This window comes from Novosphingobium sp. 18050 (assembly GCF_902706195.1).
GTDB lineage: Bacteria > Pseudomonadota > Alphaproteobacteria > Sphingomonadales > Sphingomonadaceae > Novosphingobium.
The window spans coordinates 1-55855 of the sequence record NZ_CACSJO010000028.1; the positions used below are offsets into that span (position 1 = coordinate 1).

55 protein-coding genes and 3 tRNA genes (1 of these 58 cut by a window edge) are annotated in these 55855 nt (G+C 63.8%); 46 read left to right on the top strand and 12 right to left on the bottom strand.

Going from position 1 to position 55855, the window contains the following annotated elements:
* Nucleotides 1-210 precede the first annotated feature (210 nt).
* From GVL61_RS20295 to GVL61_RS20330, 8 genes are all read left to right on the top strand, one after another.
* Nucleotides 211-531: a TIGR02300 family protein gene (locus GVL61_RS20295; RefSeq protein ID WP_159982480.1), complete on the top strand. Its 321-nt coding sequence runs from the start codon at nt 211-213 to the stop codon at nt 529-531.
* Nucleotides 532-776: 245 nt separating this feature from the next.
* Nucleotides 777-852, top strand: a tRNA-Ala gene (locus GVL61_RS20300).
* A 227-nt stretch (nt 853-1079) separates the two neighbouring features.
* Entirely contained in the window at nt 1080-2537 is a 1458-nt protein-coding gene (gene ffh, locus GVL61_RS20305; RefSeq protein ID WP_159982481.1) for a signal recognition particle protein, read from the top strand.
* A 40-nt stretch (nt 2538-2577) separates the two neighbouring features.
* Complete coding sequence (rpsP, locus tag GVL61_RS20310) at nt 2578-3036, top strand: 30S ribosomal protein S16 (protein WP_159982482.1); 459 nt, start codon at nt 2578-2580, stop codon at nt 3034-3036.
* 3 nt (nt 3037-3039) lie between these two features.
* Nucleotides 3040-3555, top strand: coding sequence for a ribosome maturation factor RimM (gene rimM, locus GVL61_RS20315; protein ID WP_159982483.1), 516 nt, complete (start codon nt 3040-3042; stop codon nt 3553-3555).
* A complete protein-coding gene (trmD, locus tag GVL61_RS20320; RefSeq protein WP_159982484.1) occupies nt 3552-4253 on the top strand; it encodes a tRNA (guanosine(37)-N1)-methyltransferase TrmD in 702 nt (233 codons plus the stop codon). Before rimM ends, trmD begins: the two co-directional genes overlap by 4 nt.
* Nucleotides 4254-4293: 40 nt before the next feature.
* On the top strand, nt 4294-4662 hold the full coding sequence (rplS, locus tag GVL61_RS20325; protein WP_159982485.1) for a 50S ribosomal protein L19: 369 nt from the start codon (nt 4294-4296) through the stop codon (nt 4660-4662).
* Between the two features lie 423 nt (nt 4663-5085).
* Entirely contained in the window at nt 5086-5358 is a 273-nt protein-coding gene (locus tag GVL61_RS20330; RefSeq protein WP_159982486.1) for an HU family DNA-binding protein, read from the top strand.
* Nucleotides 5359-5998: 640 nt separating this feature from the next.
* On the opposite strand, the gene GVL61_RS20335 is transcribed toward GVL61_RS20330, so the two are convergent.
* Nucleotides 5999-6829 (bottom strand): RNA methyltransferase, encoded by an 831-nt coding sequence (locus GVL61_RS20335; protein ID WP_159982487.1) that lies wholly within the window; start codon nt 6827-6829, stop codon nt 5999-6001.
* A gap of 185 nt (nt 6830-7014) precedes the next feature.
* On the opposite strand from GVL61_RS20335, the gene GVL61_RS20340 reads away from it, so the two are divergent.
* The 3 genes from GVL61_RS20340 (at nt 7015) to pssA (ending at nt 8865) form a co-directional block, all read left to right on the top strand.
* Nucleotides 7015-7100 (top strand) — tRNA-Tyr (locus GVL61_RS20340).
* Nucleotides 7101-7267: 167 nt separating this feature from the next.
* Nucleotides 7268-8017: a phosphatidylserine decarboxylase gene (locus GVL61_RS20345; protein ID WP_159982488.1), complete on the top strand. Its 750-nt coding sequence runs from the start codon at nt 7268-7270 to the stop codon at nt 8015-8017.
* Nucleotides 8014-8865, top strand: coding sequence for a CDP-diacylglycerol--serine O-phosphatidyltransferase (gene pssA / locus GVL61_RS20350; RefSeq protein WP_159982489.1), 852 nt, complete (start codon nt 8014-8016; stop codon nt 8863-8865). Before GVL61_RS20345 ends, pssA begins: the two co-directional genes overlap by 4 nt.
* Before the next feature lie 403 nt (nt 8866-9268).
* Here pssA and GVL61_RS20355 read toward each other — a convergent pair whose 3' ends face one another.
* Entirely contained in the window at nt 9269-9538 is a 270-nt protein-coding gene (locus tag GVL61_RS20355) for a hypothetical protein (RefSeq protein WP_159982490.1), read from the bottom strand.
* 390 nt (nt 9539-9928) lie between these two features.
* On the opposite strand from GVL61_RS20355, the gene rpsB reads away from it, so the two are divergent.
* The 14 genes from rpsB to GVL61_RS20425 all read left to right on the top strand — a co-directional run bounded on the left by rpsB (nt 9929) and on the right by GVL61_RS20425 (nt 23503).
* Nucleotides 9929-10681 (top strand): 30S ribosomal protein S2, encoded by a 753-nt coding sequence (rpsB, locus tag GVL61_RS20360; protein WP_159982491.1) that lies wholly within the window; start codon nt 9929-9931, stop codon nt 10679-10681.
* Between the two features lie 149 nt (nt 10682-10830).
* Entirely contained in the window at nt 10831-11754 is a 924-nt protein-coding gene (tsf, locus tag GVL61_RS20365) for a translation elongation factor Ts (RefSeq protein ID WP_159982492.1), read from the top strand.
* A 232-nt stretch (nt 11755-11986) separates the two neighbouring features.
* Nucleotides 11987-12526: a carboxymuconolactone decarboxylase family protein gene (locus GVL61_RS20370; protein ID WP_159982493.1), complete on the top strand. Its 540-nt coding sequence runs from the start codon at nt 11987-11989 to the stop codon at nt 12524-12526.
* 390 nt (nt 12527-12916) lie between these two features.
* Nucleotides 12917-13639, top strand: a complete 723-nt coding sequence (pyrH, locus tag GVL61_RS20375; RefSeq protein ID WP_043977554.1) for a UMP kinase — start codon at nt 12917-12919, stop codon at nt 13637-13639.
* A 3-nt stretch (nt 13640-13642) separates the two neighbouring features.
* Entirely contained in the window at nt 13643-14200 is a 558-nt protein-coding gene (gene frr, locus GVL61_RS20380; protein ID WP_059150612.1) for a ribosome recycling factor, read from the top strand.
* A gap of 31 nt (nt 14201-14231) precedes the next feature.
* Nucleotides 14232-14921 (top strand): polyprenyl diphosphate synthase, encoded by a 690-nt coding sequence (gene uppS, locus GVL61_RS20385; protein WP_159982494.1) that lies wholly within the window; start codon nt 14232-14234, stop codon nt 14919-14921.
* A complete protein-coding gene (locus tag GVL61_RS20390; RefSeq protein WP_159982495.1) occupies nt 14908-15681 on the top strand; it encodes a phosphatidate cytidylyltransferase in 774 nt (257 codons plus the stop codon). Before uppS ends, GVL61_RS20390 begins: the two co-directional genes overlap by 14 nt.
* 5 nt (nt 15682-15686) lie before the next feature.
* Nucleotides 15687-16838, top strand: coding sequence for a 1-deoxy-D-xylulose-5-phosphate reductoisomerase (locus GVL61_RS20395; protein ID WP_159982496.1), 1152 nt, complete (start codon nt 15687-15689; stop codon nt 16836-16838).
* A gap of 15 nt (nt 16839-16853) precedes the next feature.
* Nucleotides 16854-18233 (top strand): RIP metalloprotease RseP, encoded by a 1380-nt coding sequence (rseP, locus tag GVL61_RS20400; RefSeq protein ID WP_159982497.1) that lies wholly within the window; start codon nt 16854-16856, stop codon nt 18231-18233.
* Between the two features lie 187 nt (nt 18234-18420).
* Nucleotides 18421-21084 carry an outer membrane protein assembly factor BamA gene (gene bamA, locus GVL61_RS20405; protein WP_159982498.1) on the top strand — a complete coding sequence of 888 codons (2664 nt, stop codon included), beginning with the start codon at nt 18421-18423 and terminating at the stop codon, nt 21082-21084.
* Nucleotides 21084-21785: an OmpH family outer membrane protein gene (locus GVL61_RS20410; protein ID WP_159982499.1), complete on the top strand. Its 702-nt coding sequence runs from the start codon at nt 21084-21086 to the stop codon at nt 21783-21785. The genes bamA and GVL61_RS20410 overlap by 1 nt, the downstream gene beginning before the upstream one ends.
* A gap of 18 nt (nt 21786-21803) precedes the next feature.
* Entirely contained in the window at nt 21804-22259 is a 456-nt protein-coding gene (fabZ, locus tag GVL61_RS20415; protein WP_159982500.1) for a 3-hydroxyacyl-ACP dehydratase FabZ, read from the top strand.
* A gap of 134 nt (nt 22260-22393) precedes the next feature.
* The gene (rpmE, locus tag GVL61_RS20420; protein ID WP_043977573.1) at nt 22394-22621 is read left to right on the top strand and encodes a 50S ribosomal protein L31; all 228 of its coding nucleotides are present in this window, start codon (nt 22394-22396) and stop codon (nt 22619-22621) included.
* 267 nt (nt 22622-22888) lie between these two features.
* Entirely contained in the window at nt 22889-23503 is a 615-nt protein-coding gene (locus GVL61_RS20425; RefSeq protein ID WP_159982501.1) for a superoxide dismutase family protein, read from the top strand.
* Between the two features lie 36 nt (nt 23504-23539).
* On the opposite strand, the gene GVL61_RS20430 is transcribed toward GVL61_RS20425, so the two are convergent.
* Nucleotides 23540-24172, bottom strand: a complete 633-nt coding sequence (locus tag GVL61_RS20430) for a 2OG-Fe(II) oxygenase (RefSeq protein ID WP_159982502.1) — start codon at nt 24170-24172, stop codon at nt 23540-23542.
* A 177-nt stretch (nt 24173-24349) separates the two neighbouring features.
* On the opposite strand from GVL61_RS20430, the gene GVL61_RS20435 reads away from it, so the two are divergent.
* The 10 genes from GVL61_RS20435 to GVL61_RS20475 all read left to right on the top strand — a co-directional run bounded on the left by GVL61_RS20435 (nt 24350) and on the right by GVL61_RS20475 (nt 33723).
* Nucleotides 24350-24426 (top strand) — tRNA-His (locus tag GVL61_RS20435).
* Nucleotides 24427-24542: 116 nt separating this feature from the next.
* The gene (ccmC, locus tag GVL61_RS20440) at nt 24543-25274 is read left to right on the top strand and encodes a heme ABC transporter permease CcmC (protein WP_159982503.1); all 732 of its coding nucleotides are present in this window, start codon (nt 24543-24545) and stop codon (nt 25272-25274) included.
* Nucleotides 25275-25276: 2 nt separating this feature from the next.
* Entirely contained in the window at nt 25277-25417 is a 141-nt protein-coding gene (locus GVL61_RS24835) for a hypothetical protein (protein WP_200844883.1), read from the top strand.
* A 2-nt stretch (nt 25418-25419) separates the two neighbouring features.
* Entirely contained in the window at nt 25420-25890 is a 471-nt protein-coding gene (gene ccmE, locus GVL61_RS20445; RefSeq protein WP_159982504.1) for a cytochrome c maturation protein CcmE, read from the top strand.
* Entirely contained in the window at nt 25887-27881 is a 1995-nt protein-coding gene (locus GVL61_RS20450; protein WP_159982505.1) for a heme lyase CcmF/NrfE family subunit, read from the top strand. Before ccmE ends, GVL61_RS20450 begins: the two co-directional genes overlap by 4 nt.
* Complete coding sequence (locus tag GVL61_RS20455; RefSeq protein ID WP_159982506.1) at nt 27878-28432, top strand: DsbE family thiol:disulfide interchange protein; 555 nt, start codon at nt 27878-27880, stop codon at nt 28430-28432. Before GVL61_RS20450 ends, GVL61_RS20455 begins: the two co-directional genes overlap by 4 nt.
* 5 nt (nt 28433-28437) lie before the next feature.
* Nucleotides 28438-28869 carry a cytochrome c-type biogenesis protein gene (locus GVL61_RS20460; RefSeq protein ID WP_159982527.1) on the top strand — a complete coding sequence of 144 codons (432 nt, stop codon included), beginning with the start codon at nt 28438-28440 and terminating at the stop codon, nt 28867-28869.
* Nucleotides 28866-29594, top strand: coding sequence for a tetratricopeptide repeat protein (locus tag GVL61_RS20465; protein ID WP_159982507.1), 729 nt, complete (start codon nt 28866-28868; stop codon nt 29592-29594). The genes GVL61_RS20460 and GVL61_RS20465 overlap by 4 nt, the downstream gene beginning before the upstream one ends.
* A gap of 137 nt (nt 29595-29731) precedes the next feature.
* Nucleotides 29732-31702, top strand: a complete 1971-nt coding sequence (locus GVL61_RS20470) for a potassium transporter Kup (protein WP_159982508.1) — start codon at nt 29732-29734, stop codon at nt 31700-31702.
* Nucleotides 31703-31815: 113 nt separating this feature from the next.
* Nucleotides 31816-33723 carry a CocE/NonD family hydrolase gene (locus GVL61_RS20475; protein WP_159982509.1) on the top strand — a complete coding sequence of 636 codons (1908 nt, stop codon included), beginning with the start codon at nt 31816-31818 and terminating at the stop codon, nt 33721-33723.
* A 9-nt stretch (nt 33724-33732) separates the two neighbouring features.
* Here GVL61_RS20475 and GVL61_RS20480 read toward each other — a convergent pair whose 3' ends face one another.
* Nucleotides 33733-35487, bottom strand: a complete 1755-nt coding sequence (locus GVL61_RS20480) for a chloride channel protein (protein WP_159982510.1) — start codon at nt 35485-35487, stop codon at nt 33733-33735.
* Nucleotides 35488-35551: 64 nt separating this feature from the next.
* Nucleotides 35552-36346 (bottom strand): SDR family oxidoreductase, encoded by a 795-nt coding sequence (locus tag GVL61_RS20485; protein WP_159982511.1) that lies wholly within the window; start codon nt 36344-36346, stop codon nt 35552-35554.
* Between the two features lie 207 nt (nt 36347-36553).
* Here GVL61_RS20485 and GVL61_RS20490 point away from each other — a divergent pair, with 207 nt between their 5' ends.
* A complete protein-coding gene (locus GVL61_RS20490) occupies nt 36554-37063 on the top strand; it encodes a nuclear transport factor 2 family protein (RefSeq protein ID WP_159982512.1) in 510 nt (169 codons plus the stop codon).
* Between the two features lie 15 nt (nt 37064-37078).
* On the opposite strand, the gene GVL61_RS20495 is transcribed toward GVL61_RS20490, so the two are convergent.
* Both GVL61_RS20495 and GVL61_RS20500 read right to left on the bottom strand, forming a co-directional pair.
* Nucleotides 37079-38470, bottom strand: a complete 1392-nt coding sequence (locus GVL61_RS20495) for a sensor histidine kinase (RefSeq protein WP_159982513.1) — start codon at nt 38468-38470, stop codon at nt 37079-37081.
* 3 nt (nt 38471-38473) lie between these two features.
* Complete coding sequence (locus GVL61_RS20500; RefSeq protein ID WP_200844884.1) at nt 38474-39139, bottom strand: response regulator; 666 nt, start codon at nt 39137-39139, stop codon at nt 38474-38476.
* A 155-nt stretch (nt 39140-39294) separates the two neighbouring features.
* Here GVL61_RS20500 and GVL61_RS20505 point away from each other — a divergent pair, with 155 nt between their 5' ends.
* The 7 genes from GVL61_RS20505 to GVL61_RS20535 all read left to right on the top strand — a co-directional run bounded on the left by GVL61_RS20505 (nt 39295) and on the right by GVL61_RS20535 (nt 46518).
* Nucleotides 39295-40371: an ABC transporter substrate-binding protein gene (locus tag GVL61_RS20505; protein ID WP_368667138.1), complete on the top strand. Its 1077-nt coding sequence runs from the start codon at nt 39295-39297 to the stop codon at nt 40369-40371.
* Complete coding sequence (locus GVL61_RS20510; RefSeq protein ID WP_159982514.1) at nt 40368-41858, top strand: OprO/OprP family phosphate-selective porin; 1491 nt, start codon at nt 40368-40370, stop codon at nt 41856-41858. Before GVL61_RS20505 ends, GVL61_RS20510 begins: the two co-directional genes overlap by 4 nt.
* 29 nt (nt 41859-41887) lie before the next feature.
* Nucleotides 41888-43189 carry a CitMHS family transporter gene (locus tag GVL61_RS20515; protein WP_159982515.1) on the top strand — a complete coding sequence of 434 codons (1302 nt, stop codon included), beginning with the start codon at nt 41888-41890 and terminating at the stop codon, nt 43187-43189.
* Nucleotides 43186-44256, top strand: coding sequence for an AbrB family transcriptional regulator (locus GVL61_RS20520; RefSeq protein WP_235037818.1), 1071 nt, complete (start codon nt 43186-43188; stop codon nt 44254-44256). The genes GVL61_RS20515 and GVL61_RS20520 overlap by 4 nt, the downstream gene beginning before the upstream one ends.
* Nucleotides 44243-45319, top strand: a complete 1077-nt coding sequence (locus tag GVL61_RS20525) for a biotin carboxylase (protein WP_159982516.1) — start codon at nt 44243-44245, stop codon at nt 45317-45319. The genes GVL61_RS20520 and GVL61_RS20525 overlap by 14 nt, the downstream gene beginning before the upstream one ends.
* A complete protein-coding gene (locus GVL61_RS20530; RefSeq protein ID WP_159982517.1) occupies nt 45316-45969 on the top strand; it encodes a YjbE family putative metal transport protein in 654 nt (217 codons plus the stop codon). Before GVL61_RS20525 ends, GVL61_RS20530 begins: the two co-directional genes overlap by 4 nt.
* 189 nt (nt 45970-46158) lie before the next feature.
* Nucleotides 46159-46518 carry a cytochrome c family protein gene (locus tag GVL61_RS20535; RefSeq protein WP_159982531.1) on the top strand — a complete coding sequence of 120 codons (360 nt, stop codon included), beginning with the start codon at nt 46159-46161 and terminating at the stop codon, nt 46516-46518.
* A 140-nt stretch (nt 46519-46658) separates the two neighbouring features.
* On the opposite strand, the gene GVL61_RS20540 is transcribed toward GVL61_RS20535, so the two are convergent.
* Nucleotides 46659-47621 carry a TauD/TfdA family dioxygenase gene (locus tag GVL61_RS20540; protein ID WP_159982518.1) on the bottom strand — a complete coding sequence of 321 codons (963 nt, stop codon included), beginning with the start codon at nt 47619-47621 and terminating at the stop codon, nt 46659-46661.
* Between the two features lie 122 nt (nt 47622-47743).
* Between GVL61_RS20540 and GVL61_RS20545 the strand changes: the two genes are divergently transcribed.
* Nucleotides 47744-48643, top strand: coding sequence for a hypothetical protein (locus tag GVL61_RS20545; RefSeq protein ID WP_159982519.1), 900 nt, complete (start codon nt 47744-47746; stop codon nt 48641-48643).
* A 26-nt stretch (nt 48644-48669) separates the two neighbouring features.
* Here the strand turns inward: GVL61_RS20545 and GVL61_RS20550 are convergent, their stop codons facing one another.
* On the bottom strand, nt 48670-49212 hold the full coding sequence (locus GVL61_RS20550) for a hypothetical protein (RefSeq protein WP_159982520.1): 543 nt from the start codon (nt 49210-49212) through the stop codon (nt 48670-48672).
* A 279-nt stretch (nt 49213-49491) separates the two neighbouring features.
* Here GVL61_RS20550 and GVL61_RS20555 point away from each other — a divergent pair, with 279 nt between their 5' ends.
* Nucleotides 49492-52557, top strand: a complete 3066-nt coding sequence (locus GVL61_RS20555; RefSeq protein WP_159982521.1) for a TonB-dependent receptor — start codon at nt 49492-49494, stop codon at nt 52555-52557.
* An 80-nt stretch (nt 52558-52637) separates the two neighbouring features.
* On the opposite strand, the gene GVL61_RS20560 is transcribed toward GVL61_RS20555, so the two are convergent.
* A complete protein-coding gene (locus GVL61_RS20560) occupies nt 52638-54284 on the bottom strand; it encodes a tetratricopeptide repeat-containing sulfotransferase family protein (RefSeq protein WP_159982522.1) in 1647 nt (548 codons plus the stop codon).
* Between the two features lie 79 nt (nt 54285-54363).
* On the opposite strand from GVL61_RS20560, the gene GVL61_RS20565 reads away from it, so the two are divergent.
* A complete protein-coding gene (locus GVL61_RS20565) occupies nt 54364-54633 on the top strand; it encodes a hypothetical protein (RefSeq protein WP_159982523.1) in 270 nt (89 codons plus the stop codon).
* A 14-nt stretch (nt 54634-54647) separates the two neighbouring features.
* Here GVL61_RS20565 and GVL61_RS20570 read toward each other — a convergent pair whose 3' ends face one another.
* Both GVL61_RS20570 and GVL61_RS20575 read right to left on the bottom strand, forming a co-directional pair.
* Nucleotides 54648-55814, bottom strand: coding sequence for an aspartyl/asparaginyl beta-hydroxylase domain-containing protein (locus GVL61_RS20570; protein WP_159982524.1), 1167 nt, complete (start codon nt 55812-55814; stop codon nt 54648-54650).
* 2 nt (nt 55815-55816) lie between these two features.
* Nucleotides 55817-55855, bottom strand: partial view of a hypothetical protein gene (locus GVL61_RS20575; RefSeq protein WP_159982525.1) — the 3' end only. Its footprint extends 1002 nt past the window's final position; 39 of the gene's 1041 nt are visible here — the last part of the coding sequence; its start codon lies off the right edge, out of view — the gene reads right to left on this strand; the stop codon is at nt 55817-55819.

The window sequence follows — 55855 nt, forward strand, 5'->3', positions numbered from 1 at the left end:
TCAGGGCTCCCAGTATCGGGCCTTTCCGGGGCGGGAGGGGCTGAAAATCGGGCCGGCTTTTGACAGCGCGTGCCGCCTATGGCAAGGCGCGCGCCCTGATGGGGCAAGCACGCTTGTATTTGCGGCGCTTGACCTAGTGGGCGCGCCTCACCATCAAGACATGAAATTTACGCCCGCGCCGTTTGGGACGGGCAAGACTGAGGACTTTCCATGGCCAAGCCTGAATGGGGCGCCAAGCACGGCTGCCCGAAATGCGGCACCCGCTTCTATGACCTGGGCAAGGATGACCCGGTCACCTGCATCGAATGCGGCAACGCATGGCACCCCGAGCCGGTGCTGAAGTCGAAGCAGCCGATTCCTTATGAGCAGATCCAGAAGAAGGAGGTCGTCGAGACCGAAGACTCCGATCTGGCCGAAGAGGATCTGGACATCGATGAGGACGAGGATTCACCCGACAACGATGTGGACCTCGGTGGTGACGACGATCTCGGCATCGGTGCCGGTGACGACGACAAGGACATCGACAACTAAGGTCTGAGCGCGGCGCTCGCCCGTTCCCTCAAGGGGCAAGGGCGGGCGCCACCGGATCCGCGGCCTGCGGATTTTAAGGCCGAGACTGCGGCATCCGAAAAAAAATCGAATGCCTTCGAATTTTCCTCTTGCCAAGATTTCCGACCGCCACTAGATGGCGGCCTCCCAAGCGGAACGGCCTCTACGGAACGCCGCAAAACAAGGGAACGGGTTGATCCTCCCAGGGTTAACCTGCTGAAATGATTGGGGCCTTAGCTCAGCTGGGAGAGCGCCTGCATGGCATGCAGGAGGTCAGCGGTTCGATCCCGCTAGGCTCCACCATTTCAAACAAGTTGGTTTTTGATCGATTTGACATTGCAGTTTCGCATGATTGCGACCGCGCTGGTTGACGAGGTTTCGTCCACCGGCGTTTTTCGCATAAAGTCATGCACGTCGGTCAGCGAGGTTTCGCTCACCGGCGTTTTTTGCGTTTCGCGGCGGGTTTGATCGACCCGGCCATGATTGGAGTGAACGGCCCATGTTCGCCCGGAGTGACGATAGGAGCGACCATGTTTGATTCTCTGTCCGATCGCCTTGGCGGCGTCTTCGACAAGCTGCGTGGGCGTGGTGCGCTCAAGGAGCAGGACGTTCTCGACGCCATGCGCGAAGTGCGCATTGCCCTTCTCGAGGCCGACGTCGCGCTTCCGGTCGTGCGCCGCTTCATAGATCAGGTCACTGAAAAGGCCGTTGGGCAGAACGTCCTGCGTTCGGTCACGCCGGGTCAGCAGGTCGTCAAGATCGTCAATGACGCGCTGATTGACACGCTGGGCGGCGAAGACACGCCGGGCCTCGACCTTGAAGCCGTACCGCCGATCGTCATCATGATGGTCGGCCTCCAGGGCTCGGGTAAGACCACCAGCACCGCCAAGATCGCCAAGCTTCTCAAGGAGAAGCAGGGCAAGAAGGTCATGATGGCCTCGCTGGACGTCAACCGTCCGGCGGCGCAGGAACAGCTTCAGGTGCTCGGCACTCAGGTCGGCGTCGCCACCCTGCCGATCATCGCCGGCCAGCAGCCTACCGAGATCGCCACGCGCGCTATGCAGGCCGCGCGCCTGCAGGCTGTCGACGTGCTGCTGCTCGATACCGCAGGCCGCCTCCACGTCGACCAGCAGCTCATGGACGAGATGAAGGCGGTAGCCGCCATCTCGACCCCGCGTGAAACGCTGCTCGTCGTCGATTCGCTCACCGGCCAGGATGCCGTGAACGTCGCCCAGTCCTTCGCGGGCCAGGTCGATCTCACCGGCGTCGTGCTGACCCGTATGGACGGCGATGCGCGCGGCGGCGCAGCGCTCTCGATGCGTGCGGTCACCGGCAAGCCGATCAAGTTCGCAGGCACCGGCGAGAAGATGGAGGCCCTCGAGGTCTTCCACCCCAGTCGCGTTGCCAACCGCATCCTGGGCATGGGCGACATCGTCTCCATGGTCGAGAAGGCGGCCGAAGCGGTCAAGGTCGAGGACGCCGAGGCACTTGCCAAGCGCATGGACCAGGGCAAGTTCGACATGAACGACCTGCGTATGCAGCTCAAGCAGATGCAGTCCATGGGCGGCCTCGGCATGCTGGCGGGCATGATGCCCGGCATGAAGAAAGCCAAGGCCGCGATGCAGGCGTCCGGCATGGACGACCGCGTGCTGCTGCGCATGGATGCGATCATCGGTTCGATGACCCCCAAGGAACGCGTCAATCCCGCGCTGCTCAATGCAAAGCGCAAGATCCGCGTCGCCAAGGGTTCGGGCACTCAGGTCCAGGACGTCAACAAGCTGCTGAAAATGCACATGGAGATGGCCAAGGCCATGAAGCAGATCAAGAAGATGGGCGGCCTCAAGGGTCTGGCTGCGATGTTCGGCAAGGGCGGCCTCGACGGCGCCATGCCGGGCCTCGGCGGTCAGGGTCTTGGCGGCGGCATGGGCGGCATGGGCGGCCTTGGTGGTCCCGGCGGCCCGGACCTCAGCAAGTTTCTCAAGAAATAATCACACGCATTCTTTAAGTTTATCAGAAAGGTAACAGCAAATGTCCGTTTCGATCCGTCTCTCCCGCGGTGGCGCCAAGAAGCGCCCTTACTACAAGATCGTCGTCGCCAACTCGCGCGCTCCGCGCGACGGCGCCTATCTTGAGCAGGTCGGCACCTACAACCCGGTCCTCGCCAAGGAAGACGAGAATCGCGTTCGTCTGGTCGAAGACCGCGTGCGTTACTGGCTCGGCGTTGGCGCCCAGCCGACCGACCGCGTTGCACGCATGCTCGACAAGGCCGGCATCAAGGAGCGCGCCGCTTCCGTGAACCCGACCAAGGCAGAGCCGGGCAAGAAGGCCAAGGAGCGCGCTGAAGATCGCGCCACCAAGATCCGCGAAGCTGAAGAAGCTGCTGCCGAAGCCGCTGCAGCCGCCGCTGCCGCTGCTGCTGCCCCGGCCGAAGAAGCTCCTGCTGAAGAAGCTGCTGCCGAGGCCACCGAGGCATCGACCGAGGCGTAAGTCTTGGCTCAGCCTGGTAACGATCGCTCCGTCACGCTTGCCGCCGTCATCGGTGCGCACGGCGTGACGGGCGAAGTTCGCCTCAAGCTGTTCGGTGAAGGCGTGGCCGCGCTCAAGCGCTACCGCGCCTTCAACGATTCCAGCCTGACCGTTTCCAAGCTCAAGGACGACGGCAAGGGCGGCGCCATCGCCCGCTTTGCCGAAGTGACAGACCGTACCGCGGCTGAAAAGCTGCGCGGTACTGCTCTCACCGTACCGCGCTCGACAATGCCGGCGCTGGAGGAAGGCGAGTACTACCACGCCGACCTGCTGGGCCTGCCTGCCGTCTCGGATGAGGGCGAAGCGCTCGGGGTCTGCATCGCGGTTGAGAATTTCGGTGCCGGCGATGTCATCGAGATCGAGTGCCCGGTCGGCGAAGACGGCAAGAAGCGCCGCTTCATGGTTCCAATGACCCCCGCTGCCGTGCCCGAGTGGGACGGTGACAGGTTGGTCATCACGGCGGCATTCGCGCAGCCATGACTTTCGCGGCCACCGTTCTGACCCTTTACCCTGAGATGTTTCCCGGGCCGCTCGGCGTAAGCCTTGCGGGCAGGGCGATGGCGGAGGGCAAGTGGTCGCTCAACCCCGTTCATATCCGCGATTTCGCGGCCGACAAGCACCGCACCGTCGACGATACGCCCGCAGGCGGCGGCGCGGGCATGGTGCTCAAGGTGGACGTATTGGCGGCGGCCATCGACCATGCCCGTGAACTGGCGCCTCACGCGCCCGTGCTGGCCATGACGCCGCGCGGGAAGCCGATCTCGCAGGCCCGCATCCGCGAGCTTGCAGGGGGGCCGGGCGTTACCCTGCTATGTGGCCGTTTCGAGGGTTTCGACGAGCGCATTTTTGCCGGTCGGAACGTCGAGGAAGTCTCGGTCGGCGACATCGTCCTGTCGGGCGGAGAATGCGCTGCGCTGATGGTTCTGGATGCTTGCATTCGCCTGCTTCCCGGAGTAATGGGCGCGGCTTCCAGCGGGGCCGAGGAATCGTTCGAGGACGGTCTGCTCGAGTACCCGCACTACACCCGACCGCCTATGTGGGAAGGGCGCGCGATCCCCGAAGTGCTGCGATCGGGGGATCACGCGAAAATCGCTGCCTGGCGGAAACAAAGGGCGGACGAAGACACACGGTTACGCAGGCCTGATCTATGGGAGCGTCACAGGGACGCTCGGGTCTAGTCTGCCTCTGGCGCGCAGCATTGAAAAAGGATTTGGGTTCATGAACCTGATTCAGCAGATCGAAGCCGAAGAAATCGCCAAGGCCGCCAAGGACATCCCCGCATTCCGTCCGGGCGATACCGTCCGCGTCGGCGTGAAGGTCGTCGAAGGCGTCCGTACCCGCGTCCAGGCATACGAGGGCGTGTGCATCGCGCGCTCGAACCGTGGCATGGGTTCGAACTTCACCGTTCGCAAGATGAGCTTCGGTGAGGGTGTGGAGCGCGTATTCCCGCTCTACTCGCCGAACATCGATTCGATCACTGTGGTTCGCCGCGGCGTGGTGCGTCGTGCAAAGCTGTACTACCTGCGTGGTCGTACCGGCAAGCGCGCGCGTATCGCCGAGCGTCGCATCAGCGACACCAAGGCGTAAGCCAAGGGCTAAAGGCTCGGTCTTCGGACCGGGCTGCTCAAAGAGGCGGTTCGCATTCGGGCCGCCTTTTTTTGTGCCTGCGTTCCTCGCATTCGGTCGCAAACGCGTTGATCGAATTCACGTGTGTCAGGTTACCGGGGTTTCACAACATCCCGTCCCGGAAGAGAGCGTCATGCGCGTTTTCTGCCGGTAGCCTTTGTTATGGCGCAGTGAAATGCGGGCTCGGCGAGTCGGTAGGCCATGCTGCGCCGCACAACGTCCAGTCACTGGGAAAGCGGCGGGAAAACGCGATAAATCGCGAGTTTTGAACCTGTTTAGGCCTTGCCACCTTGTTGAAAACCCGCTCCATTCCGTCGCCGCTCCAGAGGCGAATTTGAAATTGCATCACTATCCGCTCCACTGAAAGCTAAGGGGGTTCCCATAATGAACAAGAACGATCTCATCAGCGCAGTTGCCGATTCGAGCGGCCTGACCCGCAGCGACGCCACCAAGGCAGTCGAAGGCGTTTTCGAGGCCATCACGGGTTCGCTGAAGAAGGGCGATGAAGTTCGCCTCGTTGGTTTCGGCACGTTCTCGGTTGCCAAGCGCAAGGCTTCGACCGGCCGCAACCCGCGCACCGGCGAGCCGATGGAAATCAAGGCTTCGGCTCAGCCGAAGTTCAAGGCCGGCAAGGGCCTGAAGGATGCCGTCAACTAAGATGACAGGCGGCCTGTAACGCCTCACAGGTCGATCGGATCGCGCCGTGCCAGCCCAATGGGGTTGGCGCGGCGTTTTTCGTTTGGGCAACAGGCAGCCGGAGCCTGACAGAGGCTGGCGGATGCATCATCGCATCTCGCCATCAAGGATACGCCGGTCTCGACACGTTCGAGGATTACCTTTGCGACGCGCTGCGCGCGTGGCTGCTGGTTCTGAAGGTAGCGCGAGGGCAGGGGGATTGGGCAAACGCATCCAATGTGGTTGAATCGCTTGGAGCGGCCAGCCAAGGCGAATGCGGGCAGCGTTGTCCCGCAATTCTAGCGTCAAAGCTTCACCAGCACGTCGGCGCCGCCGCGGTGCGCGGATTGACCTTCCGCGACAGTAGTTGCCTGCCTGGGGCGAGGTGCTGGCCTGGTCGGCGTTGTTGGACAGGGACTCGCTGTGGGTGAGTATCGATACGCGTCGACGCGAGCTCGGTAGCTGCCGGCTAAGGCCTATGCATGCCTGCCGCCCTGAGGGCGGAGCACGCAAAGTACCGGCCAGCCGGGCGAAGACCTGTATGAACGGGTCGATTGCCGGGAAACTTTCAATTGCCCGTTTGGGTATCCGCCCCGGTTCACCGGGGCGGATACCTCGTAACTTATTCGGTGACGCGGGTCGCCGCTGCATAGAGCGCGATGGCTGCCGCGTTGCTGACGTTGAGGCTTTCCATCGCCTCGCTGATCGGTAGCTTGGCGATCGCGTCGCAGTGCTGGGTGATGTTGTGGCGCATGCCGTCGCCTTCGGCGCCGAGTACGAGCGCGACAGGGCCGGTGGGCAGTGCCTCGCCCAAAGTCACTTCTGCCGCGCCGTCGAGGCCGATTCGCCAGTAACCGGCCTCGGCGATTTCCTCCAGCGCGCGGGCAAGGTTTACAACGCGCACCCAAGGCAGGACTTCCAGAGCGCCCGAGGCGGATTTCGCCAGGGTGCCTGATTCGACCGGCGCATGGCGATCCTGCGTGACGATGGCGCAGGCGTTGAACGCTGCTGCCGAACGCATGATCGCGCCGACGTTGTGGGGGTCGGTGACCTGGTCGAGCACGATCACGGGACGGGTGGGGTCGCCTTCGAGAACGTCGCCGAGGAATATGTCATCCAGCGGGTCGCATTCGAGCACCAGTCCCTGGTGCGGGGCATCGCGCGCCACGAGACGGGCGAGGTCGGCGGGCTGGGCCCATTCCACTGCGAAGTCGGCGGGCAGATCACCGTCGAGCGATTCGACACCCTCGCGTGTCGCCCACAGCTTGCGATGGACGCGATCCGGGTTTTTCAGCGCCGCTTCGACCGCATGGCGGCCCCACAGGCGCACGGCCCCGGAACCGGCCTTGCCACTGCCGCGCCCGTTCTTCATCCGGCCGGCCCGGCCACGCAGGGCCTTTGCCGGGCGGGCTTCGCCTTCGGGGTCACCCCGTCCGCTGCCACGCTTGTTCATTCATCGTCCTTTCGAAAAAACCGAATATTGCAAATTTCTTGCCCCCTCTGACAGGGAGGGCATTGACAGGCAAGGCTCGGTTCTACATAGGGCCGGCTCCTCGGCAACGAGGTCCCTTTCGGGGCTTCGACCAACGCCGGATTTTCCCACTTTTGTGGGGGTTTCCAGCAGCCAGCAACTGGTGTGGACAGGTGGCCGAGTGGTTAAAGGCAGCAGACTGTAAATCTGCCCGTGCAAGCGTACGCTGGTTCGAATCCAGCCCTGTCCACCACCATTGCCCGCCCGACCGATTGAGGTCGGGCCGGCAGTCGCCCCGCTCAGGGGCATCCCCCAAAAATCGCACAATAGCCGCATTTATCCGCAGGCGTCGTCCCCGTTGGGGAACAGCGCAAGGCCAGCGGCATTGCGGTACTAGTGCGCACTGTCTAGGTGAGAGCGATGCCCGGAGATATTCTCGATAATCAGGGTCGCGGCGAAGCGTCGTGGCAGTGGCCCTCCATTCACCCAGAAGGCCGCAAGTTCGGCGCCATAGCCGCCGTCATTGCGCTGATCGGCTGGATACTGCTTGGCCCCTGGGTGGGCTGGCCGTTGGCCGTGCTGACGCTGTGCGTGCTTGCCTTCTTTCGTGATCCGGTGCGCGTTACCCCGCAGGACGAGCGGGCGATCATCGCGCCCGCCGACGGTCTGGTCACGCTGATCGGCAAGGTTCCGCCTCCGCGTGAACTTACGGTCGATGATGGCAGCGGCTCCGCGCCGATGCCGTCCGAGCCGGTAACCCGCATCTCGATCTTCATGTCGGTGTTCGACGTTCACATCAATCGCACGCCGATCGCCGGCACTGTGAAGCGGGTGATCTACATCCCCGGCAAGTTCGTGAATGCCGATCTCGACAAGGCGAGCGAAGAGAACGAGCGCCAGCACATTCTGGTCGAACGTAGTGACGGTTTGCGCATCTGCTTCACGCAGATCGCCGGCCTTGTCGCTCGCCGCATTGTACCTTTCGTCAAGCCGGGCGACATTATCGCCTGCGGTCAGCGGATCGGCTTGATCCGCTTTGGCAGCCGCGTAGACGTCTACCTGCCCGCAGGCACCGAGCCCAAGGTGCTGATGGGCCAGAAGATCATCGCTGGCGAAACCGTCCTTGCGCAGCTCGCCAGCGCTTCGGTGATCGAGGGTATCGCCCAGTGATTTCGGACCCGGGCCTGGAGGCGGAGGATTCCATTGCAGGTCGCGGCCCCCGCCGCCGGCTTGCGGCGGGTCTTTCGGTGCGGGCGATCGTGCCCAATGCGATCACCGTCGCCGCCTTGTGCTCGGGCCTTACCGGCATCCGTTTTGCCATCGACGGAAATTTCGAAAAATCGATCCTGGCAATCATTCTTGCTGGTGTGCTCGATGGAATCGATGGGCGTGCAGCGCGCATGCTCAATGCGCAGACGCGTTTTGGCGCTGAACTCGACAGCCTGGCCGATTCGATTTCCTTCGGTGTAGCCCCGGCGCTGATTGTCTATTTGTGGACGCTGCATGAGATCCCGAGCTTTGGCTGGATCGCCGCGCTCGCCTTCGCGATCTGCTGTGTGCTGCGCCTCGCGCGTTTCAATTCGCGCCTTGATATGCTGGATCAGCCGCACAAGGCTGCCGGCTTCCTGACCGGCGTTCCCGCGCCTATCGGTGCTGGGCTCGCTTTTTTGCCGATGTATCTGGGTATCGCCAGCGGTCGCCCGGAATTCGCCAATCCCGTGGTAGTGAGCCTGTGGATGGTGCTGAACGCTTTCCTGATGATCTCCAGCATCCCGACGCTAGGCTGGTCGCGAATGCGTCCGCCGGGATCGCTGCGGCTTGGTGTTCTTGCGCTGGTCGGCCTTACGGTCGCATCGCTGTTGACCGAGACGTGGTTTACGCTGGCAGCGATCACCATTGCCTATCTGCTGCTGATCCCGATCGGCCTGATAACTTACGCCAAGGTCAGGCGGCAATTTCCAGCATCGGCCATTCCAGCCCCGGTCGTTCGGCCATACGACGCGACGGACGCTTTCTGAGCACGGCGAGTGCAGGCACTGCCACGCGCTCGATCCTTTTCCATTCAATCACCATCGTTCCGGGGCAGCTTGCCAGCTGTGCTCGCAGTGCCATCGCGCGGGGGCCGAAGCGAATTGCGCTGAACAGGATGGCCCAGCCAGAGGCGAGCGCAGCAAGGCTAAAGAGGCAGGCGGCGAGTGCAGTCATGACCGTTCCTTTCGAACCATCGCCCGCCGCCCCGATCGGGCTGTGGACACCTTGTGGATAAAGCGAATATGTTCTACCAATGTTCCTTGAGGCCTTAGTTCCCTTTTTGTTCCATCGATGTCAACCCAAATCGTAGTCTCCATCGCCTAAGGATGAAATTGCTGCACTGAGCGCAGCGTCCGGTTCCACTTTATCACCGTATAAGTGCGCTAAGCGTCAGGCAGCGCGGGCAGGGTGCGGGAAATGGTGCAGCCGGTGAGTAATCGGCTTTGGATGCTGGTGGCGGCGTGAGCGAGGGCTACGTGCTTCGGCTGAGTTGGGCGCCAAGCTGCGGGTTTCGAGCGTGGTGACGTGTATATCCCCATCATCGGAAAGCTCGGCGCGCAAGCCGCGGATCGCCGGCAGGGCAGCCACTATGTTTTTCCAGATCGTAAGGATCGCTGCGAGGGCGGCGAACGAGAACAGGACAGATGGAGCGATACTCATGGCGAGTTACCTTCTTCCTTAGTCGCGCCCCCGACCGGACATTTGATTGCCCGGCGAAATTTCGCCGGTCCCGATGTTTCAATCTGTTAATCAATTTATCACCAGGAATGCCTTGGGAAACCACCTGTGGGCGTCAAGTTCCTCGACATCCTCTTGATTTGGGAAGGAATCACCCTTTTTGACGGCAGGGTGACAATCCTTTGCGGTGAATTGGGGGTGGCTTTTCCCACGCAAGGGAGGTAAGGGCGCCATCGCTTGAGGGATTCCTACCGGATCGTCCGGTTCGACTCTCGCAGGCAATCCACATGGAAGGCGTTCATACCGGTGCCGCAGCGGATATCTCCGCACGGTTCCAGCCTTCCAGAGGTTCAACCGGAAAAGGAATATATTATGGCGGCTCCCGTCGTTACCATGTCGCAGCTCATCGAAGCCGGCGCGCACTTCGGTCACCAGACTCACCGCTGGAACCCGCGCATGAAGCCGTACATCTTCGGCGCGCGCAACGGCATTCACATCATCGACCTTTCTCAGACCGTTCCGCTTTTCGCGCGCGCTCTCGATTTCGTGCAGTCGACCGTTCAGGCTGGCGGCAAGGTTCTGTTCGTCGGCACCAAGCGCCAGGCGCAGGAGCCGATCGCTCAGGCCGCTCGCTCGTGCGGCCAGCACTTCGTCAACCATCGCTGGCTGGGCGGCATGCTCACCAACTGGAAGACCATCTCGGGTTCGATCAAGCGCTTCAAGGCTCTTGAAGAGCAGCTTTCGGGCGACACCGCCGGTCTGACCAAGAAGGAAGTCCTGCAGTTGACGCGCGAGCGCGACAAGCTCGAGATGTCGCTCGGCGGTATCCGCGACATGGGCGGCATTCCGGACGTGATGTTCGTGATCGACGCCAACAAGGAAGAGTTGGCCATCAAGGAAGCCAACGTCCTTGGCATCCCGGTCGTTGCCGTGCTCGACACCAACGTGAACCCGCAGGGTATCTCGTTCCCGATCCCGGGTAACGACGACGCCAGCCGCGCCGTGCGCCTGTACTGCGAAGCGATCGCCAAGGCAGCGACCAAGGGCGGCCGCGAAGCCGTGATCGACAGCGGCATCGACATCGGTGCCATGGACGCTCCGGTCGAAGAGACCGTCGAGGCCTGATAGGCCCCGGCCGACGACACTTTCGTCATGGAATTGTCGCGCGCCGGGTCCAATGGGCCTGGCGCGCTTCCATGTTCCGGGCTGCTACGCAGCTCTGGCAATTCAGAGGCCTGTTGATGGCCTCCACCCCAGCAAAGAGGATTTGAGCGATGGCTTATACCGCCGCTGACGTGAAGAACCTGCGCGAGCGCACTGGCGCCGGCATGATGGACTGCAAGAAGGCTCTCGACGAGACCAATGGCGATCTCGAAGCCGCCGTCGACGCGCTGCGCGCTCGCGGTCTGGCCGCTGCCGCCAAGAAGTCCAGCCGTACCGCCGCTGAAGGCCTGGTCGGCGTTGCCGTCACCGGCACCAAGGGCGTCGCCGTCGAGGTGAACTCCGAGACCGACTTCGTCGCCAAGAATGACCAGTTCCAGGACTTCGTGCGCAAGACCACCGAAGTCGCGCTGGGCGTTGCCGGCAACGACGTTGACGCGCTCAAGGCCGCTGCCTATCCCGACGGCGGCACCGTGTCGGACAAGCTGACCAACAACGTCGCAACCATCGGCGAGAACCAGCAGGTTCGCCGCCTGAAGACCGTCGAAGTGTCGCAGGGCCTCGTGGTTCCTTACATGCACAACGCGGCTGCGCCGAACCTCGGCAAGATCGGCGTTCTCGTCGCTCTCGAATCGGAAGCTGCGGCTGACGTGCTCGAAACTCTCGGCAAGCAGATCGCGATGCACATCGCCGCTGCCTTCCCTCTGGCTCTCAACGCCGAAGACCTCGACGCCGAGCTGATCGAGCGCGAGCGCAAGATCGCCGCCGAAAAGGCTGCCGAATCGGGCAAGCCCGAAGCGGTTCAGGCCAAGATGGTTGATGGCGCGATCGCCAAGTACGCCAAGGAAAATGCTCTGCTTTCGCAGGTCTTCGTTCTCGACAACAAGACCCCGATCCAGCAGGTCGTCGACCAGGCTGGCAAGGACGCTGGCACGAAGATCGTCCTCAAGGACTACGTGCGTTTCCAGCTGGGCGAAGGCATCGAGAAGGAAGTCTCCGACTTCGCAGCTGAAGTGGCTGCTGCCGTCGCGGGCTGATTTTTCCGCCTTCCTTCGGGAACGGATATGCGGGCCGGGGAGCGAAAGCTTCCCGGCCCGTTTCGTTTTCGGCTCAGGTCTGGCCCAGGTATCGTGCGGGGTGGTGCAATGAAAAACAAACATGATTGACTTTGATTGATGGCGGCGTAGCCTGCAATCGACCGGCACGTTCAATAATGCTGGTGTGAAACGGCCCGGGCTCGCGGTCCGGGCGCAATTGGAAGAGGCACCCATGCGCGTCGAACTCGATCCCCAGCCCCAGAACGCAATTCCCGATCTCGCCGCGCAGTATTCGCCCGAGATCATCCAGGCCAGCGGTGTCTTCGCCATGGCGCCCTACCGCTACTCCAAGCTGCCGCTGCGCCTGTTCGAGGCCTGCCGCATCGCCACTGCCGTCATCAACGGCTGCACTGTATGCATGAACTGGCGCGCCCAGCGCGACTTGCGCCTCCTTGGCGTGGAAGGCGGGGTGATCGACCAGTCGGATGCGCCGGACGAAGCCATGTACCAGGCCGTCCTGAGCGGCGACCTGAGCAGTCTGAGCGAACGCGAGCGACTTGCCGTTCAATTCTCGCAGCGCATGGGTGAAGACCCGCGCGGGCTTGGCGAGGACGAGGCGTTCTGGAGCAGGCTCAAGTCCGTCATGACCGATGCCGAGATTGTCGACCTGACACATTGCACGGCTGCGTGGATGGCTATGGGTCGGGTTGCGCATGTGCTCGGCGTGGATGCGGCATGCTCGATCGGTGGGCCTTTGGCCGAGGCGGCTTGAGGGCAGGGGGTAAGTGAAGAAGCAGGGGAGCATAGCCCCCCTGCACCCCCATTAATGTCGTCGCCGTGCATGAAGCTATCGGAAGGCGATCATTGAAGACGCGGCGCTTGCGGTGCAGCCGCCTGTTACCCTCATGCAGCGGGCTGAAGCAGCATAAAGCCCTGCGGCGCCAAGCCTTTCTCGACGTGAGCGCGCGCCGAATCTGCACGCGCGGCGCCGACGCTGACGGGGTCTGGGGCAATGGCCCCAAGTCTTCTCTCGTCCCTCAAATCCCCGGTCATACTGGCGCACGGTAAGGCACAAGGCCCTTTAGGCGCGCTCTTCCCCTTGGCAACGGGCGCTGGCGCTCCTAAAGCCCGTGCCACCATTCCCCCCAGGAGAACAAGCGGCATGTCATCCTCCCCCTACAAACGCGTCCTGCTCAAACTCTCGGGCGAGGTGCTTATGGGGAGCCAGCAGTTCGGTATCGATCCTGATTTCGTTGCAGAGCTGGCCAAGGAAGTGAAGGCTGCCAAGGAGACGGGTCTGGAGATCTGCCTGGTCATCGGCGGCGGCAATATCTTCCGCGGCATGGCCGGTGCGGCGCGCGGCATGGACCGAGCGCAGGCCGATTACATGGGCATGCTGGCGACTGTCATGAACGCGCTGGCGATGCAGAACGCGCTGGAGCAGATCGGCGTGGAAACGCGCGTGCAGTCCGCCGTGCAGATGGACCAGGTCTGCGAGCCGGTGATCCGCCGCCGCGCCGAGCGCCACCTTGAAAAAGGCCGCGTGGTGATCTTCGCCGCGGGCGTGGGCGCTCCCTATTTCACCACCGATTCCGGTGCGGCGCTGCGTGCTGCCGAAATGAAGTGCTGCGCCCTGCTCAAGGGCACCAGTGTCGACGGCATCTACGACAGCGATCCCAAGACCAATCCCGACGCCAAGCGTTACGACAGCGTCGACTACGATACCGTCCTTGCCGACAACCTGAAGGTGATGGACGCCTCCGCCGTGGCGCTGTGCCGCGACAATTCGATTCCGATCGTCGTGTTCTCGATCCGTGAGGAAGGCAACCTTGCCACTGTCCTCGCCGGGGGCGGAACCAAGACGCTCGTCCAGAAGGGAGCCTGAATTATGGCCAAGTACGACAAGGCCGATCTCGAACGCCGCATGAAGGGCGCGATCGACTCGCTCAAGCACGACCTCTCGGGTCTTCGCACCGGCCGCGCCAACACCGCGCTGCTGGAGCCGATCACGGTCACCGTTTACGGCAGTTCGATGCCGATTACCTCGGTCGCGACCATCTCCGCGCCCGAACCGCGCATGCTCTCGGTGCAGGTGTGGGACAAGTCGAACATCGGACCCGTCGAGAAGGCGATCCGTTCGGCAGGTCTGGGCCTCAACCCGATTAACGACGGCAACACCCTGCGCCTGCCGATCCCGGACCTGACCGAAGAGCGCCGCAAGGAACTCGCCAAGCTGGCCGGTTCTTATGCCGAGAAGGCCCGCATCGCCGTGCGCAACGTGCGCCGCGATGGTATCGAGAACCTAAAGGCCGACGAGAAGAAGAAGGAAATCTCGGAAGACGACCGCAAGCGCGGCGAAACCGAAGTCCAGAAGCTGACCGACGACATGATCAAGTCGCTCGACGAGGTATTCGCGGGCAAGGAAAAGGAAATCCTCGGCAAGTGAGGTTCGGTTGCCTCGGGGTGAGGGAGGCCTGATGGCCAAAGAGGAGCCCGTACAGGCCCGGCATGTCGCCATCATCATGGACGGCAACGGGCGCTGGGCGAAGAAGCGCCACCTTCCGCGCGCGCTGGGACACCAGCGCGGCGTGGAGGCGGTGCGCCGCGTCGTGCGCGGCGCGCGCGAGATGGGGCTGGAGGCACTTACTCTCTACGCCTTCTCGACCGAGAACTGGCGCCGGCCCGAGGAAGAGGTTTCCGACCTCATGGGTCTGATGAAGCGCTTCATCCTCTCCGACCTCGACGAATTCGCGAAAGCCGGTGTCCGGTTGAAAATTATCGGTGATTACAAGGCCTTCAAGGCCGATGTTGTCGAACTGGTTGAGAGCGCTATGGCGCGTACCGCCGGTAACACGGGCACTACGCTGGTCGTCGCGCTGAACTATGGCTCGCAGGACGAGATCGCCCGCGCTGCCACTAAGGCGGCCGCAAAGGGTACGATCACGCCCGAGACGATTGCTGCCGAACTCGATACCGCAGACCTGCCGCCGCTCGACCTGCTGATCCGCACCTCGGGCGAAGTACGGCTGTCGAATTTCTTGCTGTGGCAGGCGGCCTATGCCGAGATGCTGTTCACCGACGTGCTCTGGCCGGACTTCACCGCCGATCATTTGCGCGATGCGCTCGAAGCCTTCTCTACCCGCGATCGGCGCTATGGTGGCCGCTGAACCTCCCAAAAGCAGGTCCGACCTCGGGGTCAGGACGGTATCGGGGATCGTCATGGTCGCGGTTGCCGGGGCGGCGCTGTGGCTGGGCGGGGCGGTGTGGATCGCCTTCGTCTGCGCTATCTCCGTCGGCGTACTCTATGAGTGGATACGGCTTGCCCGGCGCGCCGTTGCCGGGCCCGGTGGGCGTGCTGCCTGGAACTTCGCAGGTATGCTCTACGTCGGTGTCGGTGCGGCGATGCTGCTGTTCCTCCACAACGATGCCTTCACCCTCGCGCCGGTCATGACATTGCTGGCAGCCGTTATCGCCGTGGACGTGGGCGCCTATTTCACCGGGCGCACTTTGCGCGGACCCAAGATCGCGCCGTCGATCAGCCCTTCCAAGACCTGGTCTGGACTGCTGGGCGGTGTCATCGGCGCAACGCTGGCGCTCTTCACCGCAGCGCGGCTGTGGCAGGAGGGAGCGATCTGGCTCACGCCGCGCGGCGCTGCTGCCGATGCGGTGTCGTGCTTCGGAACGCAGCCGTGCTGGTATGCCACTGCCGGCGCCGTACCGCTTTTCGCGACTTGCCTGATGACTGGCATTCTCGTCGCCGTCTGCGCGCAGGCGGGCGATTTCTTCGAAAGCTGGATGAAGCGCCGCGCTGGCCTCAAGGATTCGGGTAACCTGATTCCCGGCCACGGCGGTTTCTTCGACCGCGCTGACGGCTTGCTCGCGGTACTGTTCGTGCTAGGCCTGATGATCCTGTTTCAGCCGCGATGAGAACCATGCGCACTCTTACCGTTCTTGGTGCTACCGGATCGATTGGCGCCTCGACGCTCGACCTCGTCCGCCGCAACCGTGACGACTGGCGTGTGATTGCGCTGACGGCGCATTCCAACGCTGCAGACCTTGCTCGCCTGGCCCGCGAATTCGGCGCCGAAGTCGCGGTCGTCGCCGACGAGACTCACTTGCCTGCCCTGCGCGAGGCGCTCGCCGGTTCGGGCATCGAGGCTGCCGGCGGCCCGGCGGCGCTGATTGAGGTCGGCGCACGCGGCGCTGACGTGACGGTTGCGGCGATCGTCGGCTGCGCGGGCCTTGCGCCCACGATGGCAGCGATCGAGCAGGGCGGCGTGATAGCGCTCGCCAACAAGGAAGCGCTGGTTTCTGCGGGCGAAGTGATGATGGCGGCCGTCGCCCACCACGGTGCCACGTTGCTGCCGGTCGATTCGGAACACAACGCGATCTTCCAGTGCCTGTCGGGCGGCGATGCCGCGGACGTGCGCTGGATCACCCTGACCGCCAGCGGCGGGCCGTTCCGCGACTGGTCGTGGGAGCGCCTCAAGGCTGCCACTCCGGCCGAGGCGGTGCGCCATCCCAACTGGGACATGGGTGCCAAGATCAGCGTCGATTCGGCGACTATGTTTAACAAGGGCCTCGAACTGATCGAGGCGCACCATTTGTTCCCGGTCGGGCTCGACCGTTTGCGGATCATCGTTCATCCCCAGTCGGTCGTCCATTCGATGGTGGAATACCGCGACGGCTCGACGCTCGCGCAGCTCGGCCCATCCGATATGCGCGTGCCGATTGCCTCGGCACTGGCCTGGCCGCGCCGCATGGATACGCCCTGCGCGCCTCTCGACCTGGCTGAAATCGGCGAGCTGACCTTCCGCAAACCCGACGAGGCGCGTTTCCCGGCGACTCGTCTGGCGCGCGAGGCTGCGATGGCGGGCGGTGCGATCCCGGCGGTACTAAATGCCGCCAACGAGATTGCGGTCGCCGCTTTCCTGGGCGGTCACATTTCGTTCACTCGTATTGCCGCACAAGTGGAAGACGTACTTGGTTCCTATGCACCGCCCGCGCCCGGTTGCCTCTCCGATGTCCTCGACGTAGACATGGAAGCCAGGGCGAGGACGCGCATGCTTGTGACCAGCCCATGATGAAAGATTGATCGCTTGACCGGATCACCAGGACTTCTGACGACGATCTTCGCCTTCCTCCTGGTGCTGGGCCCTCTGGTCCTGATCCATGAGCTGGGTCACTACCTCGTGGGCCGCCTGTTCGGCGTAAAGGCCGATGCGTTTTCGATCGGTTTCGGCAAGGAACTGGCCGGCTGGACCGACAAGCGCGGCACCCGTTGGAAGCTTTCGGCGCTGCCGCTGGGCGGCTACGTCCAGTTCGCGGGCGACATGAACCCGTCCAGCGCGCCTAGCCCGCTCGATGCCCGGCTCACCCCGCAGGAACGTGCTCAGACCTTCCATGCCAAGCCGCTGTGGCAGCGTGCGCTGATCGTGCTGGCCGGGCCGATGACTAACCTGCTGCTTTGCGTGGCTATCTTCGCCGGTTTCTACGGGGTCTACGGCCGCGTCGTCGCCGATGCCGAGGTCAGTGGGTTCTCGCAGAATTCTCCCGCCCAGAAGGCCGGTCTGCGCCTCGGCGATCGCATCGTCGCAATCGACGGCGAAAAGATCGACAGCGCCACCGAGATCGGTGACCACACCGCCTATTTCCCCGGCAAGACGATATCCGTCGCCGTGGCGCGGGAAGGGCGCACGCTTGTCATGCCGGTGACGCTGGCGTCGCTGGAGCTGAGCGACAAGTTCGGCAACAAGGCGCGCATCGGCAACCTTGGTGTCGAACTGATGCCGGCATTGGTTGGCGGTTTCTATGGCGAATCACCGGCTGAGAAGGCCGGGATCGAATTGGGGGACCGTATCCTTGCCGTGAACGGCGTTGCCGTGGCCGGCTTTGGCGATATCCCGCGCCTGATCCGTCCCAATGCCGGGCAGACCGTTCAGGTCACAGTGCGCCGCAGCGCCCAGGTCCTGACCATTCCGGTCGCGATCACGGCGGGCACGATCACCGACGAGCAGGGCAAGGTCGAGAAAGTCGGCCAGATTGGCGTGCGCGCCGGCCGGCTCGAGAAGGTCGGGGCGCTGCGCGCGGTGGGTCTTGGCGTTGACCAGAGCTTCAAGGTCATGGGCACGATGGTGACGGGCATTGCCCAGATTTTCACCGGCGATCGTTCGGTGCGGGAGCTGGGCGGGCCGGTCAAGATCGCACAATATTCGGGGCAGCAGTTCAGCCTTGGCTGGGAAGCTTTCGTGAGCTTCGCAGCACTGATTTCGATTAACTTGGCATTCATCAATCTCCTGCCAATTCCTGGCCTCGACGGCGGGCACTTGGCTTTCTACGCGGCCGAATTGGTCCGTCGCAGGCCGCTGGGTGCGCGTAGTCAGGAATGGGCGATCCGTACGGGCGTGGCATTAGTGCTCGCGCTCATGGTCTTCGTCACGGTCAACGATCTGGCTCAGCTCCCGATTTTCGGGGGATAGCCTGGAGGTTTTCACTAGCGATCACAATGTTGCCGGGTTTTGTCTGCTTGATCGGATGCGCTCCATCGGGCAGATGGCTGCGGTTACCTGCGGGTTTGGTGCGCGCCCGTTGCCCGGTTTGCCGGGGGTGGTCAGTTTTTCTCGCGAAAGCGAATACGGGAATTTGCGTAGAATGATCGGACGGGAAATGGTTCGCTGGACTGAGGGAGGCCGTGCCTCGCAGCTCGCGGCGGTGCTGATGGGGACGACGATCCTCGCGGGTGTCCCCGCCGACGCTTTGGCCCAGGTCGCGCCCAAGGCTTCGGCTGCAAAGGCTTCGAAGGCCGCTGCGCCGAAGGCAGCTGCACCCAAGGCTGCTCCGGCAGCTCCCGTTGTTGATCCCGATGCCGGCGCGCAGCCGATCGTGACCATCCAGGTCAAGGGATCGGAGCGGCTCGAGCCGCAGACGGTGCTGTCTTACATCAAGATGCGCGTGGGCCAGCCTTACACCAAGGCCAGTGCCGACGCCGCACTGAAGGACCTTTACTCGACCGAGTTGTTCAAGGACGTCCAGATCAACAACGACGGCGGCGTCGTCGTTATCCAGGTTCAGGAAAACCCGGTCGTCAACCGCATCATCCTTGAGGGCAACAAGCGCATCAAGGACGACAAGATCCTGCCCGAGATCAAAGTCTCGCCGCGCCAGATCTTCACCCGTTCCAAGATTCGCGCCGACGTTGCGCGCATCATCGAGTTGTACAAGCGTCAGGGCCGCTACGCCGCGACTGTCGAGCCGAAGATGGTCTCGCTCGACCAGAACCGCGTCGACATCGTCTTCGAGATCACCGAGGGCGACAAGTCCAAGGTGCGCCAGATCAACATCATCGGCAACGAGCATTTCTCGGACGGCGAACTGCGCAGCGAGATGGTGACCAAGCAGGCGCGCTTTACCCGCCTGTTCAGCTCGGGCACCAGCTACGATCCCGACCGCATGGCCTTTGACCAGCAGAAGCTGCGCCAGTTCTACCTGACGCAGGGTTACGCCGATTTCCGCGTGGTTTCGGCCGTGGCCGAACTGACGCCGGACAAGAAGGACTTCATCATCACCTACGTGGTGGAGGAAGGTCAGCGCTACAAGTTCGGCGACGTGAAGGTAGAAAGCCAGCTGCGCGACTTCGACGGCGAGAAGATGGCCAAGAACCTCGTCATGCATAAGGGCGACTGGTACAACGCCAAGCAGGTCGAGGACACGATCGAGGGTCTCAACCAGACCGCCGGTGCCTTCGGCTATGCCTTCGCAGATGTGCGGCCGCAGTACGACCGCGACAAGGAAAACCTCACCATGGGGTTGACCTTCGTGATCCAGGAGGCCCCGCGCGTCTATGTCGAGCGTATCGACATCAACGGCAACACGCTGACTCAGGACAAGGTGGTCCGCCGCGAGTTCCGCCTTGCCGAAGGTGACGCGTTCAATTCGCTGCAGGTCAAGCGTTCGACCAACCGCATCAAGTCGCTCGGCTACTTCCAGGAGAAGTTCGAGGTCGAGCAGAAGCCCGGCGCCGCCGACGATCGCATCATCCTGGAAGCCAACGTCGAGGAAAAGCCGACCGGCGAACTTCAGCTCTCGGCCGGTTTCTCCAGCCTTGAAAGCTTCATCTTCCAGGCCTCGATTCGTCAGCGCAACTTCCGTGGCCGCGGGCAGACGGTGGGCCTGTCGGGCAGCCTCTCGCGCTACTCGAAGAGCGTCGAGGCGAGCTTCGTCGAGCCGTACCTGTTCGACAAGAACGTGTCGCTGGGCGTCGATATCTATCGCCGCGATTACAACAGCTTCAACTACTACAACTCGGATCGCAACACGACCTACGAGCAGTCGACCACCGGCTTCCAGGTCCGTGCCGGCGTGCCGCTCACCGAGTACCTGACCGCTGTTGCCCGTTACACGCTCAACTATGATGATGTTGGACTCGGTAGCCAGTATTTCAACGCTGCTGGGGACTGCGACCCAGTCGTGGCCGGACGCTATCTGTGCGACGCTATCGGCAAGCGCTTGTCTTCGATCGTCGGCCTCTCGCTGATTTACGACACGCTCGACAACCGCCAGCGCCCAACCAGGGGGTTCACCGCGTCGATCAACACCGACTTTGCCGGACTTGGCGGCGACGTGAAGTACGCGCGCATCCGCGGCAACGCGTCGAAGTTCATGAACATGGGCAAGGGCTTCATCTTCTCGCTCTCGGCAGAGGGCGGCGTGATCAAGGGGATCGGTGGCGACGACGTGCGCCTGACCGACCGTTTCTATCTTGGTGAGCCTCAGATTCGCGGCTTTGCCATCCGCGGCGTTGGTCCTCGCGTTCTGCGCAAGTACATTACCGACGGCGTGATTGCGACCAAGCGTAGCGACTGGCAGGATGACGCCCTCGGCGGCAACTACTACTACATGGGCCGCGCCGAACTGGAAATCCCGCTCGGTTCCGGCGCCCGTGAAATGGGCCTGCGCCCGTCGATCTTCGCGGACGTCGGCGCCGTTTGGGGGGTTAAGAAGCCTAGCCTTACGCAATGCGATTTCGCCGCTGGCGGCAACGGAAAGTGCAACCCGCTCTATACTACTGCTGCAGGTGGTTCGACGACGGAAGCATCGACGGGCGGAGTGGCGAACACTCCGACTCTCGATAGCAACGGTAACCAGACCTATGCCTACAACTTCACCGAAGAGTTCGTCGGCGATACCTGGAAGCCGCGTGTCGCCATCGGCATCGGCGTGAACTGGAACTCGCCCTTCGGTCCGTTCCGCATCGACTTCTCGCGCGTTCTCCTCAAGCAGGAGGGCGACGATCCCAAGACCTTTACTTTCAACGTGGGAACACAATTCTGATGAGCACCATGACCAAGTCCGTCGCCCTGGCCGCTGGCCTCGCTCTCACCGCTGTTGCAGCACAGCCCGCGCTGGCCGCGAAGGCCGCTCCGGCAGCTGCAGCCAGCACCGGCGGTACGATCGTCCAGGGTCTCGGCGTCGCCAGCTTCGATGCCGTGATCGCCAACTCGAATGCCTACAAGGCGGCCGAAACCGCTCGCCAGACCACCTACAAGGCGCAGTTCGACCAGGCCCAGACCCGCAACACCGCGCTCAACGCCCAGATCAAGCCGCTGGTTGACAAGTTCAATGCCGACCGCCAGGGCGGCAAGGTCGCTCAGGCATCGCTTGAGCAGCAGGCCGGCGCAATCCAGCAGATGCAGGAGAACGGCAAGGCCGAACTGCAGCGCATCCTGCAGCCGGTCGGTCTTTCGCAGGCCTATGTCAACGAGCAGATCGAAGACAAGCTGAACGACGCGGTCAAGGCCGCGATGACCAAGAAGAACGTCTCGATCCTGATCTCGCCCGACGCGATCCTTGCGGTCAACGGCGGCGCCTACAACCTCAACCAGGACATCCTGAACGAGCTGAACACTGCGCTGCCTTCTGCGCAGCTGGTGCCGCCGGCAGGCTGGGAACCGCGTCAGGTTCGTGAACAGCGTGCGCAGGCGCAGGGCCAGCAGGCTCCGGCCGCGCCCGCCACCGCACCGACCGGCCGCTGATCTGAGCGGGCACCGGGCATGAGCGATACTACCGAGACGGTTTACGATACCGCGAAGATCCTGGCGGCGCTTCCGCACCGCTATCCGATGCTGCTCGTCGACCGCGTGGTCTCCATCTCCGAGGAGGAGGGGATCCATGCGGTCAAGGCGGTCAGCTTCAACGAGGACTTCTTCCAGGGGCACTTCCCCGGCCGTCCGATCATGCCCGGCGTCCTCCAGATCGAGGCGCTGGCGCAGGCAGCAGGCATTCTCGCCATCGAGACCCTGGGCCTCGCCGGAACCGGCAAGCTGGTCTACTTCATGGCGATCGAGGAAGCGAAGTTCCGCGCTCCCGTGACCCCGGGCCACTTGCTGACCTTGCGCGCTGGCTTCGTCCAGAAGCGTTCGCGGGTCTGCAAGTTCTGGGGCAAGGCTTCGATCGACGACAAGGTGACCTGCGACGTCAACTTCACGGCGATGATCGCCGACGCCTGATCGGGATGGCCGGTGCAAGCCGGGCTGCGGCCTGGCTTCGCACTCCATCCTTGCTTTTCGGTGCCCTTGCCTGTAAGGGGCCCGCTTTCCGAGGCAGGCCGGTCGGAACCGGCCATATGCGAAAGAGTTGTACCATGAAGGCCGATACCCATCCCGACTACCACATGATCACGGTTCAGATGACCGATGGTACTACCTTCCAGACCCGCTCCACCTGGGGCAAGGAAGGCGACACGCTGGTACTCGACATCGACCCTAGCTCGCACCCGGCATGGACCGGCGGCAAGGCGCAGCTGCAGGATGGCGGCCGCGTTGCCCAGTTCAACAAGCGTTTCGGCGGTCTCTCGCTCAACAAGAAGTGAGGCGCAGCGGCCTTTGGGCCGCGCGCAGACCATCAGACACGAAGAAGGCGGTCCCCCGGGGCCGCCTTTTTTGTTTCCGGCTGGCGCTCAGGAACTTTCCCGGCGGCGACGCGATTGCCTTTCGCGTCCGGCACTTTAGGCTTGCGGCGCACGCATGGGGGAGGGGCCCCGTTCGTGCCCCCCTTTTGGGAGTGCCGCGATGATCCATGCCCGTCGCTGCGTCCTTGAGCCAATTGGGCCGAAACCGGCCCGGAACCGGAGATACCGATGACTCGAACATCACGCTTCCTCGCCGCATCCGCCGCTAGCATCGTCATGCTGTCGATGGCCGGTGCGTGCAACGCCGCGGCCGAGCATGCCCATGCGCCTGTCGCATCCGCTGCCGCTCCGGCCGCTGCAGCCGCTGAAGTGCCCGCGCCTGCCGGGAAGGTGGTCCACGCCGACGTGATTGGCCTCGACGGCAAGTCGCGGGGCATGGTCATGCTGCAGGAGACGCCTGCCGGTGTTCTGGTCAGCGCAGACCTGAAGGGCCTGCCCGAAGGCGACCATGGCTTCCACTTCCATCAGAAGGGCCTGTGCGACACTGCCGAGAAGTTCAACACCTCGGGCGGCCACTTCGCGGGCGGTGACCATATGCATGGCTATATGGTCATGAAGGGGCCGCACGGCGGCGACATGCCCAACCAGCACGTCGGCGCCGATGGCATGCTCAAGACGCAGATCCTCAATACCGGCGTCACGCTTTCCCCGGGCCCCAAGTCATTGCTCGATGCGGACGGCACGGCGCTGGTGATCCATGCCGGGGTGGACGATTACACCAGCCAGCCCGCCGGCAACGCGGGCGGCCGAATCGCCTGTGCGGTAATCAGCAAGGCCCAGTAATTCGCAGGATCGGCGCTGGGGTGGCCTTGCCGCCGCTCAACCCCAGCGCCGCTCCCGATACCACTGGGTGATCACGTATTTGAAGCCCTTGCGCACCTTCATCGCGTGATGAAGCGTTGCCGCATTGGGGCTGCCGTCGGGCCTGCGGTTGTTCCAGGCGATCAGCTTGCCCGTTTCCGGCTGTATCATCTTGTCGATTACCCGAAAACGCGTTGCTCCGCCGGCATCGACATCGTTCAGGTAGATCATGAACGTCCAGGTCCGCTGACCGGGCACAGCACAATATTTCTCGTAGTCGCTGCTGCCCGGCTCGAAATAGTCGGTGTGCGCCTTGAATTCCTGCCCCACCTCGTAGCGCTGGCCTTGCAGTGGCTCGGCATGGACTGGGTCTATCCCCGATAGGCGCGAGATCGCGGCAGCGAGGTGGGCCACTTCCGGTACTTCCGGTGACAGATCGCAGGTGGAACTGGTGCGAAACGCATCGTCGCCATTATAATCGGCAATCGTCGAGGGGCGGTGGCTGGCTTCGATCAGTTCGATCAGCCGCGCGCACTGCTCGCGCGTCAGGAAATCGCGCAGAATGAACAGGTCGAGCCGCGAGGAGGGGAAGCGCTGCACGCCGGGGTGGTTGAGCAGTTGCGCTGCCGATGATTCGCAGAGGTCGTCCATGGCGAGACATTAGCCGCCAGTTGCGCACAGGAAAATCACTGCTCTGAGGCCTGATCTGAATTTTTACTTTGCAAGAGCGCGATCCTTGTGCAAAGGCGCGCTCCCGCACCGGATGCAGCGAGACTGTAATTCGGAGGCGGATGGTAATGTTCGGTAATGATCCGGACAGCGCCTGTGGCGATCGTAGCTCAGTTGGTTAGAGCGCCGGTTTGTGGTACCGGAGGTCGTGGGTTCGAACCCCATCGGTCGCCCCATTTTTCCACCACATGATGCCTTGACGGTATTAGCGCCTCATTGGCGTGGGAAAAGCTTCGGGCTTTGACTTGAGTCACTTGCTCCCCGGCCCACTCACGATAGAAGCGCGACTGTCATGCACGGCTTTGCCAATCCCGCTCGTTTTCTGCGCATTGCGCGCTGGCTCATGCCGCTGTGCATGGTGCTGGGTCTTGTCGTCGCGGCGCTGGCGCTGGGGTGGGGTGTGTTCTTCGCCCCGGCCGAGCGGCTTCAGGGCGAGACGGTGCGCATCGTATACCTTCACGTACCCTCGGCATGGCTGGGCATGGCCGGCTGGATGGGCATTGCCGCGGCCAGCTTCACAGAGTTGGTCTGGCGCCATCCGCTTGCGGCCATTGCGGCGCGTGCCTGTGCCGTACCGGGCACCGTGTTTACCGCCGTATGCCTGCTCACCGGCTCGCTGTGGGGCCGGCCCGCGTGGGGGACCTGGTGGGTCTGGGACGGACGGCTGACCTCGATGCTGGTGCTGCTGTTTCTCTACTTTGGCTGGATGGCGCTCTCTCAGGCGAGCGAATCTGCTGATGGCAGCGAGAACCGCGCTCCTGCGATTTTCGGCCTTGTCGGCGCGGTGAACGTGCCGATCATCCATTATTCCGTGATCTGGTGGAACAGCCAGCACCAGGCGCCGAGCATTACTATGGGCAAGTCGGCGATGTCGGGCGATTTCCTCGTGCCGCTGCTCGCCGCGATGCTGGGCTTCACGCTGATCTTCGTCGGCTGCGTGCTGGCGCGGATGCGGGCGATCCTGGCGAACCAGCAAGCCGAGGCGCGCCTGCGCCGCAAGGCTTTCAGCGAAGTGGAATTTTGACCGTGCGCGAAGCGATGGACCCCTGGACCTTCGTGGTCGCCTCTTATGCCATCGGCGTGGGCGCGACGCTGGGGATGGTCGCCTGGTCGCTGCTGACAATGCGCGCTGCGGAAAAGCGCCGCGCCGAATCGAGGAAGCGCTGACCATGGCCAGTTCAATCAAGGCCCCGATAAAGGCCAAGCATCAGCGCCTCGTGCTGCTCGTTGTCGCGCTGGTCGTGCTGATTGGTGCGGCGCTTCTGGCGGCCTGGGCGCTACGCAACCAGGCCAGCTATTTCTACGTGCCCAGCGACATCGTTGCCAAGCCGCCGGAGCCGGACCGTGCCGTGCGTCTGGGCGGCATGGTTGAGCAGGGCTCGCTCAAGACTGCGGCGGACGGCGTTACCGTCAATTTCGTCGTCCAGGACGGCAAGGCGCGCGTGCCGGTCACCTTCAAGGGCATCGTCCCATCGCTGTTCGTCGAAGGCTCGGGTGTGGTTGCCGAGGGGCGTCTGGCGGCCAATGGCACCTTCGTTGCCGATAACCTGCTCGCCAAGCACGACGAGAACTATGTCCCGCGCGAGATGCAGGACATGACCAAGGATCAGGCGAAACAGGTGGTGGCCGAAACACAATGATGGCAGAAATCGGACTTGCTGCGCTGTGGCTGGCTGCCGCACTGGCCGGCCTGCAACTGGTCGCGGGCAGCCTTGGGCTGACGACGCGCGGCGCAGTGCTAGGCGGGGCCGTTCGGCCCGTCGCCATGGTGCAGGGCCTGCTCGCGTTGCTGGCCTTCGCCTGCCTGATCTACGTCTTTTCCGTCACTGACCTTTCGGTGAAGCTGGTCGCGCTCAATTCGCATTCGATGAAGCCGCTGGTCTACAAGATCGCGGGTGCCTGGGGTAATCACGAGGGCTCGATGCTCCTGTGGGTGACCGTCATGGGCATGGCGGGAGGTTTCGTGGCGCTGGTCGAGCGGCGCCTGCCCGAACGCACGATGCTGGCGACGCTGGCGGGGCAGGCTTTCGTCAGCATCGGCTTCTATGCCTTCCTGCTGCTCGCTTCGAACCCTTTCGAGCGGCTTTCGCCGGTCCCGGCTGAGGGGAACGGCCTCAACCCGCTGCTGCAGGACCTTGGCCTCGCATTCCATCCGCCTACGCTCTACCTCGGCTATGTCGGGCTTTCGATCGCCTTCAGCTTCGCCATTGGTGCGCTGATCACGCGCGAAGTCGGTCCGGCTTTTGCGCGTGCCATGCGGCCCTGGGTGCTGGGGGCGTGGATATTCCTGACCGTCGGCATCGCGGCAGGCTCTTACTGGGCTTATTACGAGCTTGGCTGGGGTGGCTGGTGGTTCTGGGACCCGGTCGAGAACGCTTCTCTCATGCCCTGGCTGGCGGCGACCGCCTTGCTGCATTCGTGCAGCGTGCTGGCTTCGCGTAACGCCTTGCGCGCATGGACGGTGATGCTGGGCGTCGTCGCCTTCTCGATGTCGATGATCGGCACCTTCCTCGTCCGCTCGGGCATCCTGACGAGCGTTCACGCCTTCGCGGTGGACCCGCAGCGCGGCACCTTCATTCTGGCGCTGCTGGCGATCTACATCGGCGGCGCGCTGACCCTGTTCGGCTTGCGCGCCTCTACCGTGACCGAGGGGGAGCGGTTCGCTCTGGTTAGCCGGGAGGGGGCGCTGGTGTTCAACAATGTCATGCTCTCGGCGATCCTGGGTATCGTGCTGTTCGGCACGCTCTATCCGCTGGTGGCCGAAACCTTCGGCGCCAAGGTTTCGGTGGGGCCGCCGTACTTCAACCCAATGGGCGCGCTATTCGCGGTGCCGATGCTGGTGGTGCTGGCGGTCGGCCCGCTGCTGCGTTGGCGGCGCGACAGGTTCGCGCGCGTCGGCAAGAACCTCGTCATTCCGGCGATGCTGGTGGCGGCGGCAGCGATCGGCTTGCTGATGATCGGCGGGGTGGCGCTGCTGCCTTTCCTTGGCCTTGCGCTGGCGCTGGGCCTTGCCTGGGCCAGCCTGCTTCCGCTCAAGGGGCGCAACCTGCGCCGCACGCCGCTGCCGATATGGGGCATGGTCACCGCGCATTTCGGCATTGCCGTCGCGTTGTTCGGGATGAGCAGCGAAAGCGCCTTTTCGGTCGAGAAGCTGGTTGCCGTGAAGATCGGCGAGGTTACGCAGGTCGGTCCCTGGGGCGTGAAGCTCGACACTGTTGAGCCTGTCGCCGGGCCGAACTGGACAGCGCTCGAAGCGCGCCTGCTGGTGCGTTACGGCACCGACGGCAAGGTCAGCCGGATGCTGCCGCAGTCGCGGAGTTTCTGGGCGCCGCCGCAGCAGACCAGCGAATCGGCGTTGCTGACGCGCTGGAACGGACAGCTCTATGCCGTGCTTGGCGGTGAAGCGCCGGCGGCTGGCGACAAGAGTGAGGCCAAAAGCGATGCCGGAAGCGATCAGGGCCGCTGGCAGCTGCGGCTGTGGTGGAAGCCGTTCGTGCCGCTGATCTGGCTGGGCGGGTTGCTCATCGCCCTGGGCGGCGCGCTGGCGCTGGCGGGGCATGTCCTTGCCGACCTTCGCCGTATCAACCTGCGCAGCAAGATAGCCTATCGCCGCGAAAGGCAGGGCCGATGAGCGATACTGTTCCACCCCGTGCTCCGCGCTGGGCGATCTGGCTGCCATTGGCGTTGTTCATCGGCTTCTTCGCGCTGGTCATGATCGGGCTGTATCGGCCGGCCGACCGCAATGTCGCCAGTGCGCTGGTGGGCAAGTCCATGCCCCGCTTCGACCTGCCGCCCGCACTGCCGGGCCGTCCGGGGCTGGACAGCAATGTGCTCGCCAATGGCAAGCCGCACCTCGTCAACGTCTTCGCCAGCTGGTGCGTGCCGTGCCGCGTCGAGGCGCCGCAGCTGGCCGAACTCGCGAAGGCCGGCGTTCCGATCGAGGGCATCTCGGTGCGCGATACGACCGAGAACCTGCAAGGCTTCCTCGAAGAAAACGGCGACCCTTTCCAGCGCATCGGCGCGGACGACGACGGCAAGGTACAGCTTGCGCTCGGCTCATCGGGCGTGCCGGAAACCTATGTCGTCGATGGCAAGGGCAAGATTGTCTACCAGCACATCGGCGAGATCCGGCCCGAGCATCTGGGCCTTCTGCTGGGCAAGCTGCAGGAGGCGCAGCAGTGAAGCGCCTGCTTCGGTCCCCAGCAGGTCTGGGCCCTGTAATCGTGTGCCTTGCCCTGGCGGCCCCCGCCGTCGCGCAGGAGGAGCAATCCACGGCGCCTTACGCCTATCGCCAGCTTGACGATCCGGCCAAGGAAACCAAGGCGCAGGATCTTATGGAAAGCTTGCGCTGCCTGCAGTGTCAGGGCCAGTCGATCGCCGATTCGGATGCGCCGATTGCCGGTTCCATGCGCAGCCTCGTGCGGGAACGGATCGCGGCGGGAGAAGACCCCGAGGCGATTCGTGCCTGGCTGATCGAGCGTTACGGTGACTATGTCAGCTATGCCCCGCAACTGACCGGCCTGACCTGGCCTCTGTTCGCGGTGCCTGCATTTTTCATGCTGGTCGCGTTCCTGCTGCTGCGCCGCCGCTTTGCCGGCAAGACGGAGGACGCGAAGTGATTTGGGTGTTCGTCATCGGCCTGGCCGTCGTGGCTCTTGTGCTGTTGCTGTTCGTACTCAAAGTGCCTCGCGGGGCGCGTGAAGTGGTTGGTTCGGCGCTCCTGCTGGGGATTGCCGGCTACGTTTCGCAAGGCTCGCCAGGCCAGGCCGGCGCGCCCAAGGAAGCGAGTGAGCAGGTCTCGGGCAATGCGGCCGCGCTGGTCGATGCCCGTTCCAAGGTCACCAACAGCGGTATTCCCACCCTCAATCGCTGGGTGGTCACCGCCGATGCTTTTGCGCGCAACGGCCGTTATGCCGATGCCGCCGAAGTGCTGCGCATCGCGGTTGAGGAAGACCCCAAGAGTTCGGAAGCGTGGCTGGCCATGGCTAACGCCATCGTTGCCCATGCCGACAACTCACTGACCCCGGCGGCGCTCTACGCCTATCGCCGTGCTGCCAGGGCGGATCCCGATGCGCCGGGGCCGCCGTTCTTCCTTGGCCTTGCCTTCGCCCAGGAAGGCCGACTTGCCGAGACGCGCACGCTTTGGGCCGGAGTGCTCGAACGAGCGCCTGCCGATGCGCCGTGGCGCGCGCCGCTGGCGCAGCAGCTCCAGCGGCTCGATACGGTGATCGCGGCGCAAAAGGGCGAAGCCCCGCCTTCTGCGCTCTCACCGTCTGCACTTCCGCCTCAGTCCACTGCTACGCCCGAATCGTCCGCTTCCCCAGCCCCCGTTCAGGGGCAGTAGCCGCTTCCCTGAACGGTACATGTCCGCCCCGGGGACACCTTGTAAGTATCGTTGCCTGCCCCCATCCATGCTGCTAACGGCCACATCCTTGCCGCAGCGGTGAATGCGTCGCTGCGAGTCCATGACAGGACGCTGGAATGAGTGATGGAAGTGCGGACACGTCCAATGTCCCGGCGGCAATAGCCCCGGCGGCGTTTGAGTCTCCGATATCGGGTCAAGGCCACAGTGGGGGTCACGGATCCGGCAATATCACGAAGCTGGCACTCGGTGCGGTAGGTGTCGTCTTCGGCGACATCGGCACCAGCCCGATCTACGCTTTTCGTGAGACGTTCGTCGGCCCGCACCCGCTGGCGATCGACGAACTGCATATTCTGGGCGTCGTCAGCCTGATCTTCTGGTCGATGACGCTGGTCGTCTCAATCCAGTATGTCAGTGTGCTGATGCGCGCCGACAACAAGGGGCAGGGCGGCAGCCTCGCGCTTGTCGCGCTGATTTCCGGTTCGATCAAGAAGTCCGGCTATGGCTACCTCGTAGTCCTGCTAGGCGTCTTCGCGACCTCTCTGTTCTACGGGGACTCGATGATTACCCCGGCGGTCTCGGTGCTGTCGGCGGTAGAGGGTCTCACTGTTGTCCAGTCGGACCTTTCGCCGTTCGTTCTGCCGATCGCGCTGGTTCTGCTGGTAGGCCTTTTCGTCATCCAGAAGAGCGGCACGGCGAAAGTCGGTGCGCTGTTCGCGCCGGTCATGGTGGTCTACTTCATCGTTCTCGCGGTGCTGGGCTTCTACCATCTGGTGCAGATGCCCGAAGTGCTGAAAGCGCTGAACCCGTGGTTCGCGATCCAGTTCTTCCTGACCGACAAGGTGCTGGGCTTCCTCGCCTTGGGCTCGGTCGTGCTGGCCGTTACCGGGGCCGAGGCGCTCTATTCGGACATGGGGCACTTCGGACGCGGGCCCATGCGGCTGTCGTGGTTCGGTTTCGTGATGCCGTGCCTGCTCATCAACTATTTCGGCCAGGCGGCGATGATCCTGCGGCTCGACGATGCGCAGGCGGCCGTCGCCATGGAGAATCCGTTCTTCAACCTCGCGCCCGAATCGCTGCGCCTGCCGCTGGTGATCCTGGCCAGCTGCGCCGCGTTCATCGCCAGCCAGGCAGTGATCTCGGGTGCGTTCTCGATCACTCATCAGGCGATGCAGCTGGGCTTTATCCCGCGCCTTTCCACCCGCCACACCAGCGAGCACGAAGTGGGGCAGATCTACATCCCGTTCGTCAACTGGGCGCTGATGACCGGCGTGATCGTGCTGGTGCTGGTGTTCCAGAACTCGTCCAACCTCGCCTCGGCTTATGGCATCGCGGTAACAGGCGCGATGTTGATCGACACCTGCCTTATGGCGGTGCTGCTGATCGTGCTGTGGAAGTGGAAGCTGTGGTTGGCGATCCCGGTGATCGTGACCTTCTTCGTGGTCGACGGCGCCTACTTCGCCGCCAATGCCACCAAGGTGCCGGACGGCGGCTGGTTCCCGCTGATGATCGGCGGCATCGCCTTCACCCTGCTGACGACCTGGAACAAGGGCCGCCGCCTCATGCGTGACCGCATGACCGAGGCCGCGCTTCCCCTCAACGTCTTCGCCAAGAGCGCGCATGGCAGCGCCACCCGCGTGCCCGGCACGGCGATCTTCATGGCATCCAGCAACATAGGCGTGCCTTCGGCGCTGCTGCACAACATCAAGCACAACAAGGTGCTGCATGAACGCGTGGTAGTGTTGACGGTAGAGGTGCAGGACGTGCCTTACGTCGAGCCGCCCGAGCGCTTCACGGTGGTCGAACTGGGGCAGGGTTTCTACAGGATGACGCTGCGCTACGGCTTCATGGAAGAGACCGACATCCCCGCCGCGCTGGCTCACGCACCAATGTGCGGCGGCCCTTTCGAGATGATGAAGACCAGCTTCTTCCTCTCGCGCCAGACGCTGGTGCCCTCGGAGAAGCCGGGTATGATGATCTGGCGCGAAAAGCTGTTCGCCTGGATGATGCGCAATGCGGCCAGCGCGATGGAGTTTTTCCGCCTGCCGACGAACCGTGTGGTGGAACTGGGTAGCCAGCTCGAAATCTGAGCAGCCGGGCGGCTTTGCGGTCGGGGTGCGGAGGGTGGATGCGGCACGGTTTGCCCCGCGCCGCGAACGCCTGAGCCCTTGACCACGCCCGCCCGGCGCGGCACCCATGGCGTATGATTAAATCGACCGGGATTGTCGCGGGCCTGGCACTGACCTCGCTCGCATTCGCCATCGCCGCCCCGCTTGCCGCTGCGCAGGGGCAAACGCCCACCGACACCATGATGAACGAACAGGTGAAGTCGTATGACTGGGTGCGCCCCCAGGCCGACTATGTTCGCCGCGTGGTCATGGTGCCGATGCGCGACGGGGCGAAGCTCTACACCGTCATCGTCTTCCGCAAGGGCACGACCGACGGGCCGATGCTGCTGAGCCGCACACCTTACAACGCGGAGAAATCCACCAGCCGCAACCGCAGCCAGAAGATCGAGGAAATCCTTCCCGTCGCCGACGCCGAATTCGTCAACGACGGCTATATCCGCGTCTATCAGGACGTGCGCGGGCTGGATGGCTCGGAAGGTGATTATGTGATGAACCGGCCCCTGCGCGGGCCGCTGAACAAGACGAAGGTCGATCACGCCACCGACGCTTACGACACAATCGACTGGCTGGTGAAGAACGTGAAGGAGAGCAACGGCAAGGTCGGCATCACCGGCTCGTCCTACCTTGGCTTCACGTCGCTGATGGCGCTGATCGATCCGCATCCGGCGCTGAAGGCGGCCGTGCCGCAGAGCCCGATGGTCGACGGCTGGATGGGCGATGACTGGTTCCACAACGGCGCGTTCCGCACCTTCGGTTTCGACTACGATCTGGGCCAGACGGTCAAGAAGGGCGGTGGTTCGGTGCCGCGCGGGACCGGTGACGATTACACCGCCTACCTTCAGGCCGGCTCGGCGATGGACTACGCGAGGGCTTACGGTCTCACCGACCTGCCGGTGGCGCGCAAGGTCCTCGAACATCCCAGCTATGATGCCTGGTGGCAGGGTCAGGCGGTCGATAAGCTGCTGGGCGCGCGCAAGCTGACCGTGCCGACCATGCTGGTCGTCGGGCAGTGGGATCAGGAGGACAGTTACGGCGCTCCGGCGGTCTATCAGGCGCTGAAGGCGAACGGCACGCCCACCGACATGGTGAGCCTGGTGATCGGGCCCTGGCGGCACTCCCAGGTCAATTACGAGGCGCGCGAACTGGGGCCGCTCAAGTGGGAAGGCGATACCGGCCTGCAGTTCCGCACGCGCTACATGAAGCCATTCTTCGACTGCCACCTGAAGACTAACGCGCCTGCCTGCGACACGCCGCCGGTGCTGACCTACGCCACCGGCGAGAACCGCTGGGAAGTGTCGCCCCAGTGGCCGGCGGGCGATTACACTCCGCTATATCTCGGCGAGGATTCAGGGCTGTCATGGTCCAAACCGCAGGCGGGCAGCGACAGCTACGTTTCCGACCCCGCCAAGCCGGTGCCGATGCTGCCGCGCCCGATCACCATGTCGGGCGAAGAGTGGAAGACCTGGCTGGTCCACGACCAGCGCTTCGTCGACGGGCGGACCGATGTGCTAAGCTATTCCACCGGAGTGCTGGACAAGCCGCTCCACATCAAGGGCGCGCCCAAGGTGGATCTGCGCGCGGCGACCAGCGGGCGCGACAGCGACTTCGTGGTCAAGCTGATCGACGTCTATCCGCAGGAGAACACGGCTAATCCGACAATGGCAGGCTATCAGCTTGGCATCGGCATCGAGATATTCCGCGGCCGCTACGTCGACGGGTTCGCGACCCCCAAGGCATTGGAGCCGGGCAAGACCTACGGCTTCAAGTGGTCGCTGCCCAATGTCGATCACGTGTTCCTGCCGGGGCACCGGATCATGGTGCAGGTGCAGTCCAGCCTGTTCCCCCTCTACGACCGCAATCCGCAGAGCTGGGTGCCCTCGATCATGGAAGCCAAGCCTTCGGATTACGTAAAGGCGACCGAGACGATCCATTGGGGCGGGGATGCGGCGAGCGCCGTCTGGCTGCCGGTAGCGAAGGACTGAGAGCGGCGCTCAGTTTTCACCGAACAGCGCGCGCTGCGAGGCTTCGATTTCCTCGAAGTAGCGGCGGCGTGCGTGGCGTTCGGTCACTACGCCGACCACGTTGCCGACGCCGTCGACCACCGCCAGCTCGTCCGCTACGGCAAGGTCGAAGGCTTTCAGCATGGCGCGGATATCTGTGGCGGGGGACAGCGTGTTGTCCGCCAGTGTCGCCAGTGTGCCGACCTGCGTTTCCGGCGCCAGTTCCGGGTTGTAGGCCGATGCGGTCGTTACGATGCCAGCATAGTGCTCCTCGGAGTCGAGAAGAACGGCCTTGCTGGCGGAGCCCAGCGCCACGCGCGCACGAAAGTCGGCGATGGACAGGTCGGCGGGAACGCTGACCCAGTCCTTGCGCATGATCCGCCCGGCCGTGAGGCTGAGCATCCAGCCTATATCGCGCGGGCTGCGCACGATCGAGCCGCGCACATGCAGACGCCAGGTGGAAAAGGAATAGCCGAAGGTCTCGCGCGTCAGGGCGCTCGATACCAGCGATGCGGTCAACACCACGCCCATCAGCGCGAAGTCATGCGTGGTCTCCAGCATCAGGATCGCCAGCGTCATCGGGCCGCCCACAACGGACACTGCCAGCGCCGCCATGCCGACCAGCGCGGCGTCGTTGACGTCCAGATTGATGCTTAAGGGCAGCATTTCGACAAGCGCTGCGAAGATCAGCCCGACCAGCGATCCCAGAAACAGCGAGGCGAAGAACAGCCCGCCGCGAAATCCGAAGCTGAGCGAGATGACGGAAGCTGCGATCTTCAGTACCAGCACCATCAGCAGGAACTGTAGCGCCGGCTGCATGGTCAGGTTGAGGTGCATCGCTCCATGTCCGGCCGCCAGCGTCTGCGGCGTTACGAGGGCGAGGGGCATCAGCAATAGCCCGCCGATCACCGGTTTCCAGCGGGAAATGCGGTCGACTTTCTGGACCTGCATTTCCGCGAACGTCACCAGACGCATCAGCGCTATCCCCACCAGTGCGCAGGCGAGGCCGAGGACGACGTAGACGAAATAGTCGCCTGTGGTCAGAACGCGGTCGGCGCTGGATGCGATGAGGTAGGGTTCCACGCCCAGCGCGCGGGTGATGAAGGCCGCGCCCAGTGCCGCTGCGACTACCGGCGCGACAGCGGCGGGAGTATAGCTGCCTATGACGATCTCGAAGGCGTAGAAGGCGCCTGCCAGCGGCGCTCCGAAGGCCGCGCCAACCGCAGCGCCGGCTCCGGCGCCCACCAGCGTACGCATGTCGGTCCGGCGCAGCTTGAACCACTGCCCCAGCACAGAGGCGACGCCGCCACCCATCTGCGCATAGGCCGCCTCCAGCCCGACCGAGGCACCGACCCCATTCGAGATCAGAGTCTGCGCGGAAATGACGAGGTTGTCGACGAAGGGTATCTGCCCGCTGTGTAGGGCGTTGGCCTCCACGACGTCGATCGGGGCGCGGCGGCGGCGGCGCAGCATGTAGCTCATCGCCACCAGGGCAAGGCCGCCCAGCGGCAGGGCCAGCAGGCGCCAGGGATGCTTGATTTCGCCCAGCGCGCTGAGGCGGTTCACGGTTACGCCGTAGAACATTTCCTGCATGCTGTGGGCCAGCCACGCCTGCAGGTTGGTCATCCACCCTGCCGCCAGGCCCGCAAGCAGGGCGAGTACGATGAACGCCAATTCGCTTTCACGCAGACGCCGCCGCTGGCGGACGATCAAGGCCTTCAAAGCATTTGTGCCTGCGCGTCGCATGGCGCCGATTGGCCCTTGGCGCGCGGTGCTGTCAAGCACCGCGCGCTGCATCTGCGAAAGGCTTTTACTTTGGCGGCATCCTGATCGCACCGTCGAGGCGAATGCACTGGCCGTTGAAGTAGATGTTGCGCACCAGTTCCAGCACGAAGGAGCCGAATTCCTCCGGGTGGCCGAGGCGGCGGGGGAAGGGCACGGCCTTGCCGAGGTTCTCGTAAACCTCGGGCGCGTGTTCCTTCACGCGCAGCATCGGGGGCGTGGAGAAGGTGCCCGGCATGATCGCATTGACGCGGATGCCGAGGTCCATAAGGTCACGCGCCATCGGCAGGACCATGGCGTTTACCGCGCCCTTGCCGCCGCCGTAGGCGACCTGGCCGACCTGTCCGTCCTGCGCGGCGGCGGAGGACGTCAGGATGATCGTCCCACGCTCGCCGTCCTCGTTCAGCGGGTCGGCATTGGCCATTCCCAGTGCCGCAATCGACGCTACGCGGTAGGAGGCGGTGAAGATGCCTTCCGCCGACTTCGCGATCTGTTCGGTCGGGGTGCGCTTGTAGGAGCCGGTCTTCTTGTCGAACGAGACGGTCTTGCCGCCTCCTGCCACGACGGCGCAATGGACCACGATGCGCTCCTGCCCGTGGGCGGCACGAGCCTTGGCGAAGCCGGCCTCGACGCTGTCCTCGTCCATGATGTTGACGTTGCAGAACACGCCGCCGATTTCAGCTGCGAAAGCCTCGCCCGCGTCTTCGCTGATGTCGAAGATGGCGACCTTGATTCCGGCATCGGCCAGAGCCTGCGCGCTGGCGCGGCCAAGGCCCGAAGCGCCGCCGGTGACGATGGCGGCCAGGTTGTTGTCGATCTTCATTGTTGATGCTCTCCCCGAAACTCTCGAATCATATGGGAGTGTGGCTAGCGCAGTCCTCCGGCGAATGTCGAAACGGCGATGCTAACCTGCTGCAAGTATCGCTCGGGCGGGGGGGAATCTGGTCCCCGGCGGCAATCGCCCTTGCACACGGCGCCGCGGCTCTTGCTCTGCCGGAGCGAGGGGCCGACGGAAAAGCTGGAGAGGAGAATGACCATGGCCACCCGCGAGGACATCGTCGAATTGCTGAACCTCTATGCCTTCGCCATGGACACCCGGCGCTGGGACCTGTTCGACCGCATCTTCACGCCCGGCGTCGAGGCGGACTACGGCCCGACATCAAGCTGGACCGACCGCGAGCGCTTCAAGGCCGACTTCGGTTCGTTCCACGAACTGTTCGATGCGACCCAGCATGTGATGACCAACCATCTCGTGAGAGTGGAGGGTGAGCGTGCCTTCGCGCATACCTACGGCAGCTGGCGGCTGATCCGCTATGCCGCAGGGGACCCGCCGGTGTGGGACGGTACGGGCTATTACGACGACCGGCTGGTGCGCACCAGCGAGGGCTGGCAGATCGAAAAGCGGGAGTGCCGCGTGGTCTTCTGGACCGGAAACCCTGCCGTTCAGACGCCGCTGAAGGACATGGTGTTCCAGCTCGATCTCGTCGCCCCGCACGAGGAGGAGCGGGCAGGTCGGCTGGCGTTCGCGCAGGGCTTGTGAACTCCTCTTCCCGGATCAGCTTTGCGACGAGGTGAATTTCACCACCACGCGCAGCCCCGGCGCGGCATCGTGCAATTCGAGCTGAGCACCCAGCCGTTCGACCACTGCCTTGACGATCGCCAGGCCGAGACCGCTGCCCGCCGGTCCCTGTTCGCCCTGCAGGCGGGCGAAACGGTCCAGCGCATGATCGCGTGAGGCTGCCGGGATACCGGGCCCGGTGTCACTGACGGACAGCCAGGCGCGGTCTTGCCGCATTTCCAGCCCGATCGTCGCCATGCCGCCGCGCTGGTTGTAGCGGATGGCGTTGTCGACGAGGTTGGAAAGCATTTCGAATACCAGCGTGCGGTGCCCGTCGATGGAGAAGGGCCCGTCGCCCTTGCAATCCAGGCGCAGTTCCACGTCCGCTTCGATGGCCTGCCGGATACGGCGGGAGATGACCGCCTGGCTTACTTCGCGCAGGTCGACGTGTTCGAAGGGGGGCTGCTTGCCCGCCTCGTCGGCGCGGGCGAGGGCGAGGAGCTGGGTCAGCAGGCGTTCGAGGCGGTCGGTCGCTTCTTCGATCTCATGCAGCGCTTCATGCGAGCCGCGCCGGGCCAGCGCGACCTGCACCTTGAGCACCGACAGCGGCGTGCGCATCTGGTGCGAGGCGTCGGCAGTGAAGCGCCGCATGCCCGTCGTGGCATAGTCCAGCTGCGCCAGCAGGCGGTCGAAGGAGCGGGACAGCGGTTGCAGTTCGGCGGGCAGGGGCCCGGTCTGGAGCGGCGACAAGTCGGGCGCGGCGCGGGTGTCGCGCGCCTCGATCACGGTGCGCAGTTCGGCCAGCGGGCGCAGGCTCCATTGCAGAGCCGGGCGGATCAGCAGCAGGACTATGCCCATCAGCACGAATTCGCCGATCAGCAGCGCGGTCATCAGCCCCCGTTCCAGCGCGCGGCGGTTTTCGAGGGTTTCGGCGACCTGCACGACAACCGGGCCGGCGATGCGCGGCAGGTCGCGCCGGATCTCGGCGATGCGGATCGGTTGGCCGCGATATTCGGCAAAGCGGAAGCGGGGGCGATCCGAGGACAGGCCCTGGATCTCGGCGGGGGGCAGGTCGGCATAGCCGGTCACCACGCGGTCGGCGACTGCGACGCGGTAGTAGACGTTGTCGCGCTCGTTGTTCTCCAGCATGCCGAAGGCGGCGGGCGGCAGGTCTAGAGTGACTTCGCCGTGTTCCACCTGCACCGTTTCGGCGATCGCGCCCAGAGCGCCGCCCAGCACGCGGTCGTTGGTGCGGCGCACGACGTCAGCGATTAGGACCCAGCCGATCAGGCCCAGCGCCAGCGCCGGGATCACCAGCGGCCCCATCATCGCCGCCAGCAGCCGGTGGCGCAGCGAGACAGCGCGGCGTGGTTTCGCGGTTTCGTTCATCGTCTAGGTGCGGTCGAGCATATATCCGACCCCGCGCACGGTGCGGATCGCCGGGCCGTCCGGCGCCAGCTTGCTGCGCAGGCGCGTCACGTTCACTTCCAGCGCGTTGGAGCCGACCGGATCGTCGAAGCCGAACACTTCGGCCTGCAGCGTCTCGCGCGATACGATCTGGCCGGCGCGCGCTGACAGGGCCTCCAGCACCGACCATTCGCGGCGGCGCAGTTCGACAAGGCGCCCGTCAACTTCCACCCGGCCGGTGGAGCGGTTGATGGTCATCGTGCCGATACGCACCTCGGGCGCGGCATCGCCGCCGCGCCTGCGGCCCAGCGCACGCACGCGGGCCTCCAGTTCCTCCACCTCGAAGGGTTTGCGTAAATAATCGTCGGCGCCAAGGTCCAGCCCGCGCACGCGGTCGTCCAGGCCATCGCGAGCGGTGAGCATCAGGACCTGCGCCTGATCGCCCCGGGCGCGGATGCGGGCAAGCACCTCGAAGCCGTCGATATCTGGCAGGCCCACGTCGAGGATGACCAGCGAATAGGGCTCGCTGCCGAGGACCGACAGGGCATCCTCTCCGCAGCCCACGTGATCGACGGCATGGCCCGCCACGCGCAGCAGCGCGATGATTGCCCGCGCGAGCGCGGCATCATCCTCGACGATCAGAATGCGCATGAGCGGGATTCGTACCTGAGGAAACCGTGAAAGGTGAATGACAGGTTGTAATCGTAAAGCATCCCCAGTGCTTATCCGACATTCGAGGCGGAAAGCGAGAGGAACCGGCATTGCGCATTCTTACACCCCTCCTGACAATAACGGCGCTTCTGGCGGTGCCTGCGGCTGCGCAGAAGCCAGCCGCAGGCACCGCCACGAAGTCCGGCGCCGCCGTCCAGCGTCCGGCGGGCTATCCGCGCTCTTATGACGCGACCATCGCCGCAGCCCGCACCGAAGGGCGCGTGCGTATCTACGCCAATGCCGACCGCGCCGAACTGGTGCCGGTGGTCGAGGCGTTCAAGCGCGCGTACCCCGGTGTGAAAGTGTTCTACGCCGACCTCGGTTCGACCGAGATGTTCCGCCGCTTCGTGAACGAGACGCGCAGCGGTCAGTATTCGGCGGACATCGTCTGGTCCTCGGCGATGGACCAGCAGGTCAAGCTCATCAACGACGGTTACGCGCAGCAATATGCGAGCCCCGAAAAGCCTGCGCTGCCCGAGACGGCGGTGTGGAAGAACATGGGCTACGGCGTCACCGCCGAGCCGATCGCCATCGTCTACAACCGCAAGCTGGTGCCGCCCGCGCAAATCCCGCGCAGCCATCAGGATCTCGAAAACCTGCTCCGCGCGCGCCGCGCCGAATTCATCGGCAAAGTAGCGACGTTCGATCCGGCCCGCTCAAACGTGGGCTATCTCTATCTCTCGCAGGACTTCCAGACTACTCGCGATACCCGCAGCCTGGTGCAAGCCATCGGCGATACCCGGCCGGTCCTTGCCACCAATACCGGGCCGATGCTGGCCGGCGTCGCTTCGGGCAAGCTGGCGATCGCCTACAACGTGATCGGCTCCTACGCGCTGGAGCAGGCGCGCTGGCACCCCGATCTCGGCGTCGTTTTTCCGCGTGATTACACGCTGGTGACCTCGCGCATCGCCTTCATTTCGCGCGAGGCGCGCCATCCCGCTGCCGCGCGCCTGTTTCTCGACTTTCTGCTTTCCCGCGCCGGGCAGGGCCAACTGGCCCGGCACAGTCTCTGGCCGGTGCGCAGCGATATCCATGCGCGCCGCCTCCCTGCCGGACAGGCGCGCACGGTGCGCGTCGGCCCACAGCTTCTCGTCAACCTCGATCGCCTGACCCGCGAGCGCTTCCTGCGCGAATGGAATACGATCCTTGCCTCCGGACAAAATAAAAGATGACAGGATACCTGAAGGCCGGCGCGGCATTTGCCGCGCTGATCGCCGCCACTCCGGCGCTTGCGCAGGCCCCCAGCCGTGACGACCTTGCCGATCTCGTGCGCGCACAGGCCGCCGAGATCGCCTCGCTGCGCCAGCGCGTGGACCGGCTCGAGGCCGAGCGCACGGTAGCCGCGGCAACCCCGCAGCAGCCTGCGCCCTCACTCGCCGCCGCCGAACCCGAAGTTGCTGCGCAGCCCGTTACGATCGTGACGAAGCCTTACGCCGCGCAGCTCGTCCCTCCCGGACCGGCCGAACGCGACATCGAGCGCAACCGCGCCGCCGCCGTCGCCGCTGCCGGCGTCAGCACCGAATGGGGCTCGGGCCTGCCGGTGTTCCACTCCGCCGACGGCATGTTCACCTTCAAGCCGCGCGGGCGCATCATCACCGATGTCAGCACTTCGATGGGTTCGAAGTCGGACGGGCGGAACATCACGACCACGGGAATGCGGGCGCTGCGCATGGGCCTCGAAGGCACCGTGGGCACACACTTCTTCTACCAGTTCGAAAGCGATTTCTCTGAGAACGAGGTGGACGTCGTCACCGCCTTTATGGGTTGGCGCAATCGCATCTCGCCCGGCCTCGATTACGACGTGCGCATCGGCCACCTGTTCAACGACCGCGGCTTCGAAGGCTCTACCGGCTCTGATTCGACGCCGTTCCTCGAACGCACCGTGGTCGCCACCGCGATCATCCCGCAGCGCGCTTTCTATGGGCTGGGCATCATGCCGCGTCTGTTCTGGAAGAGCGGCCACGCCTCGCTGACAGTGACCGGCGACCGGATCGACGGTGACCAGTCGAGTTCCGACAACCGCACAGTGCTGGGCCGCGCGCACTGGAATCCGATCAAGTCCGACCGCCAGGTGCTGCACCTCGGCATCTGGGGCTTCGACGAAATGCTGCACCCCGGCAAGAACACTTTGACGCGCAACACCGTGATCGGCGGCCGTTTCAATGGCGCGCTGCGCCTGTCGACCGGCAACCTCATCGGCGGTACCGGCACCACTGGCTACGGCGTGGAACTGGGCGGCTATTCCGGCCCGGTCTGGGTCATGGGCGAGGCAGGTGAGCGTCATGCGCGGCTCGACAATGGTCGGCCGGATTTCGTGACCAAGGCCTGGAGCGTAAGCGGCGGCTGGTTCATCACCGGCGACCTGCCGCCGTACAACCCGCGCCTCGGCAGCTTCGGCCAGCCCAAGGTCAAGCAGTCGATCTTCGAGGGTGGCCCCGGCGCCATCGAGATCACCGCACGCTACGAGAATCTCGCCTTCGACGATATCGTCACCCCGGCGGATGGCTGGGCGGCGACGCTGGGCGTGAACTGGTATCTCAACAGCTTCACGCGCTTCCAGGTCAATGCGATCCACTGGAACACGAACAATACCGCCGGTGCCTACACCGGCAAGGACGACGGCGAGACGCTTTCCGCGCGTGTCGGCGTCACGTTCTGATCCCTCTTACAGATACGTAAAGGACAATCATGAGCCTTGCTCTGATCGGCTTCCTGATGGTGGCCACATTCATGACGCTTATCATGACCAAGCGGATGACTCCGCTGGTCGCGCTGACCGTCGTGCCAACGCTTTTCGCGCTCGTCGCCGGCTTCCACGAGGGGCTGGGCGACATGATGATCGACGGTGTTAAAAACCTGGCGCCCACCGGCGTCATGCTGCTGTTCGCGATCCTGTTCTTCAGCACGATGACCGATACCGGCCTGTTCGACCCGCTGGTCGGCAGGCTGATCCGGCTGGTGCATGGTGACCCGATGCGCATCCTTATCGGTTCGGTGGTGCTGTGCGCGATGGTCAGCCTCGATGGCGACGGATCGACGACCTACATTATTACGATGGCCGCCATGCTGCCGCTCTACAAGCGCTACGACATGAGCCGTCTGTACCTGGTTTGCCTGCTGATGGTGACCAGCGGCGTCATGAACCTCACCCCTTGGGGCGGTCCCACGGCCCGCGCCGCCAGCGCCCTGAAGCTGGACCCGGCCGCGCTGTTCCTGCCGCTGATCCCCGGCATGATCGCGGGCCTCGTCTTTCTGGTCCTGCTGGCGATCCATTTCGGCCGCAAGGAGCGCAAGCGCATCGGCAAGGTGGAAAACCTCACCCAGCTCGAGGCGAGAGATCTCGCCGTGTCGCAGTGGCCCGAGGCACGCCGGCCGAAGCTGATCTGGTTCAACGGCGCGCTCGTCGTTGCGTTGCTGGTCCTGCTGGTCTGGGGCGTGCTGCCGCTGCCGATCCTGATGATGCTGGCTTTCGCCATCGCCATGATCGCCAACTATCCCGACACCAAGTCGCAGAAGGAGCGCATCTCCGCTCATGCCGGCAACGTGCTTTCGGTGGTCTCGCTGATTTTCGCGGCGGGTATCTTCACCGGCATCCTTTCGGGCACCGGCATGGTCGAGGCGATGAGCAAGGAAGTGGTCGGCGTGATCCCGCCGTTCCTTGGCCCCTACATGGCACCGATCACCGCGCTGCTGAGCCTGCCGGGCACGTTCTTCATCTCCAACGATGCGTTCTACTTCGGCATGTTGCCGATCCTGGCAGAGGCGGGCGCTCACTACGGCGTCGAGCCGATGGCGATCGCCCGCGCCTCGCTGATGGGCCAGCCGGTCCACCTCCTCAGCCCGCTGGTGCCTTCCACCTACCTGCTGGTCAGCCTTGCCGGCGTGGAACTTGCCGACCACCAGCGCTTCACGCTGGTTCCGGCGGCGCTGTGCTGCCTGGTCATGACGGTGGTGGGCATGCTGGTACTGGCCTTCCCGTTCGTGGGATGAAGGTGGCGGCGTTCCCGATCGGCATGATTGCCCGCTTCCTCGCCGCGCTCGCTTTGGGCGCGGCGGGCGGGGCGCTGTTCTGGTCCATCGGGGTGCCGCTGCCCTGGGTGCTCGGCTCGATGTTCGCCTGCGCGGCGGGCAGCATCACGCGCCTGCCGATAGAGGCGTCCGCCGCCACCCGCCGGCCGATGTCGGCGGTGATTGGCGTCGTGCTGGGCAGCGCCTTTCACCCCGGCCTTTTCACCCAGGCGGCCGAGTGGATCGTGCCGATCGCGCTGCTGCCGGTGTTCCTGGCGGTGGCCGCGTTCGCCTGCATACTCTATTTCCGCCGGGTCGCCGGATTCGATGCGCCGACCGCCTATTTCTCCGGCGTGCCGGGAGGCATCGCCGAAATGGTGGTCCTCGGTTCCGAACGCGGCGCGGACGAGCGGATGGTAGGCCTGATCCACGGCGCGCGCATATTCCTCGTCGTGTTCATCCTGCCGTTCCTGATCCGCGCCTTCGAGGCAGAGGTCCACGCCCCGGTCTTGGCCGCGCCGCAGGTTGCGGGCGCGGCTGGCTGGTCGCTGCTCCCGTGGGCGCTGGGCTGCGCCGTTTTGGGCGCGCTGGTGGGCCGTGCGCTGCGGTTCCCGGCGTGGCACCTGATGGGCCCGCTGTTCGTCAGCGCTGTGGTCCATCTTTCGGGCCTGAGCGATTTTCACATCCCGGCATGGGCCATCGCCGCCGCGCAGGTAGGGCTGGGCGCCACGATCGGGTGCCGCTTCGTCGGCCTCGACCTCGCCACTCTGCTGCGCACGCTGATGCTGGCCGCAGGCTCGACCGCGATCCTGCTAGCGGTGACGTTCTGCTGGGCCTTCGCCATCGGCTGGGCTACGGGGCTGAACCCCGCGCTCGTCGCGCTGGCCTATTCGCCGGGCGGGGTGGCGGAAATGAGCATGGTTGCGCTCAGCCTCTCGCTCGAGGCGGGCTTCGTGATCGTTCACCACCTGGTTCGGGTGATGCTGGTCATCGTAGCAGCACCGCTCGCCTTTCGCATCATGGGAGCCCTCGCCGATGACCCTGCCTGACCCTTTGCGCCAGACCATCGCCATCCTCTATCAGGCGATAGAGCCGCCGGTGATCGACGGCGCCCGCAAGGAAGCCAAGCCCGGCGGCTATTCCGACAGCGGCGCCGACATGGGCGTCGCGCTGCGCTCCGCAGGCTGCACGGTGGCGACGCCGGTGGCCGATCCGGATCCCACACAGGTTTTCGACTGGGTCTGGCCCGACACGGCAGAGGGCATCGCCGCCGCGCTCGCGGCTGGTGCCACGGTGCTCTGGGCCAATACGGTAGTCTTCGCAGGGCACCCCATCGAGGCCGCCAGCCACCGCGCCTGGATCGTCGGCCCGGACCCGCAGGCGATGCAGGCCATCGACGACAAGCGGGCGACCAACGCCCGGCTCCTCGCAGCAGGCCTCCCCGTGGCCCCGTCATGGCTGATCGACGGGGATGCACCAGACCTCGACGCCGAGATCGCGCCGTTTGCGACAAACCTGCCCTTGGTGGTCAAGCCCCTGCGCGGGCGCGGAAGCCAGGGTGTGGGCGTCGCCCGCGATTTCGACCATCTCGCAGCCCAGGTCGCCGCACTGGCCGCCAGCCGCCGCTTCGGCCCGGCGATCATGCTGGAGCAGTTCCTGCCGGGGGAGGAAATCACCATCACCGTCATGCCCGCCGCCGCGCGGCCCGGCGAAACCGCACCGTTCGCGCTGCCGCCCGTGCGCCGGTTCGATCAGGTGGACGACGTTGCGCCCTATAACGGCGATGTCCCGGTCAGCCACAACAGCGCGGTGATGACGCCCGCCGAATGCGCGGCACCCGCCATCGCCGCCGTAACCGCAGCCTGCGAGGCCGCCGCCGCGCTGCTGGAAATCCGCAGCCCCATGCGGATCGACTGCCGCGCCGATGCGGAGGGCCGGTTCTTCCTTTTCGACGTCAACGCCAAGCCCAACCTCACCGGCGCCGGCCGACCGGGTCGCGCTGACGAGGATAGCCTTTCCACCCTTGCCGCCGCCGCGTTAGGTTGGCGCTACCCAGACTTTCTCGTCGCCGCGCTCAGCGCTGCATGGACCAACAAGGAAGACCCCGCATGACCGACCTGTGGCAACACATCGTTGCCGATTTCTCCAACATCGGCTCTCCCGCCGCACTGGCCGCCTTCGGGCAGGTAGTGTTGATCGACATCATGCTGGCAGCCGATAACGCCATCGTCGTGGGCGCGCTTGCGGCGGGCCTTCCGGCGACGATGCGCCGCAAGGTTATCCTGATCGGCGTGTTGGCCGCGCTGGTACTGCGCGTGATCTTCGCGCTGGTGGTCAGCCAACTGCTCCAGCTTGTCGGTCTCGTCTTCGCCGGCGGCTTGCTGCTGGTCTGGGTGGCGTGGAAGATGTGGCGCGAACTTCAGGCCGGAAACGAAGGCGAAGGCGATGTCGACGCCGTCGCCAGGTCGGCGCCGCGCAGCTTTGCCGCTGCCGCCTGGGCCGTGGCCGTTGCCGATGTCAGCATGAGCCTCGACAACGTGCTGGCCGTGGCCGGCGCCGCGCGCGATCATCCCGGCATCCTCGCTATCGGCCTGGTACTGTCCGTGGCCCTGATGGGCCTTGCCGCCAACGTCCTGGCGCGCGTGATCGAGCGTTACCGCTGGCTCGCCTATGTCGGCCTGCTGGTGATCCTCTACGTTGCGGGCAAGATGATCTGGGAAGGCCTCGTCGACCCTTCGCGCGGACTGCTGGTCCTGTTCTGATGACGGATCCGGTCGTTGCCCTTACAAAGGGCTTCGGCCGGATGGGACAAACCGTCCGATGGGCAGGCCCCTCCGGCGTCCTTACAGGAGTGCCAGAAGAGGAGGCCTGTCTTGCGGATTTCGGTTTATGCGTACCTGTTGTTGCCGCTTGTCCTGGGGGCGTGCTCGGACGACAGGCATGACGAACGCATGCGCGCCGCCGGACCCAATCCGAGCGTGGAGGCGCTGCTCAAAGTCGCCGACGTCGATGCCGGCGCGCGCAAGTTTCGCACTTGTGCGGCATGTCACACGATCACGCAGGGCGCATCGGATCGCGGCGGCCCGAATCTCTACGGCGTGTTCGGCAAGGTCCCCGGCCAGAACAGCGCGCGCTATGGCTATACGGCAGCGCTGCGGAATGCAGGCGGCATATGGGACGTGCGCAGGCTGGATGCCTGGCTTGCCGATCCCAAAAAAGTCATTCCGGGGACGAACATGCAGTTCGCAGGGGTGCCTGACCCGCTCGATCGGGCCGACCTGATCGCATATCTGCGCAGCCAGTCGAACTGAGTTCCGCTGGATAACGCTGTGCATAACTTGTGGATTGCCGTGGAAGCAGGGCGAAATCCCTGGCTGGGGCGCCAGGACCTGAAGCCAACGAAACTAAAGCCTAAGCAATTGATTCCAATGTTTGCTTTCGCAGGGGCAGGTTACTGCCATTCCGGCGGCAGGGGCGGTGCGAAGTCTCGTTGACGCCAGAGCGGTTCCACAGGCTCTTCCGGTTCGGGATTCGCGAAGCCCACATAGCCGAAAAACGTAGCGATAATCCGTTCGCGGGCATCCTGGATTGCGGTGCGGCCATGCATGAAACGGGTATTGTCGAGCATCAGCACATCGCCAGCCTGCCAGTCGATGGCCACGCCGACCTGGTCACCGGCCGCCCGGATTGCCTGTAGCCATGGTTCAGGTACGGGCCTGCCATCGTCCAGCAATGGAAAATCCGGACGGCGATTGTTGAAGCGGGCGAAAAGCAGGAAATTGCCGAATGCCGGCTGATCGCTGAACATCGGGCGGTGCAGTGCCGGACGGGTGAATATCCGCACGATTTCCCCATCCAATTTGCGGAAAAAGTAGGGACAGTTCGCAGGGGGGGCCAGCAGTTGGGCATCGGTCGGTTGCGGCGTACCGAGCCAGAAATCGAGCAGCCCCGGCCAGGTCGGCTTAATATAAAGCAGCCGCCTTTCCTCAAGCCCGCGGCGCACGACTTCGGGGAGGGCGCGGACCAGTTCAATCCCGTCGCAGATCGTGGTTGCGCCGCCCGCAGATGGCGGCGACAGACAAGCGAAGAAGGCAGCATCCGGCTTCCATGGCTCGCGTGATAATTCGGGGTGGAATGAGAAAGCACCGGTGCCGCCGTCCACTGTATGAACGTTATGCGCAGGGTCCAGCGCCCGCCGTCCTGGGCTCTCGTTGATGACCGATGTTGTGCAGAACTGGCGGGCGAATCGGCCGAACCTTTCGACGTCGGTATGGAACCCGCGCAGCAGCAGCGCCCCGTGGGCCTTGTACAGCGCGACGATTCGTGCCGGATCGACGGCGAGGATATCCTTCACGTCATCGGGCTCGATCAGTATATACGGGCGGCCCAGCGCGGGCAGGCTGACTTTCGGCATGTTGACAACGGGTAGCCGCTGATCGGTCCTTGGGCTATACTCTATCGCATATGGCTCTTACACTCGCCGATCTCCTCGCCTCCCCGGATCATTATCTTCATTCGTTCGAGGGCGAGGTCGCAGTGTTCGTGCCGATGAGCCGCGCTGCCTATCACCGCTCCATCTTTCTGGATGGTCGGATCTCGCCGGAAGGGGAGGGTGCGCTGCGGGTGCCGCTCGCGACGTTCCAAGACACCGTGGCGCGCGCTTCCCGAACGGGATGGGTATTTCATGTGGCTCATTGCGGGTCGACCCTGCTCGCCCGCGCTCTCGACCAACCAGCCACCAACCTGATCCTGCGCGAGCCGCTGGCCTTGCGCCAACTGGCGCTTGCGCCTGACCAGAGGCGCCTGGCTCTGGTCGCGGCCATGCTGGGGAAACGCTATCGGCCAGAGGCACCGACGATCGTCAAGGCGAACGTGCCGGTGAATTTCATTCTGCCGCAGCTGGTGGCGCTCGATCCAGGCGCGCCGGCAATTTTCCTGTATCTGGACTTGCGCGATTATCTCCTGGCGATCCTGCGCAGCGCCGATCATCGCGCCTGGGTGGGCCGCGTGACGCATCAGCTTGGAGGATATCTCGGCGACCTTACCGGATTGGGAATTGGTGAGTGCGCAGCGGCACTATGGTTGGCGCAGATCCGCGCTTACGCAAATGCACTTGCTGCCCTTCCCAACGGCCGAAGTCTGAATGCCGAACGGTTTTTTGCCGATCCGCCGGCAGTGCTGGCCGCCGCTGCCGCGCATTTTTCGGTTCCGATGGACACTGCGACTGTCATGGCGGTGGCGGACGGGCCGTTATTCGCGACTTATTCCAAGAATCCGTCGCTGTCGTTCGACAATACCGACCGGATTCGGCGGCGCGAGGAACTTCGCTCGTCGCTCGAGGAAGACATGGCCGCCGCCCAGACATGGATCGAGCGACACGGGCCGGATGCCTCGTCTACTTTGGGTAAACTGGCAGACGCGGATCTCCTTCGATGATTGCGTGCCTTGGCTGAACTTTTGGTTCAGCGCAGCCGCATGCCGCGTACCGACCGCAGCCCCTCGACCGCGATAAAATAATTACCCATCGTCCCCTTTCGGATGCGGACCTTGTTGCCTGCCTTTGGGGGAAACGGCATTGGGTCGGTCGTAGTCCACAGCGCATCGCCTTCGGCTACCCGCAGTTCGACGCGTCCATTGGCGGTGCCGCGGACGGAGGTGATCGTCGTTTCTATTTCCTTAAAATCACTCTGCTCGGCCACGCGCGCACTATTTGAATCGCCCTGATCACCGTCGAAAAGCCCGATGCGCGGCAAGGTGAAGCCGAACAGCGAGCGCCGAGCCGTTCGCACATCCTGTCGGCTGACGATCGTGACTTCTTTGTTCTTCACCGCCGCTTCGAGATCGCGCGCTGCCGCATCGAAGCAATCGGCGCGGGCCTGTGCCGCCGTGAGTGTGCGGCAATGTGCGAAGGCCTCCAGGACGACAGGCCCCGTAACCGATTCTGCCTCTGCTTCGCCAGTACAGCAGAGAACCATCAATGATGCTGCGATCGCGTGCCCCTTCATCCGAACCCCATCAATTAAAAATTTGAAACTGCATCTCGCCAAGACGTTGGCAACATCAAGCCCTGCAAACGGTTATAGTTTACTTGCCGGACGATCAAGAAGTTCGTCGAACTGTGATTAATTTGCGACATGTTACAAGTATATTTCAAAATTTTTGCGATGCTGGTTGCGGCGCGGCAAAAGCGAATTAGCCTCACCCCATAAGCCATAGCACGGCCGAGATAAGCCGCCGCAAGGTGCATGTTCCGGGGCATTTGGATTACTACAGGGGACACGTTCATGTTCATTCCGTATCGTACGCGCCTGTTAAGCTCGACATTGCTGCTCAGCGCCGCTTTAGCTGCCAATCCCGCATTTGCGCAGGCCGAGGCTCCCGAGGCTCCACCCGCCGCCGAGGACAACACGAATACCATCGTCGTCACCGGTACTCTGATCCGTAATCCGAACCTGAAATCGTCAAGTCCGGTATCAGTGATTGGTCAGGAAGAGATCAGCCTTCGCCAGGTCAACAATGCCGAACAAATCCTGCGCGATCTACCTGGCGCCGTTGCCAGCATCGGCTCGGCCGTCAACAACGGCAACGGCGGTGCATCGTATGCGGATCTTCGCGGCCTCGGCAACTTCCGCAACGTCATCCTGCTGGACGGCAACCGCATCGTTCCTTCCAGCGCTGTCGGCCGCGTCGATCTCAACAACATCCCCCTCGCGCTGATCGAACGCGTCGATACGCTGACCGGCGGTGCTGCGACCACTTATGGCGCAGACGCGGTCTCGGGCGTCATCAACTTCATCACGCGGTCCGATTTTTCGGGTATCGAGGTGAACGCGTCTGAGCAGATTACCGAACAGGGCGACGGTGAGAATAACCGTATCGACATCACCATCGGTAGCAACTTCGACGATGGTAAAGGCAACGTCGTCTTTTCGGTTGGTTACCAGCATTCGGACCCCGTTTATCAGTCGGACCGCAAGTTTTCGAACAACAACTATACTTCGACATCTGGCGGTGTCGGCGGCTCGGGGACGACCGTGCCGAGCCGTTTCACGATTGGCGGGCTAGCTGGTGAGGGCAACCCGGGCTTTGTCTCGGGCAACCGCCAGATCAATCCGACTACGGGCGCACTTGGCGCAGTAACGCCGTTCAACTTCAACCCGTACAACGTATTCCAGACACCGTTCAAACGGTTCAATATGTACGGCGCCGGCCACTACGAGGTCGCCGATAACGTCGAGATCTACACGCGCGGCTTGTTCTCCAAGAACACTGTCAGCACGATCATCGCTCCATCGGGCATTTTCGGAACCAGCCTGGCGATCCCGTTCTCGAATCCGTACCTGCCCGCTGCGGCGCGGGCTACGTTCTGCGCCAACAATGCCACGTTCAACGCGGCGGGTGTGCGCCAGGCACAGCTGACGACGGCGCAGTGCGACGCGGCGGCGACGGCGACGGATATCAACGACCCCAACTTCCGGTACTTCACGGCAGCCACGAACCGTCGAACTACTGAAGTCGGTCCTCGCGTCTCCGATTACACTACCCAGATCTTCGACTATCGCGCCGGGATCAAGGTGGGCATCACCGATTCGATCGACCTCGATGTGTCAGGCGGCTACGGTGAGTCCGAGAACCAGCAGACGATCCGCAACTATGTACTCGCATCAAGGGCCGTGTCAGCGGCGTTTGCGACGAACACCGCGACTTGCCTTGGTGGGGCGCCGGGCGGCGCTGCGATCAATGCCGGTTCGGGCTGCGTTCCGATCAACCTGTTTGGCCCCGAGGGTTCGATCAACGCGAACCAGGTCAGTTATCTGACCGCGGACAGCACGTCGACAAACCGGGCATCGCTGGCGCAGGCTCGCGCACTGCTTTCGGGCGATATCGGCGTCTCCTCCCCCTTTGCCGAAGATCCGATCGGCTTCGCGCTCGGCGGCGAGTTCCGCAAGTATAAGGCTTCGCAGGATTCTGACATTCTGTCGCAGACACCTGGCGAACTCGGCGGCTCCGGTGGCGCTTCCCCGACCTTCACCGGTGGCTATGAGGTCTATGAGGCCTATGGCGAGGTGATTGCACCGCTCATCACCGATCGGCCCTTCTTCAGGAGCCTGACGCTTGAGGGTGGCCTGCGCTATTCTTCCTACAAGGTGAAGGCAGCGGGATCGCCCAGCTACGAAACCTGGACTTACAAGGGCGCGGCAACCTGGGAACCGACCGATGGCCTGAAGCTGCGCGGCACCTATCAGCGTGCGGTTCGCGCGCCGAACATCAACGAGTTGTTCGCCCCGGTTTCGACCGCGCTCACCAATCTGTCTTACGATGCCTGCGCTGGCTCGGCTCCGCTGACGAATGCCAACCTGAGGGCGGTCTGTCTCGCCCAGGGCGCGACGGCGGCGCAGATTGGTAACATCGAGACTCCGACGGCGGCTCAGGCCAACTTCACCGGCGGCGGCAACATCAACTTGCGCCCGGAGAAGTCTGACTCGTATACGCTTGGTGTAGTGTTCCAGCCCAGCGTCGTGCCGCAACTGTCGATCACGGTCGATTACTATAATATCAAGATCGTCGATGCTATTTCGCAGCCGACGGCAGGCGATGCGTACAATCTTTGCTTCGGCGACGCCGAGGGCAGCGGCATTACCGCCGACAGTGCGACCAATCCACTTTGCACGCAAATCCGACGCAATCCGGATTCGGGCGCTCTGGACGGTGACCCGGCGACCACGCCCGGCCTGTTCATTCTCCCAAGCAACCTGGGCCGGATCAAGACCGACGGCATCGATCTTGGCATCAACTATCGCCGTGACCTTGGCTTCGCAAAGCTGAGCTTCAGCTTCCTGGGCAACTGGACTCACAAGTCCGAGTTCCAGGCGACGCCGGTTTCAGACGTGCGGAGCTGTGTAGGCCTTTACGGACAGAACTGCGGTTCTCCGGGTTCGGCGGGGCCGAGCTCGAGCGCCGGTTCGCTGCAACCGAAGTTTACCTGGAACCAGCGCACGACGCTGACCTTTGGCGAGGTCGACGTTTCGCTGATGTGGCGCCACATCAGCAAGATGAAGGTCGAGGATGGCGTGACGACGTTTGAGGGCACGCTTGAAGATGGTTCGCTTGCGGGCAAGGACGTAAACTTCGGACGGATCAAGGCTTACGACTATTTCGACTTGGCCGCCCGTTTTGGCGTTAGCGACAACTTCGACCTGACGCTCACGATGATGAACATGTTCGACAAGCAGCCGCCAATTGTTGGTGGCACCGTGGGCTCGACCACGTTCAACAGCGGCAACACTTATCCGTCGACGTATGACACCCTGGGTCGCCGTTTTGCGGTGGGCGCTCGCCTGAAGTTCTGAGCAAACGCTTAGAAATGGTCTGAAAAAGGGGTGGGCTTCGGCCTGCCCCTTTTTTTCGTGTGAGGCCGGCGGCTGTGGCTTCAGGGTTCGAAGCCAAACTTTTCCACCCAGGGAGCCAGGATCGGCAGGGCCGGTGCCAGTTGCGCGGCATAGCGGTGCCATTGGCCGCGGCCATCATATAAACCGCGCCGGACTTGCGTCACGCTTGCTGTCTGGACACCGCGAGCCTGCGCGGTACGGTCGAAGCGCCTGAACGCCTCGGTCCATTCCAGCCCGACGAACGCCGCCATGGCGCGTACCGTGTTCTCGAAATCGGCAACCAGTCGGTCGTACCGGACTTCGTGGAAGGCGAGGGGCAGACGCTCGCGACACCGCTCGGTTAACTGCATGAGCGCAGCATAGTGGCTTGCCGCTTCAGTGAGATCGCTGAATGCCCATGCGGCCGGACTCGGGGTGAAGTTGATCCGGAAGCAACTCAGCACGATGTCGCGTGGATCGCGGCGCATCACGAGGATACGTGCCTCGGGAAACAACCGGGCAATAATAGGCAACTTGATGCCGCCGAGCGGATTCATATCGACAAAATGCTTGCCTACAACATCACCGCCGTAGTCCGTCACGCGGCGCCAGTAAGCTGCCCGCAACGCCGCGACTTGCGACGGATCCAGGGCATCGAGATTGGGCATGGTGCCGTCGTTCATGACAAGCACATCGTCGGTGTCCGCCAGCGTGTCACGTTCCTCCAGCGCGATAACCCCGGGCGCGCTCGCCAGCACATTCTCGACCAGAGTAGTGCCCGATCTGGGATAGCCCAGCAAAAAGACGTGGGTCGCTGCCTGGCCGGGAGTCGGGGGGAGTACGGACGGAAGTTTGGTTTTTGGCGCGGCCTCGACCTGAGCCATGATCGTCTCGATATAGGTTCGATGTGAGCGGCGGTCCGGGGCAGGGCCCAATATCGGCGCATAGACCGATCGGAAATTGTCCTGGGCTTGCGCGTAGCTGACGAAAGCCTGCTCGGTTTTTCCTTGCCGGTCGAGCGCGTCGCCCATCAAGGTCAACGCCCGGGTTCGGTCATCGCCTCGGATTTCGGTGCCTAGAAGTGCAGCCAGCCTGTGTTCGGCCCCGGCACCGTCGCCAGCCTCAATGGCAAGAGTTGCCAGCGCACAAGTCGCCGCATGATCGTGAGGTTGCAGTGCGAGTGCACGACGGGCGAGTTCGCGCGCATCAACCGCTTCGCCGCGTTTGGCAGCAGCGTCCGCCAGCCTTCCCAGAGCAGGAGCAAGCTGTGGGTCGATCGCCAGCGCGCGCAGGTAGCTATCGCGTGCCGCTGCCTCTTCGCGCATCGAATCGAGTGTGTATCCACGCTCCAGCCAAGCCGCAGCATGGCGCGGTTCGGCGGCAACGACGTGATTGAGGACAGCGAGAGCCTTCTCCAACCTTCCTTCCTTGCGCAGCACCGCGCCGATCCCGCCGAGCACCATCACATCGCCCGGTGCAAGCGCGAGCGCCTGTTGCAGCAGGCGGTGCGCGCCCAGATAATCACCAGCTTCCTCGCGCCGCCATGCGGCCAGATTCAGAAACAACGCATTCGTTTCGTTCTTGGCCAAGGCCGCTTCGGCAAGTTCGGCCGCGCGCGCAATGTCGCCGGCGGCAAGGGCGTTTTCGATCGCCGCGTGGGCTTTGGCTCGCCTGCTGGCAGAGAAAGATGCTGAAGAGTTCTTGCGCATATAACTCCGAATACCGTCCTGTCTTTACCCTCGTAACGACCTGTATTATCTTCTGCGGTACTTTGTAGGGAATACTTTCATGATGCGATCAGTAGTCGCGGCCGTCCTGTTTTTGACCAGCGCCGCGGTCGTTAGCGCTGCCGAACCCCCGAAAGCCGATGAGCACGAGAAATCGTCCGACAACGGTGAGAAGATGATCTGCAAGCGCTTCGCTGCGACCGGCTCGCTCGTCAGCACGTATCGCACTTGCAAGACGAAGCGCGACTGGGAAAGAGAACGCGATGCGGCGCGATCAGTGGCCAACGGTGTCAATTCCTGCGCCAATCAGGGAAGCACCGGCTCCTGCTGATTGATGGGCTGGCGTCATGCGCTGACCTGATCCTCGCCCGTCGCACCATAGGCGCCGATGGCCTGATAGAGGGATGTCAGCGCGGCGCGTTCATCTGCGCCCAACTCCGGGTGCCAGATTTCGAACAGCAGGACGACACGTAAACCATCGCTCTCGTTCCAGGCTTCATGTTCTATCGTGTCGTCGAATATCATCATGCGGCCTTGCTCGACCGCGCGCTTGTGATTTCCGACCCGCAGCGAGCAGCCCGCCGGCACGATTAGCGGTAAATGGCAGATCAGCCGCGTATTGAGCATGCCGTGATGCGGCGGAATATGCGTGCCGGGCCGCAGCGCCGAGAAGAGTACCATCGGCGAGCGGCCGGCAATATGCGGGATTGGTAATCCGTCCAGTGCGGCAATCGTCGCCGGAAATCGGGCGACGTTCTCGGATACTGGTGAACCATTGCGATAGAGGTGGAGCGCGCTCCACCGCGGATCTGCCAGCAGCGGATGACGCTTGGCAGGGCGGTTCTCCTCGGCGGTCACGTAAGGCGTCAGCGCCCCTTTGTCGGCGATAACCGCCTCCAATTCCGTGCGGATCGCCGTTGCCTTGCCCTCAAGCGCAGGAGCCCATGCGAACTCGTCGCGCTCGAAGAATGCGCGTTGCGGCAGGCCTGGGTAATAGAAGCTGGTCGGTTGTTGCAGTTGCACTTCAGCGCGCCCGGCGAGGATTTCAAGCGCCTCGGTGAAGCGTGGTCCAGCCGTGGATGGCACGATGCCATCTTCCCGCATATGCTGGTCAAGGTGTGTTTCGAACACCGACCCTGAACGAGCGACCGCCGTTTCGGCCCGGCGCAGCATGGCAAGCAGGTCGGCGGGGAGCCGTCTCGCGCGCGGCGCCTGCTTCAATGCCGCCTGATACCAACTGACCGCCGCGCGTGCATCGCCGCGGCCGGCCAGCAGATCACCCCGCATGATCAGCGCGTAGAGATTTGTTGGCTCTGCAGCGAGAACGGCGTCCAGCGCGCGATGAGCTGCCGGACCATCCCCAAGTATCGTACAGGCTTGTGCCAGCAGCAGTCGCATCTGGTGCGTACCGCGCCCCGCCGCGTCGATGGCGTCGAATGCCGCTCGCGCCGCTTGCGCATCCCCTCGCTGCAGCGCGGAAATCCCGGCGTGAAGAGCGGTGGCAGGGTCCATGGCTATCGCGGCGCCTCGTCGAGCAGGGGGGCTGGGAGGCG

What these genes read in the sequence shown, in the direction of transcription:
- fabZ (WP_159982500.1), top strand. Translation starts at nt 21,804, where the DNA reads ATGAGCGATACTACCGAGACGGTTTACGATACCGCGAAGATCCTGGCG.
- GVL61_RS20520 (WP_235037818.1), top strand. Translation starts at nt 43,186, where the DNA reads ATGAAGGTGGCGGCGTTCCCGATCGGCATGATTGCCCGCTTCCTCGCC.
- GVL61_RS20390 (WP_159982495.1), top strand. Translation starts at nt 14,908, where the DNA reads ATGGTGGCCGCTGAACCTCCCAAAAGCAGGTCCGACCTCGGGGTCAGG.
- GVL61_RS20395 (WP_159982496.1), top strand. Translation starts at nt 15,687, where the DNA reads ATGCGCACTCTTACCGTTCTTGGTGCTACCGGATCGATTGGCGCCTCG.
- GVL61_RS20495 (WP_159982513.1), bottom strand. Translation starts at nt 38,470, where the DNA reads ATGAACGAAACCGCGAAACCACGCCGCGCTGTCTCGCTGCGCCACCGG.
- GVL61_RS20530 (WP_159982517.1), top strand. Translation starts at nt 45,316, where the DNA reads ATGACCGACCTGTGGCAACACATCGTTGCCGATTTCTCCAACATCGGC.
- rpsB (WP_159982491.1), top strand. Translation starts at nt 9,929, where the DNA reads ATGGCGGCTCCCGTCGTTACCATGTCGCAGCTCATCGAAGCCGGCGCG.
- ccmE (WP_159982504.1), top strand. Translation starts at nt 25,420, where the DNA reads ATGGCCAGTTCAATCAAGGCCCCGATAAAGGCCAAGCATCAGCGCCTC.
- GVL61_RS20470 (WP_159982508.1), top strand. Translation starts at nt 29,732, where the DNA reads ATGAGTGATGGAAGTGCGGACACGTCCAATGTCCCGGCGGCAATAGCC.
- trmD (WP_159982484.1), top strand. Translation starts at nt 3,552, where the DNA reads ATGACTTTCGCGGCCACCGTTCTGACCCTTTACCCTGAGATGTTTCCC.
- GVL61_RS20490 (WP_159982512.1), top strand. Translation starts at nt 36,554, where the DNA reads ATGACCATGGCCACCCGCGAGGACATCGTCGAATTGCTGAACCTCTAT.
- rplS (WP_159982485.1), top strand. Translation starts at nt 4,294, where the DNA reads ATGAACCTGATTCAGCAGATCGAAGCCGAAGAAATCGCCAAGGCCGCC.
- frr (WP_059150612.1), top strand. Translation starts at nt 13,643, where the DNA reads ATGGCCAAGTACGACAAGGCCGATCTCGAACGCCGCATGAAGGGCGCG.
- uppS (WP_159982494.1), top strand. Translation starts at nt 14,232, where the DNA reads ATGGCCAAAGAGGAGCCCGTACAGGCCCGGCATGTCGCCATCATCATG.
- GVL61_RS20515 (WP_159982515.1), top strand. Translation starts at nt 41,888, where the DNA reads ATGAGCCTTGCTCTGATCGGCTTCCTGATGGTGGCCACATTCATGACG.
- GVL61_RS20525 (WP_159982516.1), top strand. Translation starts at nt 44,243, where the DNA reads ATGACCCTGCCTGACCCTTTGCGCCAGACCATCGCCATCCTCTATCAG.
- GVL61_RS20485 (WP_159982511.1), bottom strand. Translation starts at nt 36,346, where the DNA reads ATGAAGATCGACAACAACCTGGCCGCCATCGTCACCGGCGGCGCTTCG.
- bamA (WP_159982498.1), top strand. Translation starts at nt 18,421, where the DNA reads ATGGTTCGCTGGACTGAGGGAGGCCGTGCCTCGCAGCTCGCGGCGGTG.
- rpsP (WP_159982482.1), top strand. Translation starts at nt 2,578, where the DNA reads ATGTCCGTTTCGATCCGTCTCTCCCGCGGTGGCGCCAAGAAGCGCCCT.
- GVL61_RS20410 (WP_159982499.1), top strand. Translation starts at nt 21,084, where the DNA reads ATGAGCACCATGACCAAGTCCGTCGCCCTGGCCGCTGGCCTCGCTCTC.
- GVL61_RS20295 (WP_159982480.1), top strand. Translation starts at nt 211, where the DNA reads ATGGCCAAGCCTGAATGGGGCGCCAAGCACGGCTGCCCGAAATGCGGC.
- GVL61_RS20370 (WP_159982493.1), top strand. Translation starts at nt 11,987, where the DNA reads ATGCGCGTCGAACTCGATCCCCAGCCCCAGAACGCAATTCCCGATCTC.
- pyrH (WP_043977554.1), top strand. Translation starts at nt 12,917, where the DNA reads ATGTCATCCTCCCCCTACAAACGCGTCCTGCTCAAACTCTCGGGCGAG.
- GVL61_RS20450 (WP_159982505.1), top strand. Translation starts at nt 25,887, where the DNA reads ATGATGGCAGAAATCGGACTTGCTGCGCTGTGGCTGGCTGCCGCACTG.
- GVL61_RS20330 (WP_159982486.1), top strand. Translation starts at nt 5,086, where the DNA reads ATGAACAAGAACGATCTCATCAGCGCAGTTGCCGATTCGAGCGGCCTG.
- ffh (WP_159982481.1), top strand. Translation starts at nt 1,080, where the DNA reads ATGTTTGATTCTCTGTCCGATCGCCTTGGCGGCGTCTTCGACAAGCTG.
- GVL61_RS20425 (WP_159982501.1), top strand. Translation starts at nt 22,889, where the DNA reads ATGACTCGAACATCACGCTTCCTCGCCGCATCCGCCGCTAGCATCGTC.
- GVL61_RS20500 (WP_200844884.1), bottom strand. Translation starts at nt 39,139, where the DNA reads ATGCGCATTCTGATCGTCGAGGATGATGCCGCGCTCGCGCGGGCAATC.
- GVL61_RS20550 (WP_159982520.1), bottom strand. Translation starts at nt 49,212, where the DNA reads ATGAAGGGGCACGCGATCGCAGCATCATTGATGGTTCTCTGCTGTACT.
- GVL61_RS20510 (WP_159982514.1), top strand. Translation starts at nt 40,368, where the DNA reads ATGACAGGATACCTGAAGGCCGGCGCGGCATTTGCCGCGCTGATCGCC.
- GVL61_RS20565 (WP_159982523.1), top strand. Translation starts at nt 54,364, where the DNA reads ATGATGCGATCAGTAGTCGCGGCCGTCCTGTTTTTGACCAGCGCCGCG.
- GVL61_RS20355 (WP_159982490.1), bottom strand. Translation starts at nt 9,538, where the DNA reads ATGAGTATCGCTCCATCTGTCCTGTTCTCGTTCGCCGCCCTCGCAGCG.
- GVL61_RS20335 (WP_159982487.1), bottom strand. Translation starts at nt 6,829, where the DNA reads ATGAACAAGCGTGGCAGCGGACGGGGTGACCCCGAAGGCGAAGCCCGC.
- GVL61_RS20540 (WP_159982518.1), bottom strand. Translation starts at nt 47,621, where the DNA reads ATGCCGAAAGTCAGCCTGCCCGCGCTGGGCCGCCCGTATATACTGATC.
- GVL61_RS20560 (WP_159982522.1), bottom strand. Translation starts at nt 54,284, where the DNA reads ATGCGCAAGAACTCTTCAGCATCTTTCTCTGCCAGCAGGCGAGCCAAA.
- GVL61_RS20535 (WP_159982531.1), top strand. Translation starts at nt 46,159, where the DNA reads ATGCGCGCCGCCGGACCCAATCCGAGCGTGGAGGCGCTGCTCAAAGTC.
- GVL61_RS20570 (WP_159982524.1), bottom strand. Translation starts at nt 55,814, where the DNA reads ATGGACCCTGCCACCGCTCTTCACGCCGGGATTTCCGCGCTGCAGCGA.
- tsf (WP_159982492.1), top strand. Translation starts at nt 10,831, where the DNA reads ATGGCTTATACCGCCGCTGACGTGAAGAACCTGCGCGAGCGCACTGGC.
- GVL61_RS20345 (WP_159982488.1), top strand. Translation starts at nt 7,268, where the DNA reads ATGCCCGGAGATATTCTCGATAATCAGGGTCGCGGCGAAGCGTCGTGG.
- GVL61_RS20455 (WP_159982506.1), top strand. Translation starts at nt 27,878, where the DNA reads ATGAGCGATACTGTTCCACCCCGTGCTCCGCGCTGGGCGATCTGGCTG.
- GVL61_RS20430 (WP_159982502.1), bottom strand. Translation starts at nt 24,172, where the DNA reads ATGGACGACCTCTGCGAATCATCGGCAGCGCAACTGCTCAACCACCCC.
- GVL61_RS20475 (WP_159982509.1), top strand. Translation starts at nt 31,816, where the DNA reads ATGATTAAATCGACCGGGATTGTCGCGGGCCTGGCACTGACCTCGCTC.
- GVL61_RS20480 (WP_159982510.1), bottom strand. Translation starts at nt 35,487, where the DNA reads ATGCGACGCGCAGGCACAAATGCTTTGAAGGCCTTGATCGTCCGCCAG.
- GVL61_RS20555 (WP_159982521.1), top strand. Translation starts at nt 49,492, where the DNA reads ATGTTCATTCCGTATCGTACGCGCCTGTTAAGCTCGACATTGCTGCTC.
- rpmE (WP_043977573.1), top strand. Translation starts at nt 22,394, where the DNA reads ATGAAGGCCGATACCCATCCCGACTACCACATGATCACGGTTCAGATG.
- ccmC (WP_159982503.1), top strand. Translation starts at nt 24,543, where the DNA reads ATGCACGGCTTTGCCAATCCCGCTCGTTTTCTGCGCATTGCGCGCTGG.